The organism is Rhizobium sp. 01T417 (assembly GCF_056398905.1).
In genome coordinates this window covers 226,532-283,962 of sequence record NZ_JBFTQH010000005.1, presented here as the reverse complement: position 1 = coordinate 283,962, position 57,431 = coordinate 226,532, and the positions used below count along the sequence as shown (strand labels likewise).

General features: G+C 60.2%; 50 protein-coding genes, 1 other RNA gene and 1 pseudogene (2 of these 52 running past the window's edge). 23 read left to right on the top strand and 29 right to left on the bottom strand.

What is annotated here, in order from left to right; all coding sequences use genetic code 11:
- The 3 genes from AC1DPR_RS08380 to AC1DPR_RS08370 form a co-directional block, all read right to left on the bottom strand.
- On the bottom strand, positions 1-1,128 hold the 5' portion of the coding sequence (locus AC1DPR_RS08380; protein ID WP_113471809.1) for an acyl CoA:acetate/3-ketoacid CoA transferase. It extends 486 nt beyond the left edge of the window; the window shows 1,128 of its 1,614 coding nt (coding positions 1-1,128); its start codon is at positions 1,126-1,128; its stop codon lies off the left edge, out of view.
- Between the two features lie 88 nt (positions 1,129-1,216).
- Entirely contained in the window at positions 1,217-2,266 is a 1,050-nt protein-coding gene (locus AC1DPR_RS08375; RefSeq protein ID WP_018858375.1) for a LacI family DNA-binding transcriptional regulator, read from the bottom strand.
- 546 nt (positions 2,267-2,812) lie between these two features.
- Complete coding sequence (locus AC1DPR_RS08370; RefSeq protein WP_018858374.1) at positions 2,813-3,607, bottom strand: thymidylate synthase; 795 nt, start codon at positions 3,605-3,607, stop codon at positions 2,813-2,815.
- Positions 3,608-3,941: 334 nt separating this feature from the next.
- Between AC1DPR_RS08370 and AC1DPR_RS08365 the strand changes: the two genes are divergently transcribed.
- The 7 genes from AC1DPR_RS08365 to AC1DPR_RS08335 all read left to right on the top strand — a co-directional run bounded on the left by AC1DPR_RS08365 (position 3,942) and on the right by AC1DPR_RS08335 (position 6,974).
- A complete protein-coding gene (locus AC1DPR_RS08365) occupies positions 3,942-4,472 on the top strand; it encodes a methyltransferase domain-containing protein (RefSeq protein ID WP_477816076.1) in 531 nt (176 codons plus the stop codon).
- Positions 4,473-4,624: 152 nt separating this feature from the next.
- Positions 4,625-4,936, top strand: a complete 312-nt coding sequence (locus AC1DPR_RS08360; protein ID WP_245267978.1) for a hypothetical protein — start codon at positions 4,625-4,627, stop codon at positions 4,934-4,936.
- Positions 4,930-5,352, top strand: coding sequence for a hypothetical protein (locus AC1DPR_RS08355; RefSeq protein WP_245267977.1), 423 nt, complete (start codon positions 4,930-4,932; stop codon positions 5,350-5,352). Before AC1DPR_RS08360 ends, AC1DPR_RS08355 begins: the two co-directional genes overlap by 7 nt.
- Positions 5,353-5,407: 55 nt before the next feature.
- Positions 5,408-5,776, top strand: a transfer-messenger RNA (tmRNA) gene (gene ssrA / locus AC1DPR_RS08350).
- Positions 5,777-5,903: 127 nt separating this feature from the next.
- Positions 5,904-6,413, top strand: a complete 510-nt coding sequence (locus tag AC1DPR_RS08345) for an SspB family protein (protein WP_018858372.1) — start codon at positions 5,904-5,906, stop codon at positions 6,411-6,413.
- 50 nt (positions 6,414-6,463) lie between these two features.
- On the top strand, positions 6,464-6,658 hold the full coding sequence (locus AC1DPR_RS08340) for a DUF4169 family protein (protein ID WP_018858371.1): 195 nt from the start codon (positions 6,464-6,466) through the stop codon (positions 6,656-6,658).
- 97 nt (positions 6,659-6,755) lie between these two features.
- The gene (locus tag AC1DPR_RS08335) at positions 6,756-6,974 is read left to right on the top strand and encodes a ribbon-helix-helix domain-containing protein (protein WP_018858370.1); all 219 of its coding nucleotides are present in this window, start codon (positions 6,756-6,758) and stop codon (positions 6,972-6,974) included.
- A gap of 56 nt (positions 6,975-7,030) precedes the next feature.
- Here the strand turns inward: AC1DPR_RS08335 and AC1DPR_RS08330 are convergent, their stop codons facing one another.
- From AC1DPR_RS08330 to AC1DPR_RS08320, 3 genes are all read right to left on the bottom strand, one after another.
- Positions 7,031-10,765: an AsmA family protein gene (locus AC1DPR_RS08330; RefSeq protein WP_018858369.1), complete on the bottom strand. Its 3,735-nt coding sequence runs from the start codon at positions 10,763-10,765 to the stop codon at positions 7,031-7,033.
- 181 nt (positions 10,766-10,946) lie between these two features.
- Positions 10,947-12,359 (bottom strand): FAD-binding oxidoreductase, encoded by a 1,413-nt coding sequence (locus tag AC1DPR_RS08325; RefSeq protein ID WP_113471810.1) that lies wholly within the window; start codon positions 12,357-12,359, stop codon positions 10,947-10,949.
- 106 nt (positions 12,360-12,465) lie between these two features.
- Positions 12,466-13,500, bottom strand: coding sequence for an aldo/keto reductase (locus AC1DPR_RS08320; RefSeq protein WP_113471811.1), 1,035 nt, complete (start codon positions 13,498-13,500; stop codon positions 12,466-12,468).
- A 96-nt stretch (positions 13,501-13,596) separates the two neighbouring features.
- Here AC1DPR_RS08320 and AC1DPR_RS08315 point away from each other — a divergent pair, with 96 nt between their 5' ends.
- The gene (locus tag AC1DPR_RS08315) at positions 13,597-14,499 is read left to right on the top strand and encodes a LysR family transcriptional regulator (protein WP_113471812.1); all 903 of its coding nucleotides are present in this window, start codon (positions 13,597-13,599) and stop codon (positions 14,497-14,499) included.
- A 162-nt stretch (positions 14,500-14,661) separates the two neighbouring features.
- Entirely contained in the window at positions 14,662-15,756 is a 1,095-nt protein-coding gene (locus AC1DPR_RS08310; RefSeq protein ID WP_018858365.1) for an AbrB family transcriptional regulator, read from the top strand.
- Here the strand turns inward: AC1DPR_RS08310 and AC1DPR_RS08305 are convergent.
- Positions 15,716-16,603 (bottom strand): AraC family transcriptional regulator, encoded by an 888-nt coding sequence (locus AC1DPR_RS08305; RefSeq protein ID WP_477816075.1) that lies wholly within the window; start codon positions 16,601-16,603, stop codon positions 15,716-15,718. The genes AC1DPR_RS08310 and AC1DPR_RS08305 overlap by 41 nt on opposite strands.
- A 33-nt stretch (positions 16,604-16,636) precedes the next feature.
- Between AC1DPR_RS08305 and AC1DPR_RS08300 the strand changes: the two genes are divergently transcribed.
- On the top strand, positions 16,637-17,044 hold the full coding sequence (locus AC1DPR_RS08300; protein WP_018858363.1) for a DUF2000 family protein: 408 nt from the start codon (positions 16,637-16,639) through the stop codon (positions 17,042-17,044).
- A 50-nt stretch (positions 17,045-17,094) separates the two neighbouring features.
- On the opposite strand, the gene AC1DPR_RS08295 is transcribed toward AC1DPR_RS08300, so the two are convergent.
- The 4 genes from AC1DPR_RS08295 to AC1DPR_RS08280 form a co-directional block, all read right to left on the bottom strand.
- On the bottom strand, positions 17,095-17,760 hold the full coding sequence (locus AC1DPR_RS08295; RefSeq protein ID WP_018858362.1) for a YiaD family glycine zipper/OmpA-like lipoprotein: 666 nt from the start codon (positions 17,758-17,760) through the stop codon (positions 17,095-17,097).
- Positions 17,761-17,952: 192 nt separating this feature from the next.
- Positions 17,953-18,948, bottom strand: coding sequence for a flagellin N-terminal helical domain-containing protein (locus AC1DPR_RS08290; RefSeq protein ID WP_018858360.1), 996 nt, complete (start codon positions 18,946-18,948; stop codon positions 17,953-17,955).
- Between the two features lie 245 nt (positions 18,949-19,193).
- Entirely contained in the window at positions 19,194-22,349 is a 3,156-nt protein-coding gene (locus AC1DPR_RS08285) for an efflux RND transporter permease subunit (protein WP_113471815.1), read from the bottom strand.
- Positions 22,346-23,512 carry an efflux RND transporter periplasmic adaptor subunit gene (locus tag AC1DPR_RS08280; protein WP_018858358.1) on the bottom strand — a complete coding sequence of 389 codons (1,167 nt, stop codon included), beginning with the start codon at positions 23,510-23,512 and terminating at the stop codon, positions 22,346-22,348. The genes AC1DPR_RS08285 and AC1DPR_RS08280 overlap by 4 nt, the downstream gene beginning before the upstream one ends.
- A gap of 407 nt (positions 23,513-23,919) precedes the next feature.
- Between AC1DPR_RS08280 and AC1DPR_RS08275 the strand changes: the two genes are divergently transcribed.
- Positions 23,920-26,400: a UvrD-helicase domain-containing protein gene (locus tag AC1DPR_RS08275; protein WP_113471816.1), complete on the top strand. Its 2,481-nt coding sequence runs from the start codon at positions 23,920-23,922 to the stop codon at positions 26,398-26,400.
- Between the two features lie 332 nt (positions 26,401-26,732).
- Here the strand turns inward: AC1DPR_RS08275 and AC1DPR_RS08270 are convergent, their stop codons facing one another.
- The 3 genes from AC1DPR_RS08270 to AC1DPR_RS08260 all read right to left on the bottom strand — a co-directional run bounded on the left by AC1DPR_RS08270 (position 26,733) and on the right by AC1DPR_RS08260 (position 28,281).
- Positions 26,733-27,113 carry a hypothetical protein gene (locus tag AC1DPR_RS08270; protein WP_113471817.1) on the bottom strand — a complete coding sequence of 127 codons (381 nt, stop codon included), beginning with the start codon at positions 27,111-27,113 and terminating at the stop codon, positions 26,733-26,735.
- Complete coding sequence (locus tag AC1DPR_RS08265; protein ID WP_113471825.1) at positions 27,113-27,514, bottom strand: DUF488 family protein, N3 subclade; 402 nt, start codon at positions 27,512-27,514, stop codon at positions 27,113-27,115. The genes AC1DPR_RS08270 and AC1DPR_RS08265 overlap by 1 nt, the downstream gene beginning before the upstream one ends.
- Before the next feature lie 74 nt (positions 27,515-27,588).
- A complete protein-coding gene (locus AC1DPR_RS08260; RefSeq protein ID WP_018858353.1) occupies positions 27,589-28,281 on the bottom strand; it encodes a methyltransferase family protein in 693 nt (230 codons plus the stop codon).
- Between the two features lie 197 nt (positions 28,282-28,478).
- Between AC1DPR_RS08260 and AC1DPR_RS08255 the strand changes: the two genes are divergently transcribed.
- The 3 genes from AC1DPR_RS08255 to pncA all read left to right on the top strand — a co-directional run bounded on the left by AC1DPR_RS08255 (position 28,479) and on the right by pncA (position 32,234).
- Positions 28,479-29,951, top strand: coding sequence for a sensor domain-containing diguanylate cyclase (locus tag AC1DPR_RS08255; RefSeq protein WP_113471818.1), 1,473 nt, complete (start codon positions 28,479-28,481; stop codon positions 29,949-29,951).
- A gap of 280 nt (positions 29,952-30,231) precedes the next feature.
- A complete protein-coding gene (locus AC1DPR_RS08250; protein ID WP_477816078.1) occupies positions 30,232-31,503 on the top strand; it encodes a sugar MFS transporter in 1,272 nt (423 codons plus the stop codon).
- Between the two features lie 104 nt (positions 31,504-31,607).
- A complete protein-coding gene (gene pncA, locus AC1DPR_RS08245) occupies positions 31,608-32,234 on the top strand; it encodes a bifunctional nicotinamidase/pyrazinamidase (RefSeq protein ID WP_018858350.1) in 627 nt (208 codons plus the stop codon).
- Here the strand turns inward: pncA and AC1DPR_RS08240 are convergent, their stop codons facing one another.
- Positions 32,235-32,483 (bottom strand): DUF2164 domain-containing protein, encoded by a 249-nt coding sequence (locus AC1DPR_RS08240; protein WP_113471819.1) that lies wholly within the window; start codon positions 32,481-32,483, stop codon positions 32,235-32,237. It abuts the gene before it with no gap.
- A gap of 133 nt (positions 32,484-32,616) precedes the next feature.
- Between AC1DPR_RS08240 and AC1DPR_RS08235 the strand changes: the two genes are divergently transcribed.
- Positions 32,617-33,333, top strand: coding sequence for an AzlC family ABC transporter permease (locus tag AC1DPR_RS08235; RefSeq protein WP_018858348.1), 717 nt, complete (start codon positions 32,617-32,619; stop codon positions 33,331-33,333).
- 2 nt (positions 33,334-33,335) lie between these two features.
- On the top strand, positions 33,336-33,644 hold the full coding sequence (locus tag AC1DPR_RS08230; RefSeq protein WP_025659392.1) for an AzlD domain-containing protein: 309 nt from the start codon (positions 33,336-33,338) through the stop codon (positions 33,642-33,644).
- Positions 33,645-33,674: 30 nt separating this feature from the next.
- On the opposite strand, the gene AC1DPR_RS08225 is transcribed toward AC1DPR_RS08230, so the two are convergent.
- Positions 33,675-35,510, bottom strand: coding sequence for an aminopeptidase P family protein (locus AC1DPR_RS08225; RefSeq protein ID WP_018858346.1), 1,836 nt, complete (start codon positions 35,508-35,510; stop codon positions 33,675-33,677).
- Positions 35,511-35,790: 280 nt separating this feature from the next.
- Here AC1DPR_RS08225 and AC1DPR_RS08220 point away from each other — a divergent pair, with 280 nt between their 5' ends.
- On the top strand, positions 35,791-35,964 hold the full coding sequence (locus tag AC1DPR_RS08220) for a hypothetical protein (protein ID WP_018858345.1): 174 nt from the start codon (positions 35,791-35,793) through the stop codon (positions 35,962-35,964).
- 158 nt (positions 35,965-36,122) lie between these two features.
- Here the strand turns inward: AC1DPR_RS08220 and AC1DPR_RS08215 are convergent, their stop codons facing one another.
- From AC1DPR_RS08215 to AC1DPR_RS08205, 3 genes are read right to left on the bottom strand one after another with little or no spacing between them, the layout of a single operon-like run.
- On the bottom strand, positions 36,123-37,001 hold the full coding sequence (locus tag AC1DPR_RS08215; RefSeq protein WP_026371944.1) for a 50S ribosomal protein L11 methyltransferase: 879 nt from the start codon (positions 36,999-37,001) through the stop codon (positions 36,123-36,125).
- 14 nt (positions 37,002-37,015) lie between these two features.
- Complete coding sequence (locus AC1DPR_RS08210) at positions 37,016-38,143, bottom strand: FAD-dependent oxidoreductase (RefSeq protein WP_018858343.1); 1,128 nt, start codon at positions 38,141-38,143, stop codon at positions 37,016-37,018.
- Positions 38,144-38,147: 4 nt separating this feature from the next.
- Positions 38,148-38,750 (bottom strand): SCO family protein, encoded by a 603-nt coding sequence (locus tag AC1DPR_RS08205; RefSeq protein ID WP_018858342.1) that lies wholly within the window; start codon positions 38,748-38,750, stop codon positions 38,148-38,150.
- 353 nt (positions 38,751-39,103) lie between these two features.
- Between AC1DPR_RS08205 and AC1DPR_RS08200 the strand changes: the two genes are divergently transcribed.
- From AC1DPR_RS08200 to AC1DPR_RS08190, 3 genes are all read left to right on the top strand, one after another.
- On the top strand, positions 39,104-41,068 hold the full coding sequence (locus AC1DPR_RS08200) for a methyl-accepting chemotaxis protein (RefSeq protein ID WP_026371943.1): 1,965 nt from the start codon (positions 39,104-39,106) through the stop codon (positions 41,066-41,068).
- A gap of 2 nt (positions 41,069-41,070) precedes the next feature.
- Complete coding sequence (locus tag AC1DPR_RS08195; protein ID WP_018858340.1) at positions 41,071-41,538, top strand: chemotaxis protein CheW; 468 nt, start codon at positions 41,071-41,073, stop codon at positions 41,536-41,538.
- 198 nt (positions 41,539-41,736) lie between these two features.
- Positions 41,737-42,147, top strand: a complete 411-nt coding sequence (locus AC1DPR_RS08190) for a GFA family protein (protein ID WP_018858339.1) — start codon at positions 41,737-41,739, stop codon at positions 42,145-42,147.
- Positions 42,148-42,164: 17 nt separating this feature from the next.
- On the opposite strand, the gene AC1DPR_RS08185 is transcribed toward AC1DPR_RS08190, so the two are convergent.
- Both AC1DPR_RS08185 and AC1DPR_RS08180 read right to left on the bottom strand, forming a co-directional pair.
- Positions 42,165-42,659: a CreA family protein gene (locus AC1DPR_RS08185; protein ID WP_018858338.1), complete on the bottom strand. Its 495-nt coding sequence runs from the start codon at positions 42,657-42,659 to the stop codon at positions 42,165-42,167.
- A 63-nt stretch (positions 42,660-42,722) separates the two neighbouring features.
- Complete coding sequence (locus AC1DPR_RS08180; protein WP_018858337.1) at positions 42,723-43,313, bottom strand: 3'-5' exonuclease; 591 nt, start codon at positions 43,311-43,313, stop codon at positions 42,723-42,725.
- A 258-nt stretch (positions 43,314-43,571) separates the two neighbouring features.
- On the opposite strand from AC1DPR_RS08180, the gene AC1DPR_RS08175 reads away from it, so the two are divergent.
- Positions 43,572-44,093, top strand: a complete 522-nt coding sequence (locus tag AC1DPR_RS08175; protein ID WP_113471821.1) for a GNAT family N-acetyltransferase — start codon at positions 43,572-43,574, stop codon at positions 44,091-44,093.
- A 33-nt stretch (positions 44,094-44,126) separates the two neighbouring features.
- On the opposite strand, the gene ligA is transcribed toward AC1DPR_RS08175, so the two are convergent.
- The 8 genes from ligA to AC1DPR_RS08135 form a co-directional block, all read right to left on the bottom strand.
- Positions 44,127-46,292, bottom strand: coding sequence for an NAD-dependent DNA ligase LigA (gene ligA, locus AC1DPR_RS08170; protein WP_113471822.1), 2,166 nt, complete (start codon positions 46,290-46,292; stop codon positions 44,127-44,129).
- 108 nt (positions 46,293-46,400) lie between these two features.
- The gene (gene recN / locus AC1DPR_RS08165) at positions 46,401-48,074 is read right to left on the bottom strand and encodes a DNA repair protein RecN (RefSeq protein WP_113471823.1); all 1,674 of its coding nucleotides are present in this window, start codon (positions 48,072-48,074) and stop codon (positions 46,401-46,403) included.
- A 5-nt stretch (positions 48,075-48,079) separates the two neighbouring features.
- Entirely contained in the window at positions 48,080-48,949 is an 870-nt protein-coding gene (locus AC1DPR_RS08160; protein WP_025659382.1) for an outer membrane protein assembly factor BamD, read from the bottom strand.
- A gap of 274 nt (positions 48,950-49,223) precedes the next feature.
- On the bottom strand, positions 49,224-50,180 hold the full coding sequence (lpxC, locus tag AC1DPR_RS08155) for a UDP-3-O-acyl-N-acetylglucosamine deacetylase (protein WP_018858332.1): 957 nt from the start codon (positions 50,178-50,180) through the stop codon (positions 49,224-49,226).
- Between the two features lie 288 nt (positions 50,181-50,468).
- A complete protein-coding gene (gene ftsZ / locus AC1DPR_RS08150; protein WP_112659292.1) occupies positions 50,469-52,193 on the bottom strand; it encodes a cell division protein FtsZ in 1,725 nt (574 codons plus the stop codon).
- A gap of 56 nt (positions 52,194-52,249) precedes the next feature.
- Positions 52,250-53,581, bottom strand: a complete 1,332-nt coding sequence (gene ftsA / locus AC1DPR_RS08145) for a cell division protein FtsA (RefSeq protein ID WP_018858330.1) — start codon at positions 53,579-53,581, stop codon at positions 52,250-52,252.
- Positions 53,578-54,510: a cell division protein FtsQ/DivIB gene (locus AC1DPR_RS08140; RefSeq protein ID WP_026371941.1), complete on the bottom strand. Its 933-nt coding sequence runs from the start codon at positions 54,508-54,510 to the stop codon at positions 53,578-53,580. Before AC1DPR_RS08140 ends, ftsA begins: the two co-directional genes overlap by 4 nt.
- Positions 54,498-55,424: a D-alanine--D-alanine ligase gene (locus AC1DPR_RS08135; protein WP_018858328.1), complete on the bottom strand. Its 927-nt coding sequence runs from the start codon at positions 55,422-55,424 to the stop codon at positions 54,498-54,500. The genes AC1DPR_RS08140 and AC1DPR_RS08135 overlap by 13 nt, the downstream gene beginning before the upstream one ends.
- 420 nt (positions 55,425-55,844) lie before the next feature.
- On the opposite strand from AC1DPR_RS08135, the gene AC1DPR_RS08130 reads away from it, so the two are divergent.
- Complete coding sequence (locus AC1DPR_RS08130) at positions 55,845-57,149, top strand: MFS transporter (RefSeq protein WP_018858327.1); 1,305 nt, start codon at positions 55,845-55,847, stop codon at positions 57,147-57,149.
- Between the two features lie 110 nt (positions 57,150-57,259).
- A pseudogene (locus AC1DPR_RS08125) lies at positions 57,260-57,431 on the top strand (metallophosphoesterase); it runs 924 nt beyond the window's last position.

Below are 57,431 nucleotides of genomic sequence, written 5' to 3'. Positions count from 1 at the left end.
GATCTCGAGGAAGGAGAGCAACGAGGCGTCGAAGCCGGCGCCCTGGAAATAGGTGAACTGGTATGGCGAGGGCATATAGGCGTCGGCGTTGGATGCACAGCCGAACGCGAAGTCCAGCAACGGGACACCGCCGACGGCACCCTGTTCGATGACCCAGGTGACGGAGCCGTGCAGCCCTTCCTCAAGGAGGATGCGCGGCACGTTGGCGGAAATGCCGAAGCCCAGATTGACGCAGCTGCCTGCCTGCAACTCTTGGGCAACGCGGCGCGCGATGACCTTCTGGATGTTGAATTCCGGAACGCGGAAGCTCTCCAACGGGCGAAAGATCTCGCCTGAGATAGCCGGATCGTAGAGCGTCTGAGTGGTCTGCTTCTGGTCCGGATCGACGATCACGTAATCGACGAGCATACCGGGGACGCGCACGTCATGCGGCTTCAGCGAACCTTCCTTGGTGATCCGCTTGACCTGAGCGATGACGATGCCGCCATTGTTGCGGGCAGCAAGCGCCTGGTCGAGACCGCCGAGATAGGCACCCTCGTGTTCATAAGTCAGGTTGCCGCGCTCGTCCGCGGTCGTCGCGCGGATGATGACGACCTGCGGCACGATCGACGGGAAGAACAGGTAGTCGTCGCCTTCGAACGAGACGCGCTTGACCACCGGGTCCTGGGCAGCGAGGTCGTTCATCGCGCAACCCTGCCTCTTTGAATCCACGAACGTGTCGATGCCCACCTTTGTCAGGACACCCGGGCGTTTGGCGGCAGCCTCCCGGTGAATATCGAACATGATGCCCGAGGGAATGTTGTAGGCCGGAATTTCGTTGTTCGTGATCATTTGCCAGATCAGCGGCGGCTCCGCACTGGATGGTCCCGACGGATAGGAGCCGCCGATGATACATTTGAGCAGGCCCTTCTTGGCGATATAGTCCACACCCCTGATACCGCTCATGTCGCCCGCCGCGATGGGATGCAGCGTCGTGATATCGCGCGGATGACCGGTGCTATCGAAGCGCTCGCCGATCGCCTTCAGCATCAGGTCGGGGCAACCGAGGCCGCTCGACGACGATACGGAGACAACCGCTCCGTCGGGGATCAGTGCTGCGGCATCCGTCGGGGTAATGTGCTTGCTCATCTGATTACTCAAAGCCCTGTTTCGATTTTCACGGCCGAGCCGCTTTTCGCCGCCTCGACAACGGCGGGACCCGTCGCCAGCGACCAACTCATGCCTGCCTCCTGTTGGAACCGCCTGCCAGGTTTGCTCCACAGGTCTCCCGGACCACGAGCCGGACAGAGGAGACGATCGACTCCGCTTCCGCCCTACCCGCGCTGATCTGCTTCAGAAGCAGTTGCGCGGCGCGCCTGCCCATTCCCTGCGGATCCACCGAGATCGTCGTCAGCGCCGGAACGGCGGCCTTTGCCTCGATGACGTCATCGAAGCCGACCACTGCAAAGTCACGTCCAGGCTCGAGGCGCTGGGCGCGAAGCCCGTCGCACACACCGAACGCGACTGCGTCGTTGAAACACACAGCGGCAGTGGGAGCGGCAGCGATTGCCAGCGCTCGGCCGATCGCATCGACACCACCAGCTCTCGAGGGGGCGGAAGGCAGGATAAGATCTTCGTCAAGCTCAAGGCCGCAAGCCGCTATTGCGCCGCGATAGCCGTCGATGCGCTCGTCGAAGACCGCCGTATCACTAAAGCCGCCGATGAATGCGATCCGGCGGTGGCCAAGCGAAGCGAGATGCTGCACGCCAGCAGATATTCCCTCGCGATTGTCCGAAACGACGGACGAGACCTTAGCTCCCGGAACGTTGCGGACAGCCACGACGACGGGAATGCCAGCGGCGACCAGCGGCTTCAGGTCAGCGGCTTCGGTCGCACGGGCGGGCGACATGATCAGCCCTGAAATCCCATGCTCGCGCATGGAGGCGATAACTTCCCGCTGTCGGTCCAGGTTCTCGCTGGTATTGGACAGGAACTGGACGAATCCCGCGGACTGGACGACCATGTCCACACCAACGGCGAGTTCCGCGAAGAACCCGTTGGTCAGATCGTTGACCACCACGCCGATAATTTTCGACTTCGAACCGGATTGGCGCAGATTGGCGGCTCCGCGATTGTACACGTAGCCAAGCTCGCGCATCACCGCATTGACCTTCGCTCTCGTGCCGTCGTTCACCAGGGACGATCCTTGCAAGACAAGCGAAACGGTCGACTTGGAGACGCCCGCCGCCTTCGCAATATCGATGACGGTGACCCGCCCTTTTGTCATGAGATCCTCCAATGGCCTTAGCCACGGCGCCCAAATAATTGGAACGTTCCAATTTTGTCAAGTGGCAATTCCGCATTTCTTGCGGGAAAAGCAATCGCCATACAGGAATTACGCCTCTACGCTTCGAAATATCTAAGCCACGGAAAATACATCAATATCATCTACGGCGCTTGCTTGTTCGCAAGAAATTGGGTCGGTGTCGATCTAGAATATTTTGGAACGATCTAAGTTAAACCAACCGGAGGTCGCGCATCAACGCTCCCCGCTGCTGAGCAAAAGTCACGGACATGTAGTGTCGGTAGGCTGGGCAGGAAACCGGCCCAGACGGTCTTTTGGATCTCCGCGCTGAGTCCCTTTACGCTGCGCGACCACTTAGCCCGCCGCTCCCAAGCGCCGAATGGCCAGCAGTCAGTCGCCAGCGGTGAAGCCACCTATGGCATGCGTCAAAAATCCATGGTGAGATCGGCCGCTGGTAGGCCTGAGCTCGTGGAAGCCGTGATAGACAGCGCTGCGCCAACCGGAACTCGCCGCGTCAGAACTCCCCGATCAAACCGCGATCGGCGCCTTGATGCTGGCGTCGGCTTCGTAGCCGACCAGCTCGAAATCATCGAACTTGAAGCCGAAGATGTCCTTCACGTCGGGGTTGATCCGCATGAACGGCAATGGCTTTGGCGTGCGCGTCAGCTGCAGCTTCGCCTGCTCGAAGTGGTTGTGATACAGATGCGCATCGCCGAGCGTGTGCACGAAATCGCCGAGCTTCAGGCCCGTTACCTGCGCCACCATCATCGTCAGCAGGGCATACGAGGCAATGTTGAAGGGTACGCCAAGGAAGATGTCGGCCGAACGCTGATAGAGCTGACAGGACAGCTTCCCGTCGGCGACATAGAACTGGAACAGGCAATGGCAAGGTGGCAACGCCATGTCATCCACCTCGGCGGGGTTCCATGCCGAAACGATATGCCGGCGTGAATTCGGGTTCTTGACGATGCCCGAAACGAGATTGGAGATCTGGTCGATATGGCCGCCATCGGGAGCAGGCCAGGAACGCCACTGTGCGCCGTAGACCGGCCCAAGGTCGCCGTTTTCATCAGCCCATTCGTCCCAGATCGAGACGCCATTGTCCTTGAGGTAGCCGATATTGGTGTCGCCGCGAAGAAACCAGAGAAGCTCGTGGATGATCGAACGCAGATGCAGCTTCTTGGTCGTCAGGACCGGAAAGCCCTCCTGAAGATCGAACCGCATTTGATAGCCGAACACCGAGCGTGTGCCGGTGCCCGTTCGATCGCCACGATCGGTTCCGTGTTCCATGACATGCTTCAAGAGATCGAGATACTGCTTCATCGTCCGCCGCCGATTCCGTTCCGTACCTATTTAGGCGTTTTGCCCGTCGAAACCAATCATAGTGCGGCTATTATCCCGGCAATTCTCCGCGATACCTACCAGACGGTCGGAGGCGCTTTCAGGCTACCGTCAGGTTTGCGTGTCGCCCTATGCTCAGCGCGGGGGCGCTCCACGGGGTTTCAGCACTGTCAGTATATTAGCGGCAATTCACGCCGCTCTCCTTTGGGACCAACCGCTTTTTTTTGGGGGGGGGAAATGATGGCAGAGAGCCCGATACGATTGCAGCTGCGAACAGAGCGGCGGGACGAAGAATTCGCCAAAGAGGATCAGCCGATTGGCGACTTCACCAGATGTCTTTGACGACATGGTCAGCCGATCCGTGCCGTATTACGAAGAAATGCAGCGGATGGTCTGTGAGTTGGCGCTGGACTTCGCCGTACCGAACACCAATCTCTACGATATCGGCTGCTCGACGGCGACGACATTGCTTACGCTCGACCGAATGATCGATCCGAACGTCACTTTCATCGGCATCGACAATGCCCCTGACATGCTGGAAAAGGCGGCACAGAAAATCGAGCATGCAGACGCGCGGCGCCCGATCGACTTGAAAGTCGTCGATCTCCACCAGGGTCTTCACATGGAGAACGCCAGCGTCGTCACCATGCTGCTGACGCTGCAATTCATTCGCCCGCTGTTTCGCGAGCGCGTAATGAAGATGATCTTCTCCGGCCTGAACGATCAGGGCTGCCTGCTCCTCGTTGAGAAATTGACCAGCGAGGATACGGCCTTCAACCGGCTGTTCATCCAGCACTATTACGACTTCAAGCGACGAAACGGCTACTCCGAAATCGAGATCGCCTAGAAGCGCGAAGCGCTTGAAAATGTGCTCATCCCCTATCGTCTGGAAGAGAACATGCAGCTTCTGAAAGAGGTCGGCTTCCGCAGTGTCGAGGTCTTTTTCCGCTGGTACAATTTCTGCGGCATCGTGGCCGTCAAGTGAGTCTGGGCGCAGAAATGAAAACAGCCATGATCCATATCGGGAACTTCTTCTTCAAATATCGCAATCAGGTGTTCCCGCTCATAATTGTCACCTTGTTTCTGATGACGCTACCCCCCTCGGAAATCGGGGGAAGCGTTACGGCGGAGCGTGTTAAAGACGTAGTTGCACTTCTGATCCTGCTTGCCGGCCTGGCTTTGCGCGCAACCGTGATCGACTATGCCTATATTCAGCGAGGCGGCCTGAAGAAGCGCGTCTACGCCAGCGATCTGGTGACCGAGGGGATGTTCGGGTCTGCCGCAACCCGCTCTATGTCGGAAACATGCTGATCTATGCAGCGGTCTTCTTGCTGCATGGAAATCCAATGGTCGTAGTTGTCGGCATAGCGCTCTTCATGCTCATCTACCAATGCATCGTCTACGCCGAGGAAGCATTTCTCGAAAACAAGTTTGGCGACGCCGACGTTCCGCGCTGGATGCTTCGCCTTGGCAATTTTGCGCCGGCAACGCAAGGGATGGTGTTCAATGCGAAACGCGTCATCGCGAAGGACTATTCGACTGTTTCCGCCGCGCTTCTGGCCGTTCTCCTGATCGAGATCTACCGGGTCGCCAGCGCAGCCAATGCGCTGTCTCTCCCCTATCTATCTCTTCTTGTCTTCTTCATGGCCGTCGTGGGCGCTGCGACCGGTATGGTGAGTCTGCTCAAGAAGCGCGGTGTTTTCAATGAGGCAACGGCCGTCTGCTAGAGCACGGGCGAAATTCCTGCAGTCCCGCTCACTACGAAACGGTTTTGTGACAACACCTCTTCCCAACCGAGGCGGAAAACACTATATCAGCCATGCCGGTCCTCGGGCCGGCTATGGCGATAAATGAGCGGTGTAATAAACCTATTGGACCCGGGGGCGGTACCCGGCGCCTCCACCAAAAACCGGCGGCTTGCAACAAGATGGCCGGCTTTTGATGGGGGCGAAACAGGATCGACAAGGGTGTAAAGATCGTCTTTTTGCTCGGCATTGTACCGCCGTTATCGGGCTAAAATTGTAGTTGCAAACGACAACTATGCGGAAGCTCGTCTCGCTGCTTAATCGCGGTGTGACACTTCAAATAAAGCCCTAGTGGTTCGCACCTCTAGGCGGGGTCCGAAGGCACCTGGCAACAGAAGCCTTCACCTTCTCCCTTGCGCGCAAATCATGTATGGTTTGGTCAAGCATGACTCGGCTCAGGCCTTTTCCAGGGCGTCTTGGCATGCCATACAGCCTTGGGAAACGAGTCCGAACCAAAAGAAAGACAGGAAAGCATGGGGCAGGATCACATCCGTTACGACATTCTGGCACAGGACGCGCTGCGTGGCGTCATCCGCAAGGTTTTGTCTGAAGTTGCCGCGACGGGCCGCCTGCCGGGCGAGCATCATTTCTTCATTACCTTTCTGACCGGCGCCCCTGGTGTTCGCATCTCGCAGCACCTGAAGGCGAAGTATCCGGAACAGATGACTATCGTCATCCAGCACCAGTTCTGGGAACTGAAGATCACGGAGACCACTTTCGAGATCGGCCTTTCCTTCTCGGATGTTCCGGAAAAGCTCTTCATTCCGTTCAACGCCATCCGCGGCTTCTATGACCCGTCCGTGAACTTCGAGCTGGAATTCGACGTGCCTCTCGCTGACAGCGAAGAGCTTCCCGCCGCTGAAATCACCGCCTATCCGGTTGCGTCCGAGAAGTCCGAGGAAACGCCCGCCGCCAAAGCCGATGGCGAGGAAAAGAAACCCGGCTCGGTCGTCTCGCTCGACGCCTTCCGAAAGAAGCAGTAAAACCAAGGGAAGCAACTGCTTCCCTTTTTCAATTCCGATCGAGGCCAACCGTGACCGCCGAAGTCGTCAATCTCCGCCAGTTCAAAAAGAAACAGGCCCGCGCCGACAAGGCGAGGCAGGCGGAGCAAAACCGTATCTCCTTTGGCCGCACCAAGGCCGAGAAGCAGCTGACGAAGGCGCTCAATGAGAAGGCCGAACGCTCTCATCAGCAAGGCCGGATAGAGAAATCTGAAGACGACAAATGAGCGCCCCGAGAAACGCAAAAGATTCCGGGATCAATCAGTTGGCAGGCTTTCTGGAATCAACGTGTCAGCGGCTCGAACCGAATTCTGAAGCCTTGCGATGATCCGCAAGCACTCGGCTACTCTACACGGACACCGCACCAGCTTCTCGTTGGAAGACGAGTTCTGGACCGAGTTGAACATAATCGCCAAAGCGCGCGCCATCCCACTCGCAGCCTTGATTTCCGACATAGACGATCAGCGACAGCCGGAGAGCAACCTCTCGTCAGCGCTGCGCGTCTATGTCCTTCATTGGCTGAAATCCGAGAGCGCGGGCTAGTTCGCCTCGAAGGCTACCGCGCGTGAGGATACCCACATACCGCGATCGCAAACACACTACTGCGGCACCTGCACGCCCGGCAACCCCGGCACCGTTTCGAAATTGAGTGAGTTCTCCGGGGGCACGGTAAGCTGCTCCTGTGCCCGTCGCGCCGCCTCTGCGGCCGCTTTTGCGTCCTCCGCCGCCTTTGCCTTGGCGCGCGCTTCGGCTTCAGCGTCAGCCTTTGCTTTCGCTTCCGCTGCCTGCCTATCGCGCTCGGCCTGCGCGGCCAAAGCTCTCAGGCGCTGCTCTTCCGCCTGCCGTTGCGCCTCGAAGGCTGCGGCCTTCTGGCGCTCGATATCGTTGAACTTGTAGAGAGCAACTTCACGGCGCAGTCGCTGCTTCTCCAGTACGTTGGACTGCAGGCGCTCGACGCGCCGGCGTTCGCGCTCGTAGGCGCGCAACGACAAGAAGCCGGTGATGTCCGTGACATCAATGGTTCGCCCAGGCGACGCGAGCAGTCCTGAAAAGTCGAGTCGTACCGCAGGCTCCGCACCGGGAAGCACCTCGCCACCCGGATTCAGTGCAATGTTGAGCGACGCATTGATGCGCTCCTGTGGCAGGTCGATCTGGCCGTTGCCGACGAGCTTTGCCTGGTCGGTCGTCACGCTGACGTTCTGAAAGCGCAGAACCCCATCCGTCACGTTGAACGGAATCGCAGTCGGCGGCAGCTTCGCTTCGCCGTTGTTGAGCAAGGTCTCGACGATCGGATGAACCTTGCCGGCATTCAGCTGATCCTGCATCGGATCGGTGGCGGCCAGTAATGGCGCCAGCATGCCGAGATTGAGACCACGTACGCTGATATCGCCAAGCCGAAGCTCGCCGGAGCCGTTCAAAGAACCAGCGATATCCTTCATGGACTTGCCGGAAGCCTCCATGGAGAGCCCAAGCCCGAACTTGCCGTTGGCGACCGGCGCGCCATCGCGGGGCCACACGACACCGGCCAAATCCGCATCTGCCAGCACCAGTTGCGTCTGGAAGAAGCCCGTACCGTCAGCATTGGTAAACAGCAGGCTGCCGTTGACGCTGCCGCCATCCCAACCGCCCTTGATGTCGTTCAGCTGCAATTCGTCGCCCCTGTAGGCCACGTTTGACGTGAAATCCGAAATCGCGCCGGACCAGCCAGGCCAGAATTGCTTGGCGGAGAGCTTGAGGTTGACGTCCAAATCCTTGAAGATCGGCAAGCCCAGCGCGCCGGCCGACAGGTCGCCGGTCGCCGCATCCGTCATAGGTCCGTAAACAGCTTCCCCTAGCCAGGTGGCATCGGCCTTGGATAGCGCCAATTCGCCCGTCGCCGTGGTCTTTTCCGCTTTACGGTCGACGGTCAGGGCGCCGCTGAACTCGTTGTCGGCGGCATGTCCTGCGATATCCGCAAAGGAAATCTTGTCGCCATCGATGGTCGCGTTCGTTGTCAGCTTGAACGGCAGGCCCGTACCCATTTGCGGCACAGCGATGCCGTTCATGACAAGATACGGATCAAGATCGGCACTCTCCAGGGATACTGCAAGCTGTCCGTTCATGAAGGCCTGCGGGCGAACGTCCACTTTGCCGCCAGCCGTAAACGATGTGCGGTCGGTGGCAAATGTCAGCTGGGCGTCGGCAGGATCCGTTCCTTCTGCCTGCACCTTCAGGGTCAGGCGGCCATTGGCATCGGCCTCGACCGGCAACGGATCAAGACCCGCCTGCCCAAACAGGATCGAGGTGACGCTGTTCTCAAGCGTCGCCTCAAGGCTCGTTGTGCCCTTGCCCGTCAGCGCCAGAAGATCCGACATGCGGTAGTCGAGGTTGACACGACTGCCGTTGGTCACCCCCGCCAATGTCAGTGTCAGGCCGTCGCCCTCGTCGCCTCCGAGAGTCAAAGCTCCGCGCAGTGCGGTATTCGTGTACCATGCGGCATTGCGCACAAGCCTATCCATGACCGGATGCTGCGGCAGATGCTGCTTGAGCATTGTGAAGAATGAGCCCGGATCCGCCGATTTGAAGGTGATTTCCCCAGAGCCCTTGTAATCGAGCAGCGATCCCTCGGCGCGACCGGTCGCAGTCACTTCGGCACCCGCCAGGTTCTTGATAGAAAGCTTGTCGACCGCGAGAGCCCCATCGGCAATTGCAAAGCTCGCCTCGACATCGCCCGCTTCGACGCCGAAGGCTGTAAACTTGTCGGCCTTGAGCCGTGCAGTGATCTTGTGATCGAGTACGTTGTCGCCGCCATCCTGGCCGGTGAACAGCCCTGTCAGCGCACGCAGTGCATCCAGATCGAGTGCGTCGCCGGCAAGCGCGACATCAAGCGTCGGTACCTGGTTGGCCAACGCCTGTCGGTCCATCCGACCCTTCAACGTGGCCTGTCCAACGGCGATTTCCAGGTTGTTGAACGTCTGCCGGTCATGCGTGAGGCTGACATCAGCGGAAAAGCCCGCCTGCCGCAGTTGCCGGATCGCCGGATCGACTGAGCCGGAAAGCCATGCCGCAAGGCCCGTGGGCTGATTGGAGGCCACCGTGATCTGCCCAACGAACGATGCTTGCCCCTGCAAATTGAGCTTGCCCTGGCCTTCCACCTGTGTGCGTCCCGGAAGCGTGCCGACCACGTTGTCGATGATCCAGCCCTTGCCAGCGGGTTGCACATCGAGCTGGATATCGCGGATTGTCGTGTCGCCGGCGACGATCGCCGGCAACCGAACGGTTGCCTTACCCGGCACCTGCGGTACAGGCACTTGCGAAACGATCTGAATCAGCGCGTTCAGGCGCTGCCGCGCCGATAGGCCGGGATCGCGCGTCGTCTTGCCATTCGCACCCTGATTGCCGATGCGATTGACGTCGATCTGCTGGCCGTTCGCAATCAGCAGGAATTGCGGCTGGCTTCCGGTGTCCAGGGTCGCCTCGCCCGTGACCACATAGGGATCATCGGTGGCTCCGATCTCGAGACGGTATTCCGGTATACGAATGCTCTCGTTCGTAAGCTCGAACTTGCCTTTCAGTCGCGGAGGAACATCGGTCTTGTCGGCCGCCTTGGCGTTCCGGCTCTCGATCGATGCAGATATCGCTCCCTGATAGTTCGGCCTGCGGTCGACAAGTTTCAACTCGCCATCGAGATCGACGATCACCGGTTGCTTGTCGGGCTGCAGTCGCGTGCGCATCCGCAGGATCCCGTTCTCATCAGGCTGATTGCTGGCGATCATGAAACTCCCATGTGCGCCATCCAGCGCCGCATCGCCTTCGATCCTCCACGGACCGGCAAGCGACTTAGCCGACATTTCGGCGTTCAGTCCTGTGATGCGGCGCGACCGCCCTGACTGATCGTCAATGAACTGAATATCGCCGCCAGTAACGTGGACGTTTTCGAGAACAACCGTCTTGGCCGGAATTTCGGGTTGGCTGCCACGGGTCCAATCGAGCGTGCCATCCTTCAAGAGGCGCAGCTTCACCCGCGGATTGACCACGCGCATGTCGAAGATCAACGCCTCGCCGGAAAGGAAAGGCGCGAGTTCAGCATCCATGGAGAACTGCTCGATCTGCACGATCGGCGACCCGTCGACCTCCTGTCCAACGCGCACATCATGCAGCGTCACCGAAGGGAACGGCAGAAGGCGCGCGTCCACCGCTCCGTGCACGACGACCTTTTTGCCGATAATCCGGCTCGCCTGATCCTCGAAATTCTTTCGGAAATCGGTCCAATCGATAAACAGCGGTGCCAGCAGCGCTACGAACAGCGCCACCACAATCACTCCGCCCAAAAAGACGAGGAACCGGCCTACCAACTCAACTATTCTCCATTCGGGAATCCATTGCGGACACTAGAGCATGATCCCGAAAGCTGTGAAGCAGCTTTCGGGCAACATCATGCCCTATTTAATTGATTTGGAGATGAATTCGCCTCATCGCCAGTCAATCTTCCGTAGCGTCAACCCTGCCGGCCTACAGGCTCGACGGAATCCCACTTCAGGTGCGGTGGAATATCTTGCCAGGATTGAAGATATCATCCGGATCGAGCGCCTTCTTGACCTGCCGCATCAGTTCAACCGTGCCGCCGAGCTCCTCTTCCAGGAATGCCATCTTGCCCTGGCCGATGCCGTGCTCGCCAGTGCAGGTGCCGTCCATCGCCAGAGCGCGAGCGTTGAGCCTGCCGACAAAGGCCTCGGCAGCGGCAATGCCCTCCTCGGTCTTGTCGTCGAACAACAGGAGCACATGGAAGTTTCCATCGCCTGCATGCCCGACGATCATCGCCAGCAGGCCATGTTCCTCTATATCGATCTGCGTCTCGCCGATACAATCGGCAAGACGGGAAATAGGCACGCAGACATCCGTCGAGAGCGCGGCCAATTCCGGCGCCAGCGCGCGCGATGCCCAGTAGGCATCGTGCCTTGCCTTCCAGAGCCTGCTGCGCTCCTCGGCGTTGACTGTCCATGAGAACGCGCCGCCTCCACATTCGGAGGCAATCTCGGCAAACTGTTCCGATTGCAGGGCAACGGTTTCATCCGTGCCATGAAATTCGAGGAAGAGCGTCGGCGTTTCCTCGTAGTTCAGCTTGGAATAGGCATTGCAGGCACGAATTTGCAGCGCATCGAGAAGTTCGATGCGGGCGACCGGAATGCCCATCTGGATGGTCATGATGACGGCATCGCAGGCGGCCCGAACAGTCGGAAAGGCGCAGACGCCACCGCCGATCTTCTGCGGGATGCCCTGCAGCCTCAGCGTCACCGACGTTAGTATGCCAAGCGTGCCTTCCGCGCCGACAAACAACCGGGTCATATCGTAGCCGGCTGACGACTTGCGGGCGCGTCGTGCGGTACGGATTTCTTCTCCGTTCGCAGTAACCGCGGTCACGGCAAGCACATTGTCCTTCATCGTGCCGTAACGCACGGCATTCGTTCCGGAGGCCCGCGTCGAAGTCATGCCACCGATCGAAGCGTTTGCTCCGGGATCGATGGGGAAGAATAGACCAGTGTCACGGAGATAGGTATTGAGCTCCTCCCGCGTCACCCCGGGCTCGACGGTACAATCGAGATCCTCAGCATTGACTTCAAGAACCCGGTTCATTCGACTGAAATCGATCGATATACCGCCATTCGGCGCATTGACCTGCCCTTCCAGCGACGAGCCGGTGCCGAAGCCAATGACCGGCACCTTGTGCTCGGCGCAAATCTTGACTGCAGCCTTCACATCGTCGGCACTCTCTGCAAAGAGCACGCCGTCTGGCAGCTGAGCCGGGATGTAGGTAGTAGTATGCGCGTGCTGTGCACGGAACGCCTCGCCGGTCTGGAAGCGCTCACCAAAGCTCTGTTTCAGAACAGCAAGAGCGGCGGTGATGCCTGTTTCGTTCCGTGTTCCGGATTTTGCATCTTTGAGCGCCATCTCTTTGATCTCCTTCACCTTCACACCCGGAGGCAGGTTGGTATGAGACAAGAGACGGCGCCTGTCTAGTGCATGATTACGGAGAACTGTCCCCGATCGAGCACCCTTAGACCACCGGCGGGTTTAGCCGCGCAAACGCTTCCTGCCTGCGGTATGGGAAGTAGGGATAGGGCGCGGTTACACTGCTCGCTTTGTCGAGCTTTTCCACCTGCTCCTTCGCCAATGACCAGCCGACGGCACCGAGATTCTGCCGCAGTTGCTCCTCGTTGCGCGCGCCGATAATGACGCTGGAAACAGTGGGGCGACCGATCAGCCAATTGAGCGCGATCTGCGGGACGGTCTTGCCCGTTTCCTCGGAAATCTCCAGCAGCGCATCTACGATATCATAGAGCTTCTCATCATCGACCGGCGGCCCGAATTCAGCCGTCTGGTGCAGCCGACTGCCTTCTGGCAATGGTTGGCCACGGCGGACCTTGCCGGTGAGACGGCCCCAGGCAAGCGGACTCCAGACCAACGCACCGACGCCCTGGTCGGCAGCAAGCGGCATCAGTTCCCATTCGTAATCGCGGCCGGCAAGGGAGTAGTAGACCTGATGCGCAACATAGCGCGGGTAGCCATGCCGCCCAGCAATGCCGAGCGACTTCATCAGCTGCCATCCCGCGAAATTGGAGACGCCGACATAGCGGATTTTCCCTGCCGCGATCAGCCCGTCCAGTGTTGCGAGTACCTCTTCGATCGACGTCGAAGCATCGAACGCATGGAGCTGCAACAGGTCGATATAGTCGGTCCCTAGGCGTTTCAACGCCTCGTCAGTGGAACGTATCAGGCGCGAGCGCGACGTTCCCCACTCACCCGGTCCGTCGCCCATCGGTAGCGCGATCTTGGTTGAGATCAGCACGGCGTCGCGCCGGCCGGCGATAGCCTGGCCAAGGACTTCCTCGGAGGCGCCGCCCGAATAGACATCTGCGGTGTCGAAGAGATTGACGCCCGCTTCCAGCGAAATGTCGATCAAGCGTCGAGCTTCGGCGGCGTCCGTGTTGCCCCAGGCACCGAAGAGCGGACCCGAGCCTCCGAATGTTCCCGCACCGAAGCTCAAAACCGGCACCCTGAGGCCCGATGCGCCGAGATTTCTGTATTCCATGGTCGGTCTCCTGTTGTGGACTTCAGAAGAGATAGACACTGAATCTATCGTGATATAGATTGCCGGGAGGAAAACTATCCATGAATTGAATTCATCATGAGTCGACAAGACATCAATCGCTCCGGCGAAATGGAAGTCTTCGTGCGTGCCGTCGAACTCGGCGGTTTCACGGCCGCAGCGCGTGCCTGCCGCATGACACCATCTGCCGTCAGCAAGCTTGTGGCGCGCCTTGAGGCACGCCTTGGCGCTCGCCTCGTCAACCGTTCGACCCGCAAGCTGCATCTGACGCCGGAGGGATCCGCCTTTTATGAGCGTAGCGTTTCGATCCTTGCGGACATCGCGGAGGCCGAACGCTACGCCTCCGCCGGCGAGCAGGCCGCGGGTCCCATCCGCATCAACACGAGCGCTTCCTTCGGCCATCATATCCTTGCACCGCTCGTTTCGGATTTTCTGGCGCTCAATCCCGCCGTCACCCTCGACATCTCTCATACCGATGCCATTGTCGATCTTGTCGAGGATCGCGCCGATGTGGCGATCCGCGCTGGACCGTTGAAGAGCTCTAGCCTCATTGCGCGCAAGCTTGGCTTCACCCGCAACGTCATCGTGGCATCGCCGGATTATTTGAAACGCGAAGGCGAACCGAAGTCGATCACCGATTTGAAGCGCCATCGCCGTGTCGGCTTCTCCTACGCACGCAGCGTTCAGGGCTGGCCGTTACTCGATGGCGGCGAGACCATTGGCCTGCCGATTACGCCAGGCGTCCAGGTGGGCGACGGCGAAGCGATGCGATATATGGCGCTGTCAGGTGCAGGCCTGGTCCGCCTCGCCACCTTCACCGTTCGCGCCGATATCGAGACCGGGCGACTGATTCCGGTTCTCGAGGATCTCAACCCCGGCGACATCGAGGAGTTCTACGCCGTCTACATTGGCCAGGGCGGTCCGTTGCCGGCTCGCGTGCGGGCCCTGCTCGACTTCCTGGCGGAGCGTGTCAGCCTCTGACCTCGCGAAACCGACAGGATTTCGCAATTGACCGCTTCCCCGGCAGGCGCCTATATCGGCGCATATCCTCCGGCCCTCCGGCCGGCTTCTTTTGCCAGCCAGTGCTGCTCTCCTGCTTCGCCTGATCGCGGCTCCAGCATTGGCAAGACATGCATGGGAATCATGCCGTTGTACGACGCCAGCCGTTTCTTTCGATACGCCAGCCTGCCGCGATGGATTCTCCTGCTCAGTATCTCGACCCTGCTTGTGGTCGGGCTTGAAATGCTCGGGCTGCCAGCCTCGCTCCTTATCGGCCCGATGGTGGCTGCAATCATCCTTGCCCTTTCCATCGGGCAGGGATCGCTTCAGGTGCCGCGCTGGCCACTCCTCTTCGGGCAGGCGCTCGTCGGTTTTCTGATGGCGCGCGCCATCACTGTCGATATCCTCAAGACCATGGCGACCGACGCGCCACTTTTTCTCGCGATGATCTTCTCCGTCATCGTTGCCGCGGCCGGCCTTGGCTGGCTGCTGACGCGCTGGCAGGTCTTGCCGGGAACGACCGCGGTTTGGGGTTCCTCGCCAGGCGCGGCGTCCGCGATGGTCATCATGTCCGAAGCTTATGGCGCCGATGCCCGTCTCGTCGCCTTCATGCAATATCTGCGGGTGGTCTTCGTCGCGGTGGCGGCCTCGGTTGTCTCGCGCCTCTGGGTTGCCGCCGATGGTGGCGAAGCGCCGCCCTTCATCCTCTTCCCGTCGGTCGACTGGCAGGCGCTGGCCGCCACTGTCGCCCTCACCTGCCTGTCCGCCTACATTGCGGTGCGCTTTCGCATTCAGGGCGGCACGATCACCGTGCCGTTGGTTCTCGGCGCGCTGCTTCAAGGGTTCGGGTTGTTCAAGATCGAACTTCCGCTCTGGCTGCTGGCGATCAGTTATGCCCTGATCGGCTGGAACATCGGACTGCGTTTCACACGCCGCATTGTCATGCACGCCGCGCGTGCCCTGCCCCGCGTCGCGGCCTCTATCCTGCTGCTAATGTCGATCTGCGGCTGTATGGCCCTTGCCTTGCACAAATTCGCCGGCGTCGATCCGCTGACGGCCTATCTGGCGACCAGTCCCGGCGGGGCTGATTCTGTGGCGATCATTGCGGCGTCAACCGACGTCGACGTGCCCTTCGTGATGGCGATGCAAACCGGCCGCTTCCTAGTGATCCTGTTTACTGGCCCAATGCTGGCACGCTTTATCGCGCGCCGCTCCGGCCTTGCGGAGAAGCCCGTCTAAGGCTCGCCCATTGGCCGGGCGTCATGCCATAGGCCTTTTTGAAATGACGTGTCAGATGGCTTTGGTCTGCAAAGCCCGTCGCCGCGGCCACATCCGAAAGCCCGTCACCCACCCCGATCATGGCGCGCGCCTGCTGCAGCCGCCGCATGAGCAGATAGCGATGCGGGCTTGTGGCGAAGGCGGCCCGGAAGTGCCGCGAAAGGGAGAAGCGGTCGAGACCGGTGACCGTCTCCAACTCACCGGATCGCACCGCTTCCGTCGCATGTGCTTCGAGATAATCGCGCGCCAATCTAGCACGCTGCCACGCAACGTTGCCGAGCGGCCGCCGCGGGGTCTTTGCATGCTTTGCAAGTCCGCCGGCAACACGCAAAACAAAGTCGTCGACGAACAACTCGTCGAGCTCGCGATCCAGCTCACTGAGTGCAGCTAGCAGCGTACCCGCCAAAACCGGATCCCCGATGACAGGGTCGTCAACGAAGGGCAGCCCGATCTTTTCCGCTCCAAGGCATTGGAGCAGTAGCGCCGGCTCAAGATAAAGCATGCGATATTGCAGCCCATCATCGGTGCCTGCTCCACCATCATGCTCCTCGTCCGGATGGAGCACGAGCACCTGCCCGGGCATGCTGAAGCGCCGCTGGCCGCGATAAGAAAAGGTCTGCACGCCTTTCATCGTGACGCCGAGAGCATAGGTATCGTGGCGATGCGGCTCGAAGGCCTTGCCGGAAAACTGCGCTTCCATCCGCTCGATTCCCGGAAAAGCCGGCGCAATCACGATCCCGTCTGCGCCGGGCTCCGTGCACAAACGTTCAAGACCCTCGAAGGCGTGACTGGTTACATCCTGGTCCAACGCGACTTTCGAACCTGCATGAAAGAGACTGGAATGTTTGATACCAAAATTGCGATCGTCCTGCGAAACAATCTTGCATCCTGGCAGAAGCTGAACGTCACGGCTTTCCTGATGAGTGGCATTGCCGGCCAGCACCCCGAGATGATCGGCAAGGCCTACAAAGACCGCGCCGGCAATCTCTACAATCCGCTTTCCATCCAGCCGATCATTGTACTGTCGGCAGAGGACGAAACGATGTCGACAATCCACCGCCGCTCGCTCGAGCGCGGCATAACCTCGTCGCTGTTCATCGAGGAGATGTTTGCAACCGGCCACGACGCCGCCAACAGGGCCGTCTTTGCCGAATACGCACCCGACGATGCCAAGGTCGTCGGCATAGCCATCCGGGCCGAAAAGAAGATCGTCGACAAGATCACCAAGGGCGCGACGATGCATCAATAACGAAAACGGCCGGGCGCTGGCCCGGCCGTTTCTCTTGACTGAAGTTTGGATCAGCTCTGCGTGACAGGCGCAATCTGGATTTCGACGCGGCGGTTCTGAGCACGTCCGGCTTCCGTAGCGTTGGAAGCGATCGGCTGCGACGGACCGAAGCCGACAGCGGAAACGCGGCGCGGGTCGATGCCCTGCGTGCCGAGATAATCGGCAACCGACATGGCGCGGCGCTGTGACAGATCCTGGTTGTGCTGCAAGCTGCCGGTCGAGTCGGTGTGGCCGTTGACGTCGATCAGCGTGCGGTTAAACTTGCGCAGGACGATCGCGACAGAATTCAGCGTTGGATAGAAGCCAGACTTCACAGCGTCCTGGTCAACATCGAACGTGATGTTGGACGGCATGTTGAGGATGATGTTGTCGCCGCGGCGGGTCACCGAAATGCCCGTTCCCTGGAGCTGGGCGCGCAGTTCCGATTCCTGCTGGTCCATGTAGTTGCCGATCGCACCGCCTGCGAGCGCACCGACGCCGGCGCCGATCAGCGCGGCATTGCGACGTCCGACCGGCGAGCCGCCGACCGCCAAACCGGCAAGCGCGCCAACGCCGGCACCCAGCAGCGCGCCGCCCGATGTATTCGACATCTTCTGCTCGCCCGTATAGGGGTCGGTCGTGGTGCAAGCACTAAGGTAAGTTGCGGCAACAGTCAGAAGTATGAATTTCTTGATCATGGACGGGCGAATCTCCAATTCGGTGTTGATGCGACCAGTATTAAGGATTGCGGCAACAAGATGAAGCAGACGCTGCAGATGCTCGAAATTGGGCAAAAAGCACAACTACTGCGGACGGCAAGCAACAACAACGGCCAGGCCGCTAAGTCGCCCGTCGGAATCTAAGCGACAGTTCTACTTCAAGACGACCGGTTAGAAGTTCTGGAAGAGTTGGCGAACCGTGTCGTAGCTGGCGTTGGCGATGTTCAGCGACTGCAAGCCAAGCTGCTCTTGGGTTTGTAAGGCACGCAGCAGGCTCGACTGCTCTTCCATATCGGCGTCGATCAGACGGCTGATGCCGCGGGAATAGGAGTCGTCCAGCGACTGCGCGAAGTCGCTCTGGATGCTGATGCGCTTTTCAAGCGCACCGAAGGCCGAGCCAACCGTCGTCATCTGGTTCAGCATCATATCGACGACGGTGATCATCTCCTTCACCTGCGCCTGCGTCGTGCTGCTCGAAACACCGATTTCAACCTGCCCAGCCGTGTTACCAGCGCCTTTGAGCATCACATAGTTCTGCGAGGCACCGGCCTCGGTCGCGAAATACTGGGATGTAAGAGCGCCATATTCACCGGAACCGGTGGTACGGTCGTCAATCAGGTAGCGAGCATCCTTCGAGGTGGTTGCCCCAACGGGCGCGAGATCGACCTCATAGCTCAGCATATCGACCTTCACCGTTCCGTCGGAATAGCGGATGAACGACGACGGGATCTCCCTCGGCTTGGAGGGATCGGCCGAATCGTCGATCGTAACCCAGTTGTCGCCGTTGAACTCCGCCGACTGCGCGACCGACCGGAGCTGATCTTTCAGGTGGGCGATATCGGTGTTGATCTTGTCCTTGTCGACACCAGACTCGGTCGCTGCGACCAGCTTTGCCTTGATCTCGCTGACGAGATCAATTGCGCTGTCGACGGCGTTATAGGCCGTGCCCATCGTCGCAGCCGCCAGGCCGAGAGCGTCGCGAATGGCCGATTGAGCTTTCTGATCAGTTTTCAGGGTCGAACTAATCGCCCAATAGGCGCCGTTGTCGGACGCTCTTTCGACTCTGAGGCCGGTAGACACCTGCCTCTGGGTTTTGGTCATGTCGCGACCGATGTCGCGCAATACATACAGCGCGGCATCCACCGAGGTGCGCCGATAAATGCTCAAGGTACTGTACTCCGAACACAACAATACACTGATACAAACAAACCGTACCGCGAACGATCATTGTCCGGGAGCGCCTGAACGAGGCACCAGGGCGGCCCTCAGAAAACGCTGAAGGACCTTTCGGCTTCTGTCGGAATGATTACCGCTCACACTTAAAAAACGTCTAAAATTTAGAAGAAATTCATCCAATCCTACAACTTTTTATAAGCCATAACTCGCAGGACCTTACCCGCTGAAGGCGCGGTTCATTCTGCCGCCTCCAGCCGACCTGCCTTGGCGGCAGGGCGCGGACGCGATGCGTGCGCCATTTCTTCGTGGAGCCGCTCCTCTTCGTGAGCATGCGGCTTCGCGAAGCGGGCAATCAGCAGGTAAGCGACCGGCGTAATGTAGAGCGTCACCAGTGTCGCAAAGCCAAGCCCTCCAACGATAACCCAGCCAAGCGCAACGCGCGCTTCCGCGCCAGCGCCATGGGCGAAGACCAGCGGAACGCCGCCGAGGATCGTCGCTATCATGGTCATCATCACGGGGCGCAGGCGTAGCGCGCACGCCTTCTCAATCGCCGTGCGCACCTCCTCGCCGCGATCGCGGAGTTGGTTGGCAAATTCAACGATCAGAATACCGTTCTTCGCCATCACGCCCACAAGCAGAACAAGGCCGATCTGGCTGTAGATATTGAGGCTCGACCCGGTAATGATCAGCGCGAAGACGGCGCATGCCAGCCCGAGCGGAACCGTCGACATGATGATAACCGACGACAGCACACTCTCGAACTGCGCGGCCAGAACCAGGAAGATGATGACGATTGCAAAGCCAAAGGTCAGTGCCATGCCGCTTGAGTTCTCCTCCAGCGTCGCCGCCTCGGCAAGTGGCACGAGACGCGCACCGGCAGGCAGGATCGATTTGGAGATCGCGGTTACTTCCTTGACGGCATCTCCGAGCGAAAGACCATTCTTCAGGCCGGCCGTGATCGCTACCGACGCAAGCTGCTGTTCGCGGTTCAATTGCGGCGCGACCGAGCTCTCCGTCAGTGACGCGATTACAGACATCGGCACGATCTTGCCATCGCCCGTCTTCAGGAAGACGTTCTCTAGATCCGTCGGATCGTCGAGTGGTCGGGTGTTCGACGTGAGCAGCACCGGATAGGCTTCGCCCTTGACGAAAACGTCAACGACCGATCGCCCTTCCAGGAGCGACTGCATAGCCGTTGAAAGGCCGGTGATGTCGATCCCGAGATCGGAGGCACGCTCGCGGTCGATCGTCACCGACACCTGGGCCTGGGTCGGTTCGTTGGTCAGTCGCGGCGTATCGTAATGGCCCGTGGCGTCGAGGGCCTGCACCAGTTGAGCAGCCGCAGTCGTCAGAGCCTCGTGATCGTTGCCGACCAAGGCCATCTGCAGTCCGTTGCCGGCGCCGCGGATGCGCAGGCTGTTCGATTGGATCGCATTGCCGCGCAGCGCCGGAACCCTTGCTGCGGCCCGGTTGATATCGGCCACGATCTCCGCCTGTGTGCGATGGCGTTCACCCCACGGCGCCAGCGTCAGCACCATGAAGCCGCTGTTGACCTGTCCGCCCTGTCCCGAGATCGAAAAGACATTGCTGATATCGCCGCTATTGACAAGCGGCTGGAGATATTCCTCCACCCGTTGCATCTTGTCGCGCGTGTATTCGAGACTTGACCCCTGCGGCGTGGTCAGGCGCATCATCACCATCGCGCGGTCTTCGTTCGGCGTCAGCTCGCTTCGAACCGTCTGGAAAGCAAGAACAGCGGCACCGGCAAAAAGCAGCGAAGCGACGATGACCACAAGCGGTGCATTCAGGCAGGCGTGCAGCGACCATCGGTAGGCGTCGGCGAACCACCTTCCGAAACGGCCAAGAAGGCCATGGTCCTCAAGCATCTCCTTCGTCAGTATCCGTGAAGCCAACATCGGACATAGCGTCAGGGCAACGATGGATGAGAGGCCAACCGAGAAAGCCAGCACGAAGCCGAATTCGCGGAACAGACCACCCACCTGCCCCGGCAGGAAGGAAAGCGGAATAAAGACCGCTGCAAGCGTCGCGGTCGTGGCGATGACAGCAAAGAACACTTCGCGCGTGCCGAGCACGGCAGCCGCTCGAGGTCCCATGCCTTCCGAACGGCGGCGAACGATGTTTTCGAGAACGACGATCGCGTCGTCAACGACAAGGCCGGTCGCCAACACGATCGCTAGCAGCGTCAGGATGTTGATCGAGAAGCCGACGAGATAGACCGCTGCCAGGGTTCCGATCAGCGCAACCGGCATGCTGACGGCAGGGATAATCGTCGCACGCCAGTCCCGCAGAAAGAGATAGATGACGCCGGTGACGATGACCGCGGCCAGGATGAGCGCCAGCACCACTTCATGGATCGCGCCCTGGATGAAGACGGCGTCATCGCTGGTGATGGCGATCCGCGTGCCTTCGGGAAGCGTTCTTGAAAGCTCGGCGACGGCGTCCTTGATGCCGTTGGAGATGTTCAGCGTATTCGATTGTGCCTGGCGGATGACGCCGAGGCCGATGCCGGGAACGCCGTTCGAGCGCAGCGCCGTCTGCCCGTCGCGCGGTCCGAGGGTAACATTTGCCACATCGCCGAGACGCACGTGGTTCTGCAGGATGACGTTGGAGAAATCCTCCGGCGTCTGCAAACTTGCCATCGCGCGGACAACGATCGTCTGCGTCGGGCTCTTTAGCGATCCGGCCGGCACGTCGAGAGCAGCGCTTGAAAGCACCTTCGTCAGATCGCCAACGGTCAGCCCGCGACTGGCCAGTTCGCTCTGGTTCACGTCGACGCGGAAGACCTTCTCCTGGTCGCCGTAGGTTTCGACATCGGCAACGCCATCGACCGAGGCAAGCCGGTCGATGACCTGGTTCTCGACGAGAAGCGTCAGATCGTCCATGTTCAGTTTCGACGACGTAACGGCAAGACGCATGATCGGCTGAGAGTCGGAATCCGCCTTGACGATCTGCGGCGCATCCGCCTCTTCGGGAAGACGGTCGGCAATACGGCCGATGGCATCTCGCACGTCGTTTGCCGCTACCGCGAGATCGACGGAGTCAGAGAATTCGAGCGTCACCCGGCTCTGGCCGAACTGAGAACTGGAGGAAATGGATTTGAGGCCGCTGACGCGTGCGGCAGCGCCCTCGATCACCTTCGTCAGTTCCTGGTCGATAGTCTGTGGCGAGGCACCGTCGAAAGTCGTGCGCACCGTCACCACGGGTCGGTCGACATCGGGCAGTTCGCGCACTTCGATCCCGGCATAGGCTGCAAGGCCGGCAACGATCATCAGGGCGTTGAAGACAAGCGCAAGGATCGGGCGCCTGACAAACAGCGCGGTGAAGGTCTGTTTGCCGGAAGCCGGCTTCTCCTGCATCTCGGTCACGGTCATTGCGTGACTGGCTCCGAATTCGACGCCACTTCGCCGGCCACCCGTACCGCGCCACCTTCACGGACACGCTGCAGCCCTTCGGTGACGATTGCATCGCCATCGTCCAGATCGGCCTTGACGAGAATATAGTCGGGATTGCGCTGCACGATGCTGACACGCACCTTGCCGGACTTGCGGTCGACGACCTGCCAGACGAACGCGCCTTGCGAATCCCACTGGACTGAGAGCGGATCGACCGCGGGATACTGGTCGCCGCCAAACCTCATCCCGACATTGAACGACATGCCGGCGCGCAGTTCGTCCGATGCGTTGTCGATCCGGGCCCGCACGCGCATTGTCCGGCTGGCGGCGTCAATGCGGTTGTCGATTGCCTCGACCGCGCCCGAGAATACCCGACCTGGCCGTGCCACCGACGTTGCCTCCACGGGCTGGCCGACCGTGATCGTGTTGGCGAAGCGTTCCGGCACCCAGTAGTCGACCAGGATTTCGGTCCGGTCGTCGAGGGTCGCGACCGGTGTCGTCGTCGAAACGTTGTCGCCGACGTTGACCGGGATGATGCCGACAATGCCATCGATCGGCGCGACAATGCTGCGACGCTCGAGATTGAGTTCGGCGGCCTGCAGTTGAAGGCGTGCGCCTTGCTCGGCGATTTCGGCATCGAAGACATCCATGCGCGACACGCTGGATTTGATGTTGTGGTAGAGGCTGGATTTCTCGACGGCGCTTTTCAGCGCCACATCGGCCTGACCGCGAGCGATGACCTGCTCTTCGCTGTCTAGCTTTGCAAGCACCTGCCCCTTGGTGATCCTGTCGCCCGACTTGATCAGGATCTCGCGAATTGTCCCGCTTGCCTGCGGCATCACCACCACGGAGCGGATGGCGTCGCCCGTGCCGATGGCACTCAGCCGATCATTGACGACACCACGAACGACGGCCTGCGTGGCGACCAGAACGGGCGCGTTTGCTCCGCCGCTGCGACGTCTCGATTGCCCTTCCTCGCTCCCCACCGGCTTCGGTACAGCCTCACCGGGCGCCAGCTTTGAAACCTCTGAAAAGCCGGCCTTCCGTAGCGTCTCGCCAGCCCCTGGCACGAAGAAAACCCATCCAGCAAAGCCGGCCGCAATCACGACAAGGCAAACTATAAACTGCTTCCAAAATGGCATTCACGTCTCCAGAGGGACTCGAGGCTAGTCCAGGGTCTATCGAAAGAGGCGTTCGCAGGACAAATTGCCGCGCGTCTGCGACAATATTGTCTCTTTGCCGATCACCAGCAAGCGAATTGGTCCGGCATTACTGAATTGTAATTCAAGACTGAGTTACTGTCAGGCAACTCTCGACCGCCGCCTGCCGTGTTGTAGAATTTCATCGTCAACGTCAAATGACGGTTTTGTTTTCTGAGTTCTATTGACGATGTTTGCGCGCGACCGAGCCCGCCCTTACAGCGCACTGGGCAATTCCCGGGCAGGCCTGCTCGAATGCACTGCATAAGCTGAGGACAGCGGGTGCGGGGCGGAATGAAAGCAGAACATCTTTTCTGGTCTTTCGATCCCGAATCACTACATTACGCGCCATGAGCAATAGTTTCGACGATATCCCCTTCTTCGATGAAGAGCCGGGCGAGCCGCCGCGCAAGCAGCCGACCCCTGCCGCTCCAGCCGCCGGAGGGCTCGCCGCCCGTGCCATGGCAGCTCGCGATGGCGGCAGGCGCCCCGATTATCTTTCCGGCCTGAACCCTGAACAGACCGAAGCCGTCGAGACACTGGAAGGCCCCGTACTCGTGCTCGCCGGTGCGGGCACCGGCAAGACGCGCGTGTTGACGACGCGCATCGCCCATATCCTGAACACTGGACGCGCTTTCCCCTCGCAGATCCTTGCCGTGACCTTCACCAACAAGGCCGCCCGCGAGATGAAGGAACGTATTGCCGTGCTCGTCGGCGGCGCCGTCGAGGGCATGCCCTGGCTCGGCACCTTTCACTCGATCGGCGTCAAGCTTCTGCGCCGCCATGCCGAACTCGTAAACCTGCGCTCCGACTTCACGATCCTCGACACCGATGATGTCGTCCGGCTGATCAAGCAGCTGATCCAGGCGGAAGGCCTCGATGACAAGCGCTGGCCTGCCAAGCAGTTCGCCGGAATGATCGATGGCTGGAAGAACAAGGGCCTCGGCCCTGGCGACATTCCCGAGGGCGACGCCCGCGCCTTTGCCAACGGCAAGGGCCGCGAACTCTACTTTGCCTATCAGCAACGGCTCTCGACGCTGAACGCCTGCGATTTCGGCGATCTCCTGATGCACCCGATCGCGATCTTCCGGAAAAACCCGGATCTTCTCAAGGAGTATCACGGCCGCTTCCGCTACATCCTTGTCGACGAGTATCAGGACACCAACACAGCCCAGTACATGTGGTTGCGGCTGCTTGCCCAGCGCCCGAAGGGCGAGCCGCAGAACGTCTGCTGCGTCGGCGACGACGACCAGTCGATCTATGGCTGGCGCGGTGCCGAGGTGGACAACATCCTCCGCTTCGAGAAGGACTTCCCGGGCGCCAAGGTCATCAAGCTGGAGCGCAACTATCGTTCGACGGCGCATATCCTTGGCGCCGCCGGCCACCTGATCGCTCACAATGAAGGCCGCCTCGGCAAGACGCTTTTCACCGACCGCAGCGACCCCGATGACATCAAGGTCCAGGTGCACGCATCCTGGGATTCAGAGGTGGAAGCCAGGGAAATCGGCGAGGAGATCGAGCAACTTCAACGCGGCGGCGCCAATGGAAAGCGGCATTTGCTCAACGACATGGCGATCCTCGTGCGCGCCTCATTCCAGATGCGCGAGTTCGAAGACCGCTTCGTGACGCTCGGCCTCAACTACCGAGTCATCGGCGGCCCGCGCTTCTACGAGCGCCTCGAAATCCGCGATGCCATGGCCTACTTCCGCCTCGTCGCCCAGCCTGCCGACGACCTCGCCTTCGAGCGCATCATCAACACCCCGAAGCGCGGTCTTGGCGATACGACGGTGCGCGCCCTCCACGATTATGCCCGCGCCCGCGACATTCCGATGCTGGCCGCAGCCGCCGACATGATCGAAACCGACGAGCTGAAGCCGAAGTCGCGTAAAGCTCTCTTCGACGTCGTCCAATCATTCCGCCGCTGGCAGGAAATGCTGGAAAACACCCAGCACACTGAGCTTGCCGAGCAGATCCTTGAAGAGTCGGGTTACACCGACATGTGGAAGAACGATAAGTCGGCGGACGCGCCGACCCGCCTCGAAAACCTGAAGGAACTCATTCGCTCGATGGAGAGCTTCGAGTCGATGCGTGGTTTCCTCGAGCACGTCGCGCTTGTCATGGACGCCGAGCAGAACGAAAACCTCGACGCCGTCTCGATCATGACGTTGCATTCCGCCAAGGGCCTGGAGTTCGATACCGTCTTCCTGCCGGGCTGGGAGGAAGGCCTGTTCCCGCACCAACGTTCACTGGACGAAAGCGGCCGCGCCGGCCTCGAGGAAGAACGCCGCCTTGCCTATGTCGGCATCACCCGCGCCAAGCGCCGCTGCCACATCTGGTTCGTCTCCAACCGGCGCATCCACGGTCTCTGGCAGTCGACCATCCCTTCGCGGTTCCTCGACGAACTGCCGGAAATGCATGTCGAGGTGGCGGAAGCCGAGCAGAGCTACGGCGGCTATGGTCGCGGTGGCTACGGCCAGTCCCGTTTCGACAAGGCTGACCCCTTCGCCAACTCCTATTCGACGCCCGGCTGGAAGCGTGCCCAGCAGAACAAGACGGACGCCACCCGCGACAACTGGGGCACACGTTCTGGCCACGCCGTCGAACGCATCGGCTACGGCGAAAGCGGCCCGCGCAGCCGCACCATCGATGGCGAACTCGTGGCGAAATCAACCGCCGCCGAGCCCTCGAAATTCAAGACCGGCGATCGCGTCTTCCACCTCAAATTCGGCAACGGCAACATCGTGGAGATCGAGGGCAACAAGCTGACGATCGAGTTCGACCGGGCAGGCCAGAAGCGCGTCTTGGATGGGTTTGTGGAGAGGGTTTCCTAAAGCGGAACCGCCAACTCACTGACCTCAGATAATGTACCAACAACTGCAGCAAACGACAGCGCGGCTTGCCTCACCCTTTCGTGACTTCGTTTACTGCCCCGCGTCCCGCATACTGAACTCCCGCGCGCATCGATCGCGGGAGAGAAGGAGGACGCAGATGAAACGTTATTCGCTGCCTCTGATCGTAGCCTCGCTCATGATTGCGGTGTTGAGCAGTCCGACCGTCGCATTTGCCTGCAGCAAGATCATCCTAGGGACCTGATCCCGCAGGTACACGAACGACTACCGACAAGCGAGGAAGTCCGAATTCATGGAGCGGGCGTGGCGCCCGCTCACCCCAGGATCGGCATCGATCCCAACCCCAGTATGTCGTTGAGCAATGCGAGCCCGATCCCGGCGGCGACGACCGCGATTCCGATCAGGAACAGGCGCCTCGCCCGATCGTACTTGGCCGCAATCAGCGAGTCCCTGGCCAGCAGATCGGCAAAGACCTTGACCTGCAAGGCAATCCCTACCGTCAGCAGCAACATCGGCAGGATATCGATCCGGCTCCAGTCGTTCGGATTCGAAGCCCAACGGCTCATGAAACTCAGGGAAAAACCGAGAATGATGCCGGCTGCCGTCAGTGACCCGTTGCGAAAGGTCGCATCGATCTTCTCATCAGGATCGGGCTCGGTCGTTGGCTTTCGCTTCAGGTCATCCTCTGCAGCCATCAGGCACAGCCTTCCGCGGCAAATGTCGCACCGCGCTCTTCAAGCAGGCGCCGCAACACGCTTCGATGGCAGCGGCTCTCGGTCTCGCAGTAGCATCCGATTGAAAAATGACTGGCATGCGAAAGCGTGGCGAGCAGGTCTAGCACATGGCTCGCCTCCGGCCCTTTCATTTCCTTCGTGAAGCTGCGGACGAAGGCCGCCCACTCGGCGTCAGTCGTCGCGGCCTTCGCTTCCGTCACAAGGGGCTGGCTCGGCGAAAGCACCGGCAGCCAGACGTCATAGTAGTTGCGGCTGGAAAATTCTTCCTTCGGCACGCCCCGTGGCGGTCGGCGGACGGTACCGATCCGCACCCCCTCGCCTTCTGCCCGCGGCGAACCCAATTGCACGACCCTGATTGCCACGACGCCCTCCATCGACCTGCCGCGATATTTACCGCAAGGGCCGCCGCCTCACCAGCCTCCAGAGGAATGATCCGTCACCAGATCCCAGGCACCAGGCGCCATTGGACCTGGCTGCGGTACTCGGCATAGCCGACCAGATTGCCCACCAAATACCTCTCCTCATCTAGGAGGCGGGCGACCAGACCACCAATGACGGGAGCCAACACAAGCAGACCCCAATAGGAAGCCAGCGCCAAGGGCACGCCAAAAAACATCGCCAGCGCCGCGGCATACATCGGATGGCGCACCACGCCGTAGAGGCCGGTCGAAATCACCCGCTGCCCCGCCGTCACGCCGACTGTCGCCGCGGCAAACGAATTCTGCCGGAGCACGAAGAAGCAGCCGATAAAGCCGACCGCGATCAATGCATTGCCGAGAAGCACGATCGAGGCCGGAACGACCGACCAGCCGAACCTGTGGTCGAGCGCCGAAACGACGAAAAGCGCAAGGATCGCGATGCTGTTAAAGGACTGTATGCGCTTCTGCGATGGCTCGCGTTCCGCCGCCGGTCCGACACTCATGCGTTTCCGGACCAGTTCCGGGTCGCGCTTGACGAAATAGGCCGTGAGGACTGCGCACCACCCGCAGAAATGCACGAGAAACACCCAGCCTTGCCAGTAAGACAGGGATCCCGCCGCTAGGAAAATCATGACCAGCATGACGAGACAGAATTTGGCCGTCGCGACTGTCGCCTGTCGCCCGAGACTCTGAACGCTACTCACCATCATCACTCACTCGCACTGTCGCGGGCACAAGGTCTCCTATCTCTAGATTGGCCTGACTGAGCGCGCGTCAATGGCATGAATCGCACGAGGATCGGGAAACCGATCTTCGCCGCATCAAGTGAAGGTTTACGAATCATGCTTAAAAGCCGACGAACAACGCTGCGCCTCCACACATGCGACAACAAACCGAAAGTCTCATCATGAGCGACTCCGATATCTTCGACCTGTCACCGATCGCGATGTGGATCGAGGATTTCAGCGGGGTCAAGGCGCAATTCGATCGCTGGCGCGCTGAGGGCGTCGAAGACATCCGAGCTTACCTTAGAGAAGACACAACGCGCGTCGCCGCCTGCTCACAGCTTATCCGCGTGCTGCGCGTCAACCGAAAGACACTCGAACTCTTCGGGGCTAATGATCTCGACCACCTGGTCGCCAATCTCGGCCTGGTGTTTCGCGACGAGATGCTCGAAAGCCACGTCAACGAATTGGCAGAACTCTGGGATGGCAAGACCGAATTCACCAGCAGCGCGGTCAACTATACGCTGTCCGGCCGCAGGCTCGATATCCAGCTCCGTGGTTCGGTGCTGCCGGGCCATGAGCAGTCGCTTGCGCAGATAATGCTGACAACGGAAGATGTCACCGCACGTGAGGAAGCGCGCCGCAAGGAGCGCGAAAATCGCCGCTACGCCGAAGGCATCTTCGAGCATTCCCCGGTCTCGCTCTGGGTCGAGGATTTCAGCCAGATCAAACTGCTGCTTGAGAATGTCCGCGATCGCGGCATCGACGATTTCAGGGTTTTCACCGATGTCCATCCCGAGTTCGTGCGTCAGTGCATGAGCGAGATCCGGGTGATCGACGTCAACCAGGCAACCCTCGACCTGTTCTGCGCACCCGACCGGCATACGCTTCTGCAGCGCATTGGCGATGTCTTCCGCGACGACATGGAAAAACACTTCCGCGAACAGCTGATCGAGCTTTGGAACGGCCGGCTCTTTCATCAGCGCGAAGTGATCAACTACGCCCTCGACGGCTCCGAGCGCTACGTCCTTCTGCAATTCTCCGTCCTTCCCGGCCACGAAGGCGACTGGGCACTTGTGCAGGTAGCCCTCACCGACATCACAGCGCGCAAGAAGGCCGAAGCTTACCTCGAATATCTCGGCAAGCACGACGTCCTGACCAAGCTTCACAATCGCGCCTTCTACGTGGACGAGTTGAACAGGCTCGAACGCAAGTCGCTGCGGCCGGTCTCGGCTGTCGTCATCGATCTCAACGGCCTGAAGGAGGCCAATGACCAACTGGGGCACGATGCCGGCGATGCGCTGCTGCGCCGTCTCGGCGAAGTTCTGAATGGCGCCGCCACACAGCCAAACCATGCTGCCCGCATCGGCGGCGACGAGTTTGCGGTGCTGATGCCCGGCGCCGACAAGCAGGCTGTCGCCGCAATGGTCGAGACCATCGGCGAGCTGCTGAAGATCAACAATCAGTTCTACTCCAATGCTCCGCTCAGCATATCGCTCGGTGTCGCGACAAGCGAGCCGGGGGAAACGATGGAAGCCATGGTGCGGCGTGCCGACATTGCGATGTACGCGCAGAAACGCGCCTATCACGCCAGCCGCAAGACAGAAGGACAAGGCAGCGTCGCGGCGAATGAAAAGTCCGCTTCGGCGGCCTGACCATTTCCCCGGCGCAGGAAATCTCTCCACGGTCTTGGAACGCCGGCGCAAGAACCGGCCGCGTCAGCACATGTTCGCAGGGGCGAACCACCCGCCGCAACGCACAATAAAAATCGTTTGAATACTACCAATTTGGTTTCAAATGGATATATGAGCCTTGTGGCTTGCTGCATGCCTCCTCCCAAGCGCCTTGCCGAGCCACCGCCGGCCCGCCGTTTCGACGGCTCCAAGAGAAAATTTCCGGCGCAACAAGAACAAGAGGTACAAGACTGTGGCTGGTATCATCACCAACAGTGCCGCGACGACGCGCCCGGCATCGGCTTCCCCGGCAGCGAGCTATCAATTTGCCCTCGTGGCCCTGACATCGTTGTTTTTCATGTGGGGTTTCATCACCTGCCTGAACGACATTCTCATTCCGCACCTGAAGAACGTCTTCCAGCTGAATTACACGCAATCGATGCTGATCCAGCTCTGCTTCTTCGGCGCATACTTCATCGTCTCCCTGCCCGCCGGCGCGCTCGTCAAGCGCATCACCTACAAGTGGGGGATCGTGACGGGCCTGATCATTTCCGCCATCGGTTGCGCGCTCTTCATTCCGGCCGCAAGCTACCGTGTCTATGCACTCTTCCTCGGCGCCCTCTTCGTGCTGGCAACTGGGATCACAGTGCTACAGGTCGCGGCAAACCCGTATGTCACGGTCCTCGGTCCACCCGACACCGCCGCAAGCCGCCTGACCTTGACACAGGCCTTCAACTCCCTCGGCACGACACTTGCCCCGATGTTCGGCGCAGTCCTGATCCTGTCTGCGACAGCGGCCGCCGTTGCGGGCACCACTCCGGAACAACTCGACGCCGTCAGGCTTGCCGAAGCGAGCGCTGTGAAGTTCCCCTATATGCTGCTGGCTGTCGCCTTCCTGTTACTCGCCGCGCTCTTTGCAGCCCTCAAGCTCCCCCAGGTTGAAGGTGCGGAAGATATTGAGCCGATCACCGGCGGCGGCTCGGCCTGGCAGTATCGCCATCTCGTGCTCGGCGCAATCGGCATCTTCCTCTATGTCGGCGCGGAGGTCAGCATCGGCAGCTTCCTGGTCAACTTCATGAGCCAGCCGGATATAGCAGGCTTTTCGGAAGCCGAGGCCGCCCATCATGTATCCTACTTCTGGGGCGGCGCGATGATCGGCCGGTTCATTGGTGCTGTCGTGATGCGCTACGTCGATGACGGCAAGGCCTTGGCCTTCAATGCAGCCGCGGTCATCCTGTTGCTGTTACTCACCGTCTTCTCGGGCGGTCACGTCGCCATGTGGTCGGTCCTCGCAATCGGCCTCTTCAACTCGATCATGTTCCCAACGATCTTCAGTCTCGCACTGTACGGCCTTGGAAAATACACGAGCCAAGGCTCTGGAATCCTTTGCCTGGCAATCGTCGGCGGCGCCTTGCTGCCGCTTTTGCAAGGCGCCCTTGCTGACACGATCGGCATACATCTCGCCTTCCTGATGCCGGTTCTGTGCTATGCTTACATTGCCTTTTATGGGCTGAAGGGGCACCGGCCGACCTGACCATTTCAAGGCCCGCTTCGCCGCCCATGCGGCGAAGCGTTTCGGCGCTTGCGCCGTCCCTCGGCCCTTGGCATGTTGCAGTGCAAATCGAGGGAGTCGCACCGATGAAAGCCTTGCTTCTAGTCGATATTCAGAATGGCTTTTGCCCGGGCGGCAACCTGCCGGTGCCGGATGGCGACCAAGTGGTTCCCATCGCAAACCGCCTGATCGAGAGCGGCAAGTATGACCTGATCGTCGCCTCCCAGGACTGGCATCCTGCCGGCCATGGAAGCTTTGCCTCATCTCATCCCGGCAAGCAGCCGTTCGAATTAGGGACGCTCTCCGGCAAGCCGCAGATGATGTGGCCGGACCATTGCGTTCAAGGAACGGTGGACGCTGAACTGCATCCCGATCTCAAGACGGGCGAGATCGATCTCATCCTCCAGAAAGGCGAGAATCGTGGTGTCGACAGCTACTCGGCATTCCGCGACAACGATCAGGACGCCCTCACCGGGCTCGCCGACTTTCTCGAGGGGCAGGATGTCACGGAACTCGACGTTTGCGGTCTCGCAACCGACTATTGTGTGAAGTTCTCCGTCCTCGATGCGACCGAAATGATGCCCGGAGTGCGGGTTCGCTTTGTCGAAGATGCCAGCCGTGGGATCACACCCGAAGGTGTTGCGACCGCGGTCAAGGAAATGCGCGAGCACGGCATCGACATCGTCACCAGCCGACAAATTTTGGAAGGCTGATCACTCCGTCGCAGTCCGCTGCAACTCATAGACGTCCTCGGAAAAGTCATCCATGCGTCTGGCAAGCGCGACTTGCGCATCCTCGAGCCCCTTCTTGTAGTAAGCGGCGCCAACTTCCTTCGCGAAAAACTCGAGAACAAACTCCGCTTTCAGGAGGCCGATCGGTTGGTCCAACTCACTATCGAAATAGTGCTGGATCCGCGCAATGAGTTCGGCCTTTTCCTCTTTCGAAAGTTCGATCCGGGTCATCTTTGTTCCTCGAACGGCAATCAGTCGCGTGTGCATCGTTCAGCGAAATCGATCGGTCAATCAAGGAAATTTGCTTGCGGCGGATACCGCCCGTCCCTAGACGGGGGACAAAATTCCAGAAGGATTATCGCCGATGAGTCGCGCTGATTTTTTCGACGGCTTGCGCGGTGGCTCAGCCATTGCGATGGCCTCGGCCCCGTTTGGGGCATTGTTTGGAGCGCTCGCAGTCGATAACGGCATGTCGCTCGCGGAAGTGACCTTCATGAGCGCCACGGTCTATGCCGGCGCGAGCCAGATGGTCGGCCTCGAACTGTTCGGCCATAACGTCCAGGCGTGGCTGATCGTCGCCTCCATCCTGGCCGTCAACTTTCGCCATGTCCTCTATTCGGCGGCCATCGCCCCTTACATCAAGCATTTTTCGCCGCTCCAGAAATTCTTCACCTTTTTCCTGCTGGTCGATCCGCAGTTTGCCGAAACGCTGAAGCGCGGCGAAGCCGGCAAGCCGGTCACCTTTGTCTGGTACCTCGGCTTCGGCATCATCATCTACATCCCCTGGGTCCTGGTGAGCCTGCTCGGCGGGCTGCTCGGCAACTACATCGGCGACCCGAAGTTGATCGGTCTCGACATCCTGCTGCCGGCCTACTTCCTCGGCATCGTCCTGGATTTCCGCCATCGCGACAACTTTCTGCCGGTCGCCGCCGTCAGTGCGGTCGCCTCTGTTGTCGCCTATCACTATGTCGGCTCACCTTGGCACGTCAGCCTGGGTGCCGCAGCGGGAATCATCCTTGCCGCCCTGTTCCCACCGCCGCCCCACGAACAGGAACTCGAATCCGATCTGCACGAGGTATGACGATGGCCTTCGATCTTCATATGGCACTCGTGATCGTCGCTGCGGCGGTTGCAACCTACGCAACCCGCATCGGCGGCTATATCCTCATCACCACGATGAAGCGCATTCCGCCACGCATGGAGGCCGCACTTGCTGCGGTCCCAGCCGCAGTCTTGACGACGCTTGTCGCGCCGGCCTTCTTCATCGGGGGCTGGGATTCGAAGCTGGCCCTGCTCGTCGCACTCGTCGTTGGCCTGCGGGCCTCGCACACCTGGATGCTGATCGTCGCGTGGCTCTTCGTTCTGGGCTGGCGTCACACGATCGGCATGTGACGCCATCGGCGGCGAGCAAGGCCGCCTGGCTCAGTATTCCAGCGGCAAGGTCGAGTTCTCCAGCCACGCCTTGACGTCGTGGTCGTGGATCAGCGGCATCAGCGCCTCCCGCGTGCGCTCATGATAATTGTTGAGCCAATGCAACTCGTCATGGTTCAGAAGCTCTGGAATGACGAGGCTGCGATCGATCGGGCAGAAGGTCAGCGTCTCGAACCCGAGCATTGGCGTGTCGCCGCCATCGATTGCCTCTGCCTCGCGGACGTAGATCAGGTTCTCGATGCGGATGCCGAAAGCGCCGGGACGGTAGTAGCCGGGCTCGTTCGAGAGGATCATCCCCGGCAGTAATTCCTGCGTTGATAACCTGGCGATGCGTTGCGGACCTTCATGCACCGAAAGGTAGGACCCGACACCGTGGCCGGTGCCATGGGCGAAATCGGCCCCCGCCCGCCAGAGCGCGATGCGGGCCAGCGGATCGAGATCGCAGCCGCGGGTGCCTTTCGGAAAACGCGCGGTGCTGATCTGGATCATGCCCTTCAGCACCAGCGTGAAGAAGCGCTTGTGCTCCTCGGTGACCGAACCGATCCCGACGGTGCGGGTAATGTCCGTCGTGCCGTTGATGTACTGGGCGCCGGAGTCGATCAGGAAAAGCTCCCCGGCTTCCAGCTTGCGGTTCGTTTCCGTCGTGACGCGATAGTGCATGATCGCCGCGTGCTCGCCGGCACCGGAAATCGTATCGAACGAAATGTCCTTCAGCGGGTTCTGCATGCTCTGCCCGACACGGGCGCGCGCTGCTTCGAGCTTCTCCGCCACGTCGATTTCCGTCACGGTCCCGGGCTTGACTTGCGACAGCCAGTAGAGAAACTCGACCATCGCTGCGCCATCCTGCAGATGCGCGGCCGCGGAACCGTTAATCTCAACGTTGTTCTTCACCGCTCGCGGAAGCTTTGCGGGATCATTCCCTTCCACGACTTCGCCACCTCCCTTGCGAATGATCTCCGCCAGGGCATACGAGGTGAGGTCAGGATCCACGAAGACGCGACCACCATCCTTTGCAACAGCTGACAGTTTCTTTTCGAGCTCCGACGGCGGAAGCTGCATGCACATCTGAGCGAGATAGGCTTCGGGTTCGATACCGGTCTTGCGCTTGTCGAGGAAGAGGTCCGCCTTGCCATCGGCATAGATGATCGCCCGCGCCAGCGGGTGCGGCGTGTGCGGGACATCGGCACCGCGGATATTGAAGATCCAGGCGACCGAAGACGGATCCGCGATCAGCGCCGCCTTGAGGTTCTTCTTTGCAAGATCGGCCGCGACCGTTGCGATCTTGTCGGTTGCGAGCACGCCCGCCTGGACGATGTTCTGGATTGTCACCTGCCCCAACGGCTCCTGCGGCCGGTCGCTCCAGAGTTTGTCCAGAGGATTGTGAGGCAGGACAACGAGCGAACCGCCAATTTCGGCAAGCGCCTTTTCAAGTCGCCGCACCTCCGCCCCGGAGTGCAGCCAGGGATCAATGCCAAGACGCAAGCCCTTGGAGCCATTCTTTGCAAGCCAGGCATGAGGCGGCTCGTTCACAAGGTCCCCACCGGTGAAGAGCGCGTTGTCGACTTGCTCGGCAAGTTGCGTCACGTAGCGCCCGTCCACGTAGACAATCGCCTCCGAACGCGTCACCAGCGCGACCCCCGCCGAGCCCGTGAAACCCGTCAGCCACGACAAGCGTTCCGAGCAAGCTGGCACGTATTCGCCGTTGAACTCGTCGGCGCGCGGCACCAGAAAGGCGTCGATGCCAAGCGCATCAAAGCTTGCGCGCAGGGCCGAAACGCGATCGCGGCCGAATTGTGGCGTCGAGGTGACTTCGAAAGACTGGAACATGCTCAATAACCCGTTTTTTTGGACGATCCCCTCAGCGAAGAGATTCGGCTATGGTATCGGAATTTCAGGAGAATACGAGAAATTGCGACGCGATACCTGAGTGAGAGCCGCGCAATAATTCGGCGGAAATGAGGCGCCGATTCACAAACTGGCACGCTTTATGCGTTCTCTGCATGGCTCCCATGAAGGAAACCCTCTCCCTCAGCTTTTCTAAATCGCTATATAGGCGCCATCAGACGGGTTCGAGACGAACCTGAAACGAAACAAAAGGAATTTGGATATGACTGCCCCTCTGTCGCGCTTCGCTTACAGCAGCCCGGTGCAGGCTGGCGAGCGCCAGACTGTGCGTCACATCATCGGCTCGCGCCGTCCGCCGCATGAGGACACCCTCAAGCTGCTCGGCGCCGGCCACAGGGTTACGCGCCATCAGGTCGCAACCAGCTACACGTTCTGAGCAACTCGCCGCTCCCTTCTCCTCCTCCCTCACGGGATCGGCGATCAGAACAGTAGAAGCCCGCTCGAGCGCTCCTCCTCCTTCGAGCTCGCGGGCACTGACCGGGAAACTGGTCTCAAGGCGGTGCCATTGGCACCGCCTTTTCTTTTGCCTTCATCTCAAGGGCGGTCGAGATGGATCGTCACCCAACCGTTTCGCCAGATCGTGCGGACATGCCGCAGGTGCGCACCATTATAGGCGGCAAGCACCTTCCAGCGTTGCGCGGCCAGAATGCCGGAGAGGATGACCGACCCTCCCGGCGCCAGGTGGTTGACGAGCTGCGGCGCCATCTTGATCAGCGGTCGCGCGAGGATGTTGGCGATGATGAGATCGAAGGGACCATGTGTGGAAAAGGCCGTCGAGTGAAAACCCGGCGCTGTCGCCGTCGAGATACCGGACGCAATCCCGTTGCTTCTGATGTTCTCGGCCGCGACCCGAGTTGCGACCGGGTCGATATCGGTGGCGAGAACGGGAATGTTACGCAGCTTCCTCACGGCAATCGCCAGAACGCCGCTACCGGTTCCGAGGTCGAGCGCATTCCGCACGGAGCGGGAACGAAGAACGCGATCGATCGTCTCCAGGCAGCCAGCCGTCGTACCGTGGTGACCCGTACCGAACGCCTGGCCCGCATCGATCTCGATCGCAATGTCCCCGGGCCGTACCTTGTCGCGGTCGTGCGAGCCATGGACGAGGAACCGCCCTGCCCGAACCGGCTTCAGGCCCTCGAGTGACTTGGCGACCCAATCGACGTCAGGGATCACCTCGCGTTCGACCTTGGCGTCGGGAAAGCTCGTCTTCAGCGCGTCTTCGACACGCGCGCGAACCTGCGCCTCGTCTTCACGCATCATGTAGACGGAGGCTTCCCAAATGTCCTTCTTCTCGTCGATTTCAGTCGTCGCGATCGCGAAGTCTTCTTCGCCGAAGACCTCGGACAGCAGGTCCAGAATCTCACCGGCCTGCACTTCGGTCGTCGTCACATAAAGGCGTATTTCACTCACAATCACTCTTTCATTTATGGGGCGCCATCGATCCAGGGCGGCGACTGCGTATCATATCCGGAAACACCGTGAAGCAATTTTTGTCGGAATGCAGGTATCCGCAAAAGAACCGGTACGGCAAGATTGCGGATCGCGATTGCCATCGGATGTGTCATTGTGATTAGCGATGTCAATTGATGGGTCTGCTTCAGCACCGTCGTCACAGCAGGCATCCTGAGCACCGCATACTCCTGCTCCCGCCTCTCCGAGATCAGCCAGGCCAACCAGCATGCGTCTTCGATGCCAAGGTTCATCCCCCGCGCCCCGGCAGGCGAATGAATGTGCGCAGCATCCCCGGCAAGGAAAACGTTGCCCCTCGCCATTACCTCGGCACGACGAAAGTGAATGCGAAAATCGGACGCCCAGACCCGCTCAGCAATGGGCGCGGGATGCTCGATGCGGCTCTCGAAATCGGGGAGCGTCGAAATGTAGCGCAGCACGTCACGCGTCACAGGCAAGCGCCCGATCATGCCAGGATCGAACAGGCTGATCTCGGCAAAGCTGGGATCGACCGGTCCGGCGTAGCGAAAATCCGCCAGGTAAAAGCTGCTCTCCAGCACCTGCCCGGGGAAACCGATGCCGAGGGCTTCTCGCACCGTTGAATGGGACCCGTCGGCCGCGATCACGATATCGAAATCCGCGGTTTCGACCGAACCATCCAGCTTCCTTAGCGTCACCTTCGGTTTCGAAAGATCGCCGGAAACCGCCTCCACGACGGTTTGCCACTCCGGAGCAATCTCGTAGTCGGAAAGCTTGCCGAGCAGCAGCCGCTCGGTATGCCCTTGCGCCAGCGCATGGATGGCACTGTAGGGACCGGGAACCTCCGTGGTGTCGATGTCGGCAAGGACCTTGCCTTTGGCGGCGATCCGGAAGTGCTGTATCTGCTGCGCTTCCTGCAGGATCGTGTCCGTGACACGCGAAGGTGAAAGCAGCGTCAGCGTTCTGGCATTGATGCCGAGAGCACGGCTTTCCGTTAGGGGCACCGGTCCGGCGTCGCTATCGACGATGCGCGGGAGGTGGCCGCGGCGGGCGAGTTCAAGAGCAGCAGTCAGACCAGTAGCACCGGCTCCGGCGATCAAGATGCTGCGATGCCCTGACGCCATGCCGTCATCCCTTGCTGACGAGGTTCTCCAGTTTCTTTACAGCCGTATCGGGATTTTCGCCATAGGCGATGGTACCGGAGAACCGCCCTTCCGAATCGAGCAGGAAGACAGAAGCCGTGTGATCCATCGTGTAATCGCCGTTCGGATTGCTTTCGTCCACCGGAACCTTCTTGGCGTAGACGCGGTAGCCCTTGATGACATCGGCAATCTTGTCGGGCGCGCCTGATATGCCGACGATGCGCTTGGACACGTTGGAAACGTATTCGTTCATCACCTCAGGCGTGTCGCGCTCCGGATCGACGGTCACGAAATAGGCCTGCAGCTTCTTGCCATCCGGATCGACCTTCTCCAGCCAACCGTTCATCTCAAAGAGCGTTGTCGGGCAGACCTCCGGGCAATGGGTGAAGCCAAAGAAGAGCGCCGTCGGCTTGCCCCGGAAGGCCTGCTCGGTGATCGGCTTGCCGTCCTGGGCAACGAGCGTGAACGGCACGCCGAACGGCCCCTCGGAAACGGCCTCCTTCGTCTTGGTGACATTAAGCGTCAGCCAGCCGAGAATTCCGGCCATCAGCAGCACCGCAACCCAGACCGCAATGCGGACAGTCTTCATCGATCAAACCTCAAAGATCGGGATTATTCCCGTTTATCGGGTGATATCGCCTCCTGCTTCGGGGCGCAATTCAACAACACGTTTCCCAGTGGCGACCGATTGCCCCACCAGCACACGGAAAAGGCGAAATCGGTTTCACAAAAACCAAAATCTTCAACCACTTAGCAGATGAAACAAAGACGGTTGCAATCTTTGAGGGTTAGCAAATACTTAAAAATACATATCTATATTTAGGAATGGATAGAACGTTCTACGTTCTCGTGACATGAGGTCCACCCGGCATTTCAATCCCCGGCTATCCGCGTGAGCGCAAGATGCACACCGCGTCTCATCGCGGAGGGGGATGATCATCAATGACTGATATGAAAGTGCGCAAGAGCCTCTCTGTAGGCCAACGGCTGGGGACACTTGCCGGCGCGGCGTTCATTGGCTTCGGCTCGATGCTTGCAGTTGGCTGGTATCAAAATTCGAGCGCCGACGCGGCTTTGAGACATGCCAACGAAATCCAGGCCAGCGTCGACCAGATTAACGAGATGCGCGCCGCAAACCTCACCCTCATTCTTGCCGCCATGGACACCATCGTCGACCGTGGCGATCGCGCCGTGATGCCCGAACGCCTGAAGCTGATGAACGAGGCGATCGGCGAGCTGCAGAACAGCTCCAAGGAGATGCACCGCCTGGGCGAAGAGCTGAACGCCGGAAACCTGTTGTCCACCTATGATGCAGACGTGGCGTCTCTGGGGAAAAATGTCGTCGGAGACTTGAAATCTGCTGTCGAAGCCGGGGCGCCGGACAGTGAATTTGACAAGCTGGACGACGCCATCGACGGTGGCGGCGACAAGGTGGGCGCGACACTGGACAAGCTCGCCCACGAAGGCGGCGAATTGGCCAAAGCGCGGATCGACGAGGCAAACGCAATCTCGGAGCGGGCGATACTGATCCAGCTGGGACTTGGCATCGTCGCCATCCTGACAATGGGCACCCTGCAATACATTCATGGCGGTTCCATCCGTCGCGGTATCGAGGGTGTGCGAAAAAGCATGCAGGGCATCATGCGCGGCGATCTCAATAGCCTTGTCCCCGCCACTGACCGGGGCGATGAGATCGGCGACATGGCACGCGCAGCGGAGAGCTTCCGGCTTGCCGCAATCGAGAAGCAGGAGTTGCAGGCGCGTAGCGACAGCGAACGCCAGCAGAGCGACGCCGAGCGCCGCAGCCGTGAAGCAGCGAAGCTTGCGGACGCCGAAGCGCTCAACGATGCAGTCCATGCGTTGGGCGACGGCCTTACGCGCCTCGCGGGCGGAGACGTGACAGTCACCATCAATCAGCCGTTCACGGCAGAGCTTGAGCGCTTGCGCACCGACTTCAATCACACCACGGCGACGCTCCGCCAGACAATGGCCGGGATCGCCCGAAACGGGACTTCCATCCAGGCAAACAGCCAGCAGATGCGCTCGGCAGCAGACGACCTCGCCAAGCGTACGGAACAACAGGCGGCCTCGCTGGAGGAAACCTCCGCGGCGCTCGACCAGATCACCGCAACGGTTCGCAACGCCACCAACCGTGCCGAGGAAGTCGGCCACATGGTTGCCCACACCCGGCAGAATACCGCGAAATCAGATGTGGTCGTGACCGATGCCATGGCTGCGATGGAGCGAATCGCGACCGCCTCGCGCGAGATCGGAACAATCATCAACGTCATCGATGAGATCGCCTTCCAAACCAACCTCCTCGCCCTCAACGCGGGCGTCGAAGCTGCTCGCGCCGGCGAAGCCGGCAAGGGCTTTGCTGTCGTAGCACAGGAAGTACGCGAACTCGCCGGCCGCGCGGCCGGTGCCGCCAAGGATATCAAGGCCTTGATCGGAAAATCCGGCGCCGAGGTAAAGGCCGGCGGCGAACTCGTAACGGCGGCCGGCGAAGCCCTGCGCCAGATCGGCGAAGATGTTTTGCGCATCGACGAGCATGTTAAATCAATCGTAACCTCTGCACGCGAACAATCTACCGGACTGAACGAAATCAATACGGCCATCAGCCAGATGGACCAGGTCACGCAGAAAAACGCGGCCATGGTGGAAGAAACGAACGCAGCTAGTCACGCGCTCGCCACCGATGCCGACAGCCTGATCCACCTGATCCAGACGTTCAAGATCGGCGAAGGCATGAATGCCCGTTCCACGCCGCGGGAAGCCACCGCAGTCTCGCATCCGAAACCATCTCCCGCACGAAGCCTTATCGGCAAGGTCGCGGGCGCATTCAGCGGCGGCGCAACCGCCAGAGCCATGGCCGTACCGGCCGGAGACAACTGGGAAGAATTCTGATCATGAACAATACCGTCATCAACCAGACCGGATCGCATCTCGAGATCGTCTCCTTCCATCTCGGCGAGCAGGAGTTCTGCATCGACATCATGGCGATCCGCGAAATCCGCGGCTGGGCGCCCGTAACGCCAATGCCGCACACACCGCCCTACGTCCTCGGCCTCATCAATCTTCGTGGTGCGGTAATTCCGGTCATCGACATGGCCTGCCGCCTCGGCATGAAGATGACCGAGCCGTCGGAGCGCTCCGCCATTATCGTCACCGACATTGCCGGCAAGCTCGTCGGCCTGCTGGTCGAGCAGGTCTCCGACATGATGACCATCAAGAGCGAAGACCTGCAGCCGGCACCGGAGATCATCCCGGAAGCCCAGCGCGCCTTCTGCCGCGGCATCGTCGCCCTGGAAAAGACCATGGTCTGCTTCCTAAACCTCGACACCGTAATCGCCGACGAATTGGCACAGGCTGCTTGACGCGACCAGCCAGCATAACCGCCAAGAGATTTTCGAACCGCTCGCATCGAACCGTTGCGAGCGGTTTTTTCTGTACGGTCATTGTTAGGGCCGCATTGCAGGCTATCTCCTCATCGCATCGTCCGACGTCGCTTCGAGTGAACGAAGTGCGCGAACGGGCGTTCGAATGGTTGTCAGAAGAACAACGGGGTACGCAGAATGCGCGAGGCGAAAACCCGTCACACCGGAGGATGCGGCTGCGGTGCGGTCCGATACAGAATTGACGAGGCGCCGCTGGCGAGCGGCATCTGCCACTGTCAGACATGCCGAAAGGTCGCTTCGGCTCCTACGCTTCCGTTCGTCACCTTTCCCGTGCGAACGCTGGTATACGAACAGGGAGCCCCTCGGGCATTTGCCTCCTCGAGAGGCGTTGTCAGGACATTTTGTGGCTCATGCGGTTCTCCGATCGGCTATCAGAACGATGCCGACCCAGACCTGATCGACATCATGACAGTCAGCCTCGACGACCCGGATGAGTATCATCCGACCTTTCACGTCTGGACGTCTGAAAAGGTGTCCTGGGATGTCATCTGCGACGAGCTGCCGGCACATCCCAAGAGCCGCGCCTAGCGCGACGAGGCGTGTTGCTATTGCGGCTTGCCGTTCTTCCACGTGACATTCTGGCCGTATAGCGGGATGGTTGAAATCGCCATCTTCGCCGAGCCATCAGTCAGTTCGCGGGAGTGGGCGAGATAGACCAGCGTGTCGTTCTTCTTGTCGTAGATCCGGTTGACGACCAGCTTCTTCCAGATAAGCGACATGCCCGTCTTGAACACCTCGTCGCCGCCCTCCGACAGATTGATGTCGCCAATCTCGATCGGCCCCGTCTGCCGGCAGGAGATGGAGTTGTTCGAGGGGTCTTCGAACCAGTTGCCGTTCTTCACGCGATCGATAACGCTGCGGTCGAAATAAGTGACGTGGCAAGTCACGCCCTTCACCTGCGGGTCGGCCACCGCATCGATGATGATGTCGTTGCCAATCCAGTCGACCCCGACCTTGCCGACGACGTCGGCTGAGGCAGCGCCGGCGCTAAGGCCGATGAGTGAAGCAGCGGCAAGCGCGATGTAACTCTTTCTGGACATGACGGTTCCCTGATTGCATCCGCATCTTAGGTAAGCGCGCCTGATGCCTTTACAAGGAAGTGTTCACGCCTTCCTGCAGGTGCAGGCCTCATACCCGGTCGACGTCAGCCTGCCAGGCTTCATGCCTATCAGAGCGGGAATGGCGTTCACTGCAGCCGCCCCGACAGCCTTTGCCATCGCGATCGCGGCATGCGCGCAGACGGCGGCGTCCTCGGCGGCATTGTGATGCGCAAAACGCAGGCCGAGATGCTCGGCGATCATGTTGAGCCGGTGCGAGAGGAAATGCGGCCAGATCCGCTGGGCCATCTTCAGGCTACAGAGATACGTCAGCTCCGGATAGGACTGCCGATAGAGATCGAGGCTCGCGCGCCAGACGCTGAAATCGAACGCTGCATTGTGCGCAATCATGGTCGCACCTCGGAAATCGTCGTGGAATTCGTCCATCACTTCCGGAAACGCCGGCGCGTCCTCGACATGCTCAGGCCGGATGCCGTGAATGGCGATGTTCATACCGGAGAACCGCATCTCCTTCGGCCGGATCAGACGCTCCTCGACGCGGGTAACCTTGCCGTCCTCAATCCATGCCAGTCCCACCGAACAGGCGCTGCCGCGTTGTTCGTTGGCGGTTTCGAAATCAATGGCGATGGTTTTCAACGAGATTTCCGATTCGATAGCATGGATCTGGCATAACCTCCCCACCCTCTCCGCGCAAATCCGGCTGTTGACATCCGCAAGCGGATTGCGAAATCATGGCGCATGACCGGATTGATGACCATTGTGCTGACGCGGACGACCACCCTTGCAGGGTTGGCGGGAGCGATGGTGCGTTAGAAGCAGTCCGTCATCCCTAAACCCTGCCGAGGCGAGCAGGGTTCGGGAACCGGCTCTCCTCAAACTGAGAAGGAGAGTTGCATGCAGAAGAATCCAAACCCCAGAGAAATACCCGCCGGACTGTCGATCCGAGCCATCCGTCCGTCCGACACCGAGGCATTGACGGCGCTGGTCAATCTGCCGGGCTTTCGCGCCGGTACCTTGCGTCCACCCTACCAGAGCATTGAAGAGACCCGCCGCCAAGTCGAAAACAGCAATCCGGATGCAATGCGTCTGGTTGCAATTATCGACGAGCAGATCGTCGGCGACATCGGCATGACCCGTTACCACGGCCGCCGCAATCACGTCGCCAGCATCGGCATGGGCGTGCATGACGACTTTACCGGTCGCGGCATCGGCAGCGCGATGCTCGCGGCCGTCATCGATGCCGCCGACAACTGGCTGAACATCATGCGCCTGGAATTAACTGTTTACACCGACAACGAAGCCGCCCTCGCCCTTTACAGGAAATTTGGTTTCGAAGAGGAAGGTATACTCCGTGCTTTCGCCTTCCGCGCCGGCAGCTACGTCGATGCTTACGCGATGGCGCGCATCAAGCGGTAGAGGAACGCTCCGAGGTCGGTGACAGCCGATCTCTCATCCGCTGATCAGGGCCAGCCACTCGTCCTCGTCCATCGTCTGGACACCGAGTTCGCGTGCCTTGTCGAGTTTCGAGCCTGCGCCTGGTCCTGCAACCACGATGTCGGTTTTCTTTGACACCGAGCCTGCGACCTTAGCGCCGAGGCTTTCAGCCCGCGCCTTGGCTTCATCGCGCGTGAACTTCTCCAGCGAACCGGTGAAGACCACAGTCTTGCCGGCGACTGGGCTGTCTGCAGCAGCAACCTTCTCTGCGGGCAAGGGCGTCCCGTCATTCAGTTCGGCGAGCAGTCGCGAGATCACCTCGACATTGCGCGGTTCCTTGTAGAATTCAACGATCCCGCGCGCGACGATCTCACCGATGCCTTCGATGGCGTTGAGGTCGTTCCAGGCATCGCCCGAGAGCGGCGCGGCAGCTTTCATCGCTGCTTCGAAGTCGGCATAGGTGCCGTAGGAGCGTGCCAGGAGCTTGGCTGTCGTCTCGCCGACGTGCCGGATGCCGAGCGCGTAAATGAACCGGTGCAGCGCGATGCTCCGCCGCTCGTTGATCGCCGTATAGAGCTTTCCGACGCTGACCTTGCCGAAACCTTCGATATTTTCAAGCTTTGTCAGCGAACCGGCCTGCCGCTTCTCAAGCGTGAAAATATCTGGCGCGTTACGGATCTGCAGCGCCGGATCGTCGCTCTCGAAGAAGAAGTCGACCTGCTTCGATCCCAGGCCCTCGATATCGAAGGCATTGCGCGAAACAAAGTGCTTCAGATGCTCGGTGGCCTGCGCACGGCAAATGAAGCCGCCGGTGCAGCGCGTTACGGAGTCGAGCTTGCCTGTCTTTTCGTTCTTCTCCCGCACCGCATGGCTGCCGCAGACCGGGCATTTTTGCGGGAATTCATAGCGGGCGGCATCAGCGGGGCGCTTCTCCATGACAACATCGAGCACCTGCGGGATAACGTCTCCGGCCCGCTGCACGATGACCGTGTCACCGATCCGAATGTCGTGCCCGACGTCGCGGATGCGTTCGCCCGAGTTCCCGATGCCTTCGATGTAATCGGCGTTATGCAGGGTCGCATTGGTTACGACGACGCCGCCGACGGTAATTGGCGTCAGCCGTGCAACCGGCGTCAGGGCGCCGGTGCGGCCCACCTGGATATCGATGTTCTCGACAGTCGTGAAAGCCTGCTCGGCCGGGAACTTATGTGCCGTCGCCCAGCGCGGACTGCGGGAGCGGAATCCGAGCCGTTGCTGCAGATCCAGGCTGTCGACCTTGTAGACGACACCGTCGATATCATAGTCCAGGTCCGGTCGCTTCAGGCCGATCTCGTCGTAGTGGGCTAAAATATCGGCGACGGAATTCAACCGCTTCATCAGGGGATTGACCGGAAAGCCCCAGCTCTTGAATACCTCGACCATACCAAACTGTGTGTCGGAGGGCATGTCGGATATCTCACCCCAGGCATAGGCGAAAAACTTCAACTTGCGGCTCGCAGTCACCTTGGCGTCGAGCTGCCGCAGCGATCCGGCTGCCGTATTGCGCGGATTGACGTAGGTCTGCTTCCCCTCGGCTTCCATCTGCTTATTGAGCGCCAGGAAGTCGCTCTTGGCCATGTAGACCTCGCCGCGCACCTCGACGACTGCTGGTGCCCCCGCCGGCAGCGTCTGGGGAATTTCCTTGATCGTGCGGATGTTGGCCGTGACGTTTTCGCCGGTCGTGCCGTCGCCGCGCGTTGCAGCGCTCACCATCCTGCCGTTCTCATAGCGAATCGACATAGAGAGGCCGTCGATCTTCGGCTCCGCGGTAAAGGCAATCGACTGGTCCGGCAGACGGCCGAGGAAGCGATAGACGCTCGCCACGAAGTCCTGCACGTCCTCCTGCGAGAACGTGTTGTCGAGCGATAGCATCGGCCGTGCATGCACAACGGGCGCGAACGTTACCGAAGGCGCGATACCGACACGCCGCGACGGACTGTCCTCGCGAATGAGTTCCGGAAAGCGCGCCTCGATCGCGTCGTTGCGACGCTTCAGTGCATCATACTCGGCATCGGAAATCGCCGGGCGATCCTCGCCGTGATAAAGCTCGTCGTTGCGGGCGATCTCCTTGGCGAGCCACTCAAGCTCGGCGGCGGCATCTTCGATCGTCAGGGCATCAACGGCTATGGCTTCGGTCGACATACGGCTCTCGCTCCACGGAATCTGGAGTCGGTTTTAGAGCAAAATGAATGGATTGAAAGAGAGCGAGAGGTCCTCGTTCGCCCTCTCCCCAATTCGGCGATTAGGAAATCAGCCGTTCCCGGCCAGCAGCCGGGCCGCCGCCGCCCTCGCCTCTTCCGTCACCGACGCACCCGCCAGCATGCGTGCGATTTCTTCCGTCCGGTCGCCAGGCGCCATCGTCGCGACGTGAGTCGCGATCTTCTCCGAGCCTTCGGCGGCCGGTCCTTTCGAAATCAGCAGGTGCGTCGCCGCACGCGCGGCGACCTGCGGCGCATGTGTGACCGACAGCACCTGCACGCGGTCGGAGAGCCGCTTCAGCCGCTGACCGATCGCATCCGCAACCGCCCCACCGACGCCGGTATCGATTTCGTCGAAGACGAGCGTCGGCGCAGAACCGCGATCGGCAAGCGCGACCTTCAGGGCGAGCAGGAAGCGCGAAAGCTCGCCGCCGGATGCCACCTTCATGATCGAACCAGGACGTGTGCCCGGGTTGGTCTGAACGTGGAACTCCACCACGTCGATCCCCTCCGAGGTCGCGTCATCAGGATTGGTGGTGATCTCTACCATGAAGCTTGCGCGCTCGAGCTTCAGCGCCGGCAGTTCCGCCATGACGGCAGCAGCCAAGGCGTCTCCGGCATGATGACGCTTATCGGAAAGGCTGCGCGCCGCTGCGTCGTAGTTTGCCTTGGCAACACCGACCTCGGCTTCAAGCTTGGCAAGCTTTTCCTCGCCGGCATCGACGTCGGCAAGATCGCTGATCATGCGGACCGCCAACGCCGGCAGTTCGGTCACCGGAACGGAGTATTTGCGGGAGGCAGCGCGCAAGGCAAACAGGCGTTCCTCTACACGCTCCAGCTCCTTCGGATCGTATTCCGTCTTCCTCAGCGCAGCCTCGACTTCCATCTGCGCATTGGAGAGCTGGTCCAGAGCGGCATCCAGAAGCGCCACCGTATCTTCCAGCAAGCCCGGCGCCTCGTGGCTCTTGCGCTCCAGCCTGCGCACCAGCGAGGCGATATGTGGCACGGGGGAAGCATTGCCGTTGAGGAATTCGGAAGCCTCGGCGATATCGCCGGCGATCCGCTCGGCCTTCATCATCTTCTGGCGACGATCGGCGAGCTCGTCCTCTTCTCCGTCTTGCGGTGAAAGCTTCTCGAGCTCCTCCACGGAAGCGCGGAGGTAGTCGGCCTCACGAGCAGCGTTCGCCACCTTTTCGCGCTGCTTCTTGAGCGTCCGCTCGGTATCGCGCCAGATGCGGTACAGATTGGAGACTCCGGCAGCATCTTCGTTCACGCCTGCGAAAGCGTCGAGCAGGATCCGGTGCGCATGCGCATCGACCAAGGCGCGATCGTCGTGCTGGCCATGAATCTCGACCAGCATCTGCCCGACCTGGCGCATGAGCTGAACGCTAAGCGGCTGGTCGTTGACGTAAGCCTTGGTACGGCCATCAGCGTTCTGGACACGGCGGAAGATAACATCGCCGTCATCATCGATGCCGTTTTCGCGCAGCAGCTTGCGGGCGCTGTGGTCCGGACCGACGTCGAACACAGCCGTAACCTGCCCCTTGTCCTCGCCATGGCGAACAAGACCGCCGTCTCCGCGCCCGCCAAGCGCGAGCGACAGGCTATCGAGCAGGATGGATTTGCCAGCGCCGGTCTCCCCGGTCAGCACCGAGAGGCCGGTCTCGAAGGCGAGATCCAGCCGCTCGATCAGGACGATATCGCGGATCGAAAGCTGGATCAGCATTGGCCTCAGGTACCGAGCAGGAGTTTCTTGCCCGCGGCAGCAATCCACGAACCGGGGTTTTCACGCGGCTCGGTGCCACCACTCTTCAGCAGCTTGAAGGAGTCCGCATACCACTGACTGTCAGGATAGTTGTGGCCGAGAACCGCGGCTGCCGTCTGTGCTTCCTCGACGATGCCCATTGCGTAATAGGCTTCGACAAGGCGCGCAAGCGCTTCTTCGATCTGGTTGGTATTCGGATATTTCTCGACAACCGTGCGGAAACGTGAGATCGCCGCCAGGTATTCCTTGCGCTCCATGTAGTAACGGCCGACCTGCATTTCCTTGCCTGCCATCTGGTCGCGTGCGAAGCGGATTTTCGCCTGCGCGTCGTCGACGTATTCCGAATCCGGGTAGTTGTCGATGACGGCCTGCATGGCCTCGACGGTCTTGGCGGCCGCGCGCTGGTCCTGCGTGACGTCCACGATCTGCTTCGAATAGGTCAGACCGATCAGATACTGCACGTAGGGAGCGTCCTTCGACTTCGGATACTGCGCCATATAGCGGTTGCCCGAAGCGAGAGCGTCGTCCAGACGGCCCTGGCGATACTTGACGAAGGTGCTCATCACGAGCGCCTTTCGCGCCCATTCTGAGAACGGGTTTTCGCGGTCGATTGCGTCGAACTTGCGCGCCGCCTCGGCCATGTTGCCGGCCTTCATGTTGGCGAGGCCTTGGGTATAGAGGACATCCGGCGGATCGTTCTCGAGGCCGAGCTTGGTGATATCGATATCGGGGTCCGACTGGCATCCGGAAATTAAGGCACCTGCGCTCAGCACCAAGAGCGATGCGAACAAAGCGCGCGCTGTCTTCATCATACTATCAGACCCTGCATAACCCATCGGAATATCCCAACGCCGCCATCCCTCAACGGCAGCCACGCCTTGTTGGCGTTTCTAGCCACAAATGTGGAGCCAGAGCAACGCAATGATGATGCATTAACGCATTTTTGTGGCGATGCAGGCGATAAACGCCGGTTTTACACTGCGAATGCTGCATCTGGTGCTACTAAGCATCTGCGGCAGCACATCTATCGGGGAATCATCGTCAGCCTGCTCCCCATAAAGAAACCGCCTCCCGAAGGAGGCGGCCCTGGCCTAATAAATGTGATGGAGGTCATGCCGACCAGGGAGCAAATTCCGGCGCGTTGACCCGGATGAAATCCCGAGCCGCAACACGCTGGCGCGGCGCAGAGGTCTCGACCACTTCATAGGCGGTCGGGTCGCTGAGCAACGCCTTGAGAGCATTAGCATTCATCTTGTGACCGCCGCGGTAGGACCGATAGCAGCCGATGAAAGGAGCACCGGCGAGCGCCAGGTCGCCAACCGCATCGAGTGCCTTGTGGCGCACGAACTCGTCCTTGGCGTAGCGCAGGCCTTCGACGTTGATAACGGTGTTGTCGTCCGATATGACGACCGAATTCTCAAGCGACGAACCAAGCGCGTGGCCGGAGGCCCAAAGACGCTCGACATCGCGCATGAAGCCGAAGGTACGGGCACGCGACAGCTCGGACTTGAACGTCGCAGCCGTCATGTCGCCTTCCCACTTCTGTCGGCCGATCAGCGGGCAGTCGAAATCGATCTCAACCTCAAAGCGCATGCCGTCATAGGGACGGAACTCGCTCCACGAACCACCATGCTCGATGCGAACCGGCTTGGTGACGCGGATGTAGCGACGCTTGACGCCAAGCGATACCAGGCCAACCTGTTCGATCGCCTCGATAAAGGGCATCGAGCTGCCATCCATGATGGGCATTTCGGAACCGTGAACTTCGATCAGGACGTTGTCGAGACCAAGCGCGTAGACAGCGGCCATGACATGCTCGATCGTCGCGACCGATCGCGCCGGCGAGAAACCAAGAACGGTGCAGAGATCTGTATTGCCGACCTGAGAAGACACGGCACGATATTCGGAAACCTCGCCGTTGTCGTGCATGCGATTGAAGACAACGCCTGTGTCAGCTTCTGCCGGGTTGAAGGTAATCGAAACGTCAGCACCGGAATGAACGCCGATGCCCGAGAGCGTAATCGGGCGCGATACTGTCGTCTGAAAACCCAACATGCCAATAACCATAAATTTTTGCCTTTATTATCCCTGGTGATCCGCATCGGCTAACATGCCGAACCATCCGCCAGGGGTCATTTCACTCCGTCAGAGCCTCGCGATAAAGCGCAAGAAGACGGTTCCTTGAGCACATACATACGTGCGCCCGGGTTCCAATCCAAATCACTGTTTCTTTCGCATTGTTACGAAAGCATGCCTTTGAAATAACAACGCAATTCGTGTCGAATTCAGAGCTTTGAAACGGCAATGCCCGGAAGCGTACTCCCGGGCATCCTTGTGGCGATTCTGACCCTTGCCTCAGTTCGACTGGCGGCGCAGGAACGCAGGAATTTCAAGCTGATCGTCTTCCTGCATCATGCGAGCTTGCGGAACGCTTCGGCCCTGATCGTCGAGATTTCCGCGACGCGGCGCATAGAGGCTGGCTTCCGGAGAAAGCGGTCGGCGCTGCTGCGATGCCGCAGCCGGAGCCGAGGTCATCTCTGGCGCAACTTCCTCTTCGCGGCGACCAAGTGAGTTGGTGATCCGCTTCAGGAGCCCCATCGGGCCACGCTCTTCGTGGGCGTGAGACGGAGCGGCCGGCTGCGAGCGACGGTCGATCTCGGCCTGCACGACCGGCGGAAAGTCTTCCACCTTCGGCATGCGAACGGCCTGCTGGGCGGCCATCGGCTGCTGCATGACCGGAGCCGGCTGGCTCATGACCGGCTGCGGAGCCGGCTGGCTGATAACAGGCGCGTGAACGGGAGCCTGCTGAACCGGGGCGGGGCGAATGACGGGAGCGGCTTCCGGAGCAGCGAAGATCTTGCTCTGTGGGCGGAAGGTCTCCTGCATTGCCGGCTGCTGCACCGGAGCTGCAGCACGCGGAGCGTGGATCTCGAGCTCGCGTTCCATCTCGGCCTCGGCCGTGCGGATTGCCTGTGCAACCGAGTCGACGGGCTTGGGTGCCTGCTGCATGACAGGTGCAGGCTGAACAGCGGCCGGAGCCGGAGCAACGGCCGCGGAAGGACGCACGATCGGCTTCGCTGCCGGCTGGAAGGTCTTTCCTGCCGCGGCATTGATCGCACGATCGATACCGGTAGCAACAACGGAAACGCGGATGATGCCTTCGAGCGACTCGTCGAACGTCGCGCCGAGGATGATGTTCGCGTCCGGATCGACTTCCTCGCGGATGCGGGTCGCAGCTTCGTCGACTTCGAAGAGGGTCAGGTCGCGACCGCCGGTGATCGAGATCAGCAGGCCCTGTGCGCCCTTCATCGACGTTTCGTCGAGCAGTGGGTTGGCGATTGCAGCTTCGGCAGCCTGCATCGCGCGGCCCTGGCCGGATGCTTCGCCGGTGCCCATCATCGCGCGGCCCATTTCGCGCATGACCGAACGGACGTCGGCGAAGTCGAGGTTGATGAGACCTTCCTTCACCATCAGGTCGGTGATGCAGGCAACGCCGGAGTAGAGTACCTGGTCAGCCATCGCGAAAGCGTCGGCAAAGGTCGTCTTGTCGTTGGCAATGCGGAAGAGGTTCTGGTTCGGAATGACGATCAGCGTGTCGACCGACTTCTGCAGCTCTTCGATTCCGGCTTCGGCCAGACGCATGCGGCGACCGCCCTCGAAGTGGAAAGGCTTGGTAACGACGCCGACCGTGAGGATGCCCTTGTTTCGAGCCGCCTGAGCGACAACAGGAGCAGCGCCGGTGCCGGTGCCGCCGCCCATGCCGGCGGTGACGAAGCACATGTGCGTACCGTTCAGGTGATCGATGATTTCATCGATGCACTCTTCGGCTGCGGCACGGCCGACTTCCGGCTGCGAACCAGCACCGAGACCTTCAGTGACGTTGGCGCCGAGCTGGATGATGCGCTCCGCCTTGGTCATCGTCAGGGCCTGGGCATCCGTGTTGGCAACGACGAAGTCGACGCCCTGGAGGCCAGCGGAGATCATGTTGTTGACAGCGTTGCCGCCGCCGCCGCCAACACCGAACACGGTGATACGCGGCTTAAGCTCAGTGATATCCGGCTTTTGCAGCTTGATAGTCATGTTACCGTTCCTTCTCTTTATGGCCGCATCGCCACGCCGGCCAATTCACTCAATTGTCAGAAGCTCTCTTTCAACCACTGCCCCATGCGGGCAAAGCGGCTGGTATTTCCCCCAAGCGACATGAGCAGACCGCTCTGTGACGCATGTGTTTCCTGGTCCGCGACCTGCGGATAGATCATCAGACCGACGGCCGTCGAAAAGGCTGGGCCCTTCGCTGCAGTCGGCAGGCCCGAGACGCCCATCGGACGACCGATTCTGACGTTGCGGGCAAGAATGCGACGCGCAACTTCGGCAAGGCCGGTCAGCTGGCTCGCACCACCCGTCAGCACGACGCGCTTGCCGACGATCGGGCTGAAGCCCGAGCGCTGGATGCGGTCGCGGATCAATTCCATGGTTTCCTCGATACGGGCGCTGACAATGCGCGATACCAAAGCGCGCGGCACTTGCGTCGGCAGGTCGCGTTCGTCTTCGCCGATCGGCGGGATCGAGATCAACTCGCGCTCGTCCGAGGAGTTCGGCATTGCGGAAGCATGAACGACCTTGAGGCGCTCGGCGTCTTCGATTCGGGTCGAAAGGCCGCGGGCGAGGTCCGTAGTGACGTGATGGCCGCCGAGGCTGACGGCATCCGTGTGCACCAGCTTACCTTCTGCAAAGACCGAAATCGTCGTCGTTCCGCCCCCCATATCGATCGCCGCGCAGCCCAGCTCGACTTCATCGTCGACGAGAGCTGCCAGACCGGAAGCATACGGCGTCGCAACGATTCCCTCAACCGAGAGGTGAGCGCGATTGACGCTGAGCTCGAGATTTTTAAGCGCGGTACGCTCAGCGGTGACGACGTGCATGTCGACGCCGAGAACGTCACCGTACATCGACAAGGGATCTCGGATACCGCGTTCGCCGTCGAGCGAGAAGCCGGTTGCCAGTGAATGCAGCACGGCACGATCCTGGCGCAGCGACTGCTGGCAGGCTGCCGACAGAACCTTCTTGAGGTCGTTCAGTTCGACTTCCTGGCCACCGAGATCGATGGTTGCGGTGTAGATATCGCTCGTCAGACGACCGGCCGTGACGTTAACGATCAGGCTTTCGACCGTCAGGCCGGCCATGCGCTCGGCGGCATCGACAGCAAGGCGAATCACGCTTTCCAGCGCATCGAGGTCGGAAATCGCGCCGGTCTTGATGCCGCGCGAACGCTGGTGGCCAATCCCAATGATTTCAATGTTGTGCGTGCGGCCGGGCAGCACCTGGCTTTCCTCGCGAGGCGTCAGGCGGCCGATCATGCAGACGACCTTCGTCGATCCGATGTCGAGCACCGAAACGACGTGGGACCGCTTCGACGAAAGCGGCTTCAGGCGCGGCAATCCGAAATGGGACGAACCGAACAAGCTCATATATTTTGCCCCGCCTTCTTCAAATCCTTGGTCCGCTGATCAAGCACAAGTTGCCGGCGCGCCATGGCTTCCGGCGTCAACTGAATTGCCGTGCGGTCGGTGAGCCTGAGATCGACCGCAGCGATGTCGCGCTCCAGAAGGTCCTGCTCCTTCATGAACTTCGACAGCCGCGCCAGAGCCAGATCGACATCGTCTTCCGGCAACTTCACCGCAACGCCGTTGTCCATGTGCAGATCCCAGCGGCGACCCGACACCCAGACGTAGGCCTTTACCCGCGCCCTGATCTCCGGCCACTTCGCAAATTCGGTTTCGAGCGAGGTTGCGGCAACTTCAGCACCGCGACCAACCACCAGCGGCAACTGCGAAAACTTATTGTCACGAAGCGGAGCGATGACCGAGCCACCCTTCTCCACGAGAGAGAGTTCCTGACCATGCTGCCAGATGGCGTAAGCCTGTCGCTCCGTGAGCTTTACCTCGATCGTCTTCGGATAGACCTTGCGAACTTCGACATTCTCGACCCAGGGAAGTTTCGCGATCTTCTGACGCGCGGCATCGACATCGAGCGCCACGAGCGAGGTCGTACCGTCCAGCCCCAACAACTGCAGGATCTCGATTTCGGAGGTCTCGGAATTGCCGGACACCTTCACGTCATCAATCGCAAAGCCTGCAGCCGTCGTCGTCGCCTGCGCAACCGCTTCGGTGTGACCACCGAGCGACATGCCGTAGAGACCCGTCGCCGCAAAGAATGCCAAGGCGGATACCGTCCCAACGTGAGCCGGAATATGGATGCGGCCACTCCCGAGGCTGACAAGAAAGCGCACAACGCGACGCAGCGGGCGCGGCAGAACCAACCGACCATCACCCTCGGGAAACGAGAGCTCCGCCTGATGACTTGGGCGCCCTATTCTTTTGACCGTCACCGAGAACAAGAAGCGTCCTCCACCATCCAACGGAGAAATTCACCAAACGTGTAGCCGGCATGACCGGCCATTTCGGGCACCAGGGAGGTTGGAGTCATGCCTGGCTGAGTATTGATTTCCAGCCAGATGATTTCACCATCTTCGGAGAAGCGATCGTCGTAACGAAAGTCGGAGCGACTCACGCCACGGCAACCAATTGCTTGATGCGCCCTTAACGCCAATGATTGTATTTTTTGGTAAATATTCGGTGAAATTTCCGCCGGAATGACGTGTTTCGATCCACCTGCCACGTACTTGGCATCGTAGTCGTAGAAGCCATGCCCGACCGGCACGATTTCGGTGACGCCGAGCACTTGATCGCCCATCACACCGCAGGTCAGCTCTCGACCGTAGATGTAGCGCTCGACAAGAACCTGCTCGCCATAGCGCCATTCCGGAGAGCTGATGATTTGCGGAGGATGGGATTGATCTTCCTGAACGATCACTACGCCGAAGCTGGAACCCTCGCGCACAGGCTTCACGACGTAGGGAGGTTTCATCGGGTGCTCCGCCGGAAAGGCGAATCGATTGATCACCTCGGATTGAGCAACCGGAATGCCGACAGCAGCTGCAACGCCCTTGGCCTTCTCCTTGTCCATGGCGAGCGCTGACGCAAGCACGCCGGAGTGCGTATAGGGAATCTCAAGATATTCGAGGACGCCCTGGATCGTGCCATCCTCGCCATAGGGGCCGTGCAGCGCATTGAAGACGACATCGGGCCGCAAGGCAGCAAGCTTGGCAGACACATCGCGATCGACGTCAATCCGCGTCACCTGGAAGCCCTCAGCCTCGAGAGCGTCTGCGCACGCCGTCCCGGAGGAAAGGCTTACCGGCCTCTCCGAGGAAAACCCGCCCATCAGGACAGCGACATGCTTGCGACTCATCAACACCCCCAAAAATAACCTGCACTGTGAATTTCGACGCTTGCACCAAGCTTGTTTCCCGTCCGAATCTCGCTCGGTGACGCAGGTGTATTAGAGCCTGATTATGGTTAATGAAGTGTTTACTTTCGTTAATTTTTGCCTCGAACGCCCCTCCGGAGGAAGGCCGTGCAACGTTCAGAAAACCCCACGACAACGGCGGCTTTCGTGCAGCATCCCATCAGGAATTCGCACCAGTTCGATGGCTTTTCCGCCCGTCAACTTTGAGGTTCGGCCACCCAGAAGCGCCGAATCGTCGGAAAAATGCAAAGCGTACTAATTTTTTTTGCGTTTGTTACTCGGTGGGCATTTGCGCCGAATTAAAATTGCGTTAAGAGCCGTCTGCCTCCCAAGGGCACCGGTGTAATCCCAATTGGAATGAAAATGTCAGACGCGATATCCAGAGTATCGCCGACGCCCGCTTTATCGAACAATGCGCAAGTCAACTCGCCGGCGCGTGTTCTGATCGCGAGCCTTGTCGGCACCACGATCGAATTCTTCGATTTTTACGTTTACGCCACAGCCGCCGTGCTGATCTTCCCGACGCTGTTCTTCCCGAACAGTGATCCGACCACGGCCCTGCTTGCTTCCTTTGCAACCTTCTCGATCGCCTTCTTCGCCCGTCCACTGGGCGCAGTAGTCTTCGGCCATTTCGGCGACAGGATCGGCCGCAAGACGACGCTCGTCGCCGCCCTGCTCACCATGGGCATTTCGACGGTCGTGATCGGTCTTCTGCCCTCCTACGAGTCGATTGGCGTTCTCGCGCCGCTGCTGCTCGCGCTCTGCCGCTTCGGCCAGGGCTTTGGCCTAGGCGGTGAATGGGGCGGCGCCGTGCTGCTCGCCACCGAGAATGCACCGGAAGGCAAGCGCAGCTGGTACGGCATGTTCCCGCAGCTCGGCGCGCCGGTCGGCCTGTTCCTCTCCTCGGGCATCTTCTGGCTGCTGCTGCAGGTCATGTCGCAAGATGATCTGCTGAGTTGGGGCTGGCGCGTGCCGTTCATCTCTTCGATTCTGCTGATCGCCATCGGTCTCTGGGTTCGTCTCTCGATCACCGAAACGCCGGCGTTCCAGAAGGCGATTGACAAGCAGGAGCGCGTTGCAGTCCCGGTTGCCGAACTCTTCCGCAAGCACAAGCGCAGCCTGTTCCTCGGCACCTTCGTGGCGCTCGCCACTTTCGTGCTGTTCTACATCGGCTCGGCTTACCTTCTGTCTTACAATGTCAAGGTCCTGAAGATCCCGTTCCCGGACGCGCTTAAGATCCAGATCGTCGGTTCCGTCGCCTTCGGTATCTTCATCCCGATATCAGGCAAACTCGCCGAGCGCTTCGGCCGCCGCGAGATGCTGATCCTCACCACCTTGCTGATCGGTATCTTCTCGTTCTTCCTGCCCGGTCTGATGACCGGCGGCGAAGGCAGCATTGTTGTGTTCGCGATCGTCTCCATGGCGCTGATGGGCATGACTTACGGTCTGATCGGCACGGCGCTTGCTGCGCCCTTCCCGACTGCCGTGCGCTATACCGGCTCGTCGATCACCTTCAACCTTGCCGGCATCTTCGGCGCTTCGCTGGCGCCCTACATTGCCACTTGGCTGCAGGCAAACTACGGCATGCAATATGTCGGCTACTATCTCGGTCTTTCTGCCGTCATCACCTTGATCTGCATTCTGGCCTCCGGCCGCAACGAAGTCTGATCACGAAAACAGTCCAGTTCGAAGGGCCGCGACGGGAAACTGCCGCGGCCCTTTTCATTGTTGCCGGCTAACGCCTTGCCCCTAGATTCTCGAAAACGGGGAGAGCCGGGATGCTGACACGACGATCACTGCTGGCACAAAGTGTAGGCGCCGGAATCTCGCTGACACTGCCGTCCATTGCGAGCCGGCCAGCGTCCCGCCGATCAATGTCACCTTCCTTGTCATCAACGACGTCCATGCGTGCCGCTTCGGAGACGGGCTAAGTCCCAACTGCCAGTGTGA

What these genes read in the sequence shown, in the direction of transcription:
- AC1DPR_RS08375 (WP_018858375.1), bottom strand. Translation starts at nt 2,266, where the DNA reads ATGACAAAAGGGCGGGTCACCGTCATCGATATTGCGAAGGCGGCGGGC.
- AC1DPR_RS08370 (WP_018858374.1), bottom strand. Translation starts at nt 3,607, where the DNA reads ATGAAGCAGTATCTCGATCTCTTGAAGCATGTCATGGAACACGGAACC.
- AC1DPR_RS08360 (WP_245267978.1), top strand. Translation starts at nt 4,625, where the DNA reads ATGAAAACAGCCATGATCCATATCGGGAACTTCTTCTTCAAATATCGC.
- AC1DPR_RS08355 (WP_245267977.1), top strand. Translation starts at nt 4,930, where the DNA reads ATGCTGATCTATGCAGCGGTCTTCTTGCTGCATGGAAATCCAATGGTC.
- AC1DPR_RS08345 (WP_018858372.1), top strand. Translation starts at nt 5,904, where the DNA reads ATGGGGCAGGATCACATCCGTTACGACATTCTGGCACAGGACGCGCTG.
- AC1DPR_RS08335 (WP_018858370.1), top strand. Translation starts at nt 6,756, where the DNA reads ATGATCCGCAAGCACTCGGCTACTCTACACGGACACCGCACCAGCTTC.
- AC1DPR_RS08325 (WP_113471810.1), bottom strand. Translation starts at nt 12,359, where the DNA reads ATGGCGCTCAAAGATGCAAAATCCGGAACACGGAACGAAACAGGCATC.
- AC1DPR_RS08320 (WP_113471811.1), bottom strand. Translation starts at nt 13,500, where the DNA reads ATGGAATACAGAAATCTCGGCGCATCGGGCCTCAGGGTGCCGGTTTTG.
- AC1DPR_RS08315 (WP_113471812.1), top strand. Translation starts at nt 13,597, where the DNA reads ATGAGTCGACAAGACATCAATCGCTCCGGCGAAATGGAAGTCTTCGTG.
- AC1DPR_RS08310 (WP_018858365.1), top strand. Translation starts at nt 14,662, where the DNA reads ATGCCGTTGTACGACGCCAGCCGTTTCTTTCGATACGCCAGCCTGCCG.
- AC1DPR_RS08300 (WP_018858363.1), top strand. Translation starts at nt 16,637, where the DNA reads ATGTTTGATACCAAAATTGCGATCGTCCTGCGAAACAATCTTGCATCC.
- AC1DPR_RS08295 (WP_018858362.1), bottom strand. Translation starts at nt 17,760, where the DNA reads ATGATCAAGAAATTCATACTTCTGACTGTTGCCGCAACTTACCTTAGT.
- AC1DPR_RS08285 (WP_113471815.1), bottom strand. Translation starts at nt 22,349, where the DNA reads ATGACCGTGACCGAGATGCAGGAGAAGCCGGCTTCCGGCAAACAGACC.
- AC1DPR_RS08280 (WP_018858358.1), bottom strand. Translation starts at nt 23,512, where the DNA reads ATGCCATTTTGGAAGCAGTTTATAGTTTGCCTTGTCGTGATTGCGGCC.
- AC1DPR_RS08275 (WP_113471816.1), top strand. Translation starts at nt 23,920, where the DNA reads ATGAGCAATAGTTTCGACGATATCCCCTTCTTCGATGAAGAGCCGGGC.
- AC1DPR_RS08270 (WP_113471817.1), bottom strand. Translation starts at nt 27,113, where the DNA reads ATGGCTGCAGAGGATGACCTGAAGCGAAAGCCAACGACCGAGCCCGAT.
- AC1DPR_RS08260 (WP_018858353.1), bottom strand. Translation starts at nt 28,281, where the DNA reads ATGATGGTGAGTAGCGTTCAGAGTCTCGGGCGACAGGCGACAGTCGCG.
- AC1DPR_RS08255 (WP_113471818.1), top strand. Translation starts at nt 28,479, where the DNA reads ATGAGCGACTCCGATATCTTCGACCTGTCACCGATCGCGATGTGGATC.
- pncA (WP_018858350.1), top strand. Translation starts at nt 31,608, where the DNA reads ATGAAAGCCTTGCTTCTAGTCGATATTCAGAATGGCTTTTGCCCGGGC.
- AC1DPR_RS08240 (WP_113471819.1), bottom strand. Translation starts at nt 32,483, where the DNA reads ATGACCCGGATCGAACTTTCGAAAGAGGAAAAGGCCGAACTCATTGCG.
- AC1DPR_RS08235 (WP_018858348.1), top strand. Translation starts at nt 32,617, where the DNA reads ATGAGTCGCGCTGATTTTTTCGACGGCTTGCGCGGTGGCTCAGCCATT.
- AC1DPR_RS08230 (WP_025659392.1), top strand. Translation starts at nt 33,336, where the DNA reads ATGGCCTTCGATCTTCATATGGCACTCGTGATCGTCGCTGCGGCGGTT.
- AC1DPR_RS08225 (WP_018858346.1), bottom strand. Translation starts at nt 35,510, where the DNA reads ATGTTCCAGTCTTTCGAAGTCACCTCGACGCCACAATTCGGCCGCGAT.
- AC1DPR_RS08220 (WP_018858345.1), top strand. Translation starts at nt 35,791, where the DNA reads ATGACTGCCCCTCTGTCGCGCTTCGCTTACAGCAGCCCGGTGCAGGCT.
- AC1DPR_RS08210 (WP_018858343.1), bottom strand. Translation starts at nt 38,143, where the DNA reads ATGGCGTCAGGGCATCGCAGCATCTTGATCGCCGGAGCCGGTGCTACT.
- AC1DPR_RS08205 (WP_018858342.1), bottom strand. Translation starts at nt 38,750, where the DNA reads ATGAAGACTGTCCGCATTGCGGTCTGGGTTGCGGTGCTGCTGATGGCC.
- AC1DPR_RS08200 (WP_026371943.1), top strand. Translation starts at nt 39,104, where the DNA reads ATGACTGATATGAAAGTGCGCAAGAGCCTCTCTGTAGGCCAACGGCTG.
- AC1DPR_RS08195 (WP_018858340.1), top strand. Translation starts at nt 41,071, where the DNA reads ATGAACAATACCGTCATCAACCAGACCGGATCGCATCTCGAGATCGTC.
- AC1DPR_RS08190 (WP_018858339.1), top strand. Translation starts at nt 41,737, where the DNA reads ATGCGCGAGGCGAAAACCCGTCACACCGGAGGATGCGGCTGCGGTGCG.
- AC1DPR_RS08185 (WP_018858338.1), bottom strand. Translation starts at nt 42,659, where the DNA reads ATGTCCAGAAAGAGTTACATCGCGCTTGCCGCTGCTTCACTCATCGGC.
- AC1DPR_RS08175 (WP_113471821.1), top strand. Translation starts at nt 43,572, where the DNA reads ATGCAGAAGAATCCAAACCCCAGAGAAATACCCGCCGGACTGTCGATC.
- ligA (WP_113471822.1), bottom strand. Translation starts at nt 46,292, where the DNA reads ATGTCGACCGAAGCCATAGCCGTTGATGCCCTGACGATCGAAGATGCC.
- recN (WP_113471823.1), bottom strand. Translation starts at nt 48,074, where the DNA reads ATGCTGATCCAGCTTTCGATCCGCGATATCGTCCTGATCGAGCGGCTG.
- AC1DPR_RS08160 (WP_025659382.1), bottom strand. Translation starts at nt 48,949, where the DNA reads ATGGGTTATGCAGGGTCTGATAGTATGATGAAGACAGCGCGCGCTTTG.
- lpxC (WP_018858332.1), bottom strand. Translation starts at nt 50,180, where the DNA reads ATGGTTATTGGCATGTTGGGTTTTCAGACGACAGTATCGCGCCCGATT.
- ftsZ (WP_112659292.1), bottom strand. Translation starts at nt 52,193, where the DNA reads ATGACTATCAAGCTGCAAAAGCCGGATATCACTGAGCTTAAGCCGCGT.
- ftsA (WP_018858330.1), bottom strand. Translation starts at nt 53,581, where the DNA reads ATGAGCTTGTTCGGTTCGTCCCATTTCGGATTGCCGCGCCTGAAGCCG.
- AC1DPR_RS08135 (WP_018858328.1), bottom strand. Translation starts at nt 55,424, where the DNA reads ATGAGTCGCAAGCATGTCGCTGTCCTGATGGGCGGGTTTTCCTCGGAG.
- AC1DPR_RS08130 (WP_018858327.1), top strand. Translation starts at nt 55,845, where the DNA reads ATGTCAGACGCGATATCCAGAGTATCGCCGACGCCCGCTTTATCGAAC.